The sequence below is a fragment of the Streptomyces sp. NPDC051214 genome, assembly GCF_040682375.1.
Classification (GTDB): Bacteria; Actinomycetota; Actinomycetes; order Streptomycetales; family Streptomycetaceae; genus Streptomyces.
In genome coordinates this window covers 1-56,463 of sequence record NZ_JBFBAT010000026.1, presented here as the reverse complement: position 1 = coordinate 56,463, position 56,463 = coordinate 1, and the positions used below count along the sequence as shown (strand labels likewise).

Sequence of the window (56,463 nt, the reverse complement as noted above, 5' to 3'; positions counted from 1 at the left end):
TGCGGCCCGGTGGATTGCGGCTGTACTCGCGCAGCTGGCGCTCCGCCTCCGCGATGGCCCAGGGGCGGGTGTGCCAGGTGTGACGGAGATACGCGTCCAGCGCGCGGCTGCGCCGCTCCGGGGTGTCGTCGGCAGACTGCCCCAGGTACGCGCGCATCACCTGGTCCAGCTCACCGTAGCGGCGGTCATGTTCGAGGGGCTTCATGGACATGTGCGTGCGGCCCCTACAGGTAGAACGGGACGGTCGTGCGGACGACGAAGCCGTGCGGACTCGACGGCTCGCGGCGCAGCACCACGCGCGCCGCGCGGACGTCGGCGGGCCCCCGCCCGGCCAGCAGGTCACCCTCCAACTGGACCCGGCCCACAGGCTCCTCGCGGGAGGGCCAGGCGGCCTCGATGGTGAGTCGGGCCCGGGTGCCCTGGGCGAGCCAGCGGTGGATGACCTGTTCGTTGGCGGTCACCACCCGCTGCGTGGCCCAGTGGGCGGTCTCCCGGTCGGGGTACGTCGCGGATCGCGTCAGCATGGTCACCTTCCTTTAAAACACCGGGCACGGTTGATTCCCGGTCCCTCTGCGTATCTCTCAGTTTGCGTTGAACGACCAGAAGACCCCGACCTCGTCCGCGGTCACGGCGATCAGTCCGAGGTCCATCATGTAGTCGGTGAAGGCCCGGCCGCCGGCGAGTTCGCTGACGAGGAAATCCGGCGAGGCGGTGGTCCGGGCCAGGCCGGAAGAGGTACGGAAGACGGCGTCGGCACCGAACCGGCCGAGCACCGTCCGGGCGTCGGCCAGCACATCGTCCCTGTCTGCCCGCGTCCGGACGGGGCGGGTCTCGAAGAACCACTCTTGGGTCAGAGAGGCGAGCAGATCAGCGGCGGCACAGGCCGTGACGGGATACGTCCACGCGTGCACCTGTTCGGCTGTGAGTGGCAGGAAGGGATAGGAAGGACGGATGTTCTCACGTCCCTCCTTGTCGATCTGCCACTCCAGCGTCCGCCGACCCTGCGGGTCGGTGACCGACCGGCTCATGACGGCCAGGACGTCCCGCGCCCAGTCGTCGTGCCGCCGGGGCCCGATCATCGCGAAGGTGTACACGTCGTCGAGGAGCCGCTCCAGCGCGGCGTCCCAGGCAGTGCTGTCAGCGCTGTCGGTGGGGTGCATTCGGCTTCCGGTCGGTCGGTCACGGGGCGGGCATGGAGGTGTAGATGATGTAGGGCGGATCGAGCCTGGAATCGTACTTCACGATCGTTTTCACGTTCTTGACGTCGACCGCCTTAGCGTCGAGTCCGTGGTCCTTGTACCCGGTCCCCGGGAGGTTCTTGGTCGGGTCATTCGGATCGGGGGTGGGCTGTTTACCCACGTACGTGCCGCTGACCTCGTTGTTGGGGGCCGGGCTCGTGAACGCCTCCGTCTTGCCCTCCGGAGGATTCGAGGCCAGCCACGCGTTGATCTCGGACTGCTTGGCCCGCAGGTTGTGCTCCGTCAGTCGCTGGGCGCTGGCCATGTCCGTGAAGGACGAGGAGCCGCCGATCGTGGGCCTGCGCTGCTCCGGCCAATTGTTGTGATCTTGGGCCTGGTCACGCAGGCGTTGGGCGAGCTGCTCGTCGGTCTTGCCGACGTGTTTGTCCAGCGTGTGGCCACCCCCCAAATACTCGTTGCTCGCCAGGTCGAAGGCGTGATTGCCGTGGGAGCCGGCTTCAGTCCAGCGCTGCTCGTGTTTGAACTCGTCCAGGGCCCGCATGCCGAAGCCGTGCGCACGTGCCTCCTGGGCCTTGAATTTTGGAGCGCTCAGGTGCGCTTCGTCCAACGGGGCCATGAGGGCGTCGAGTCGCGGAACGAGCGCGTCGACCCGTTGGTTGTACGTGGTGACGATCGCGTTCAACTTGCCGGTGTCCATGTTCAAAACGATGCCCTGGCTCAACTGGCCCGCGCCCTTGGCGACACCCTTGACCACGCCTTTGACCAGCCCCGTGACGTCGTCCATGCCCACGCCGTCCTTGAGGTTGACCTCAACCTTGGGGATGGCCTCGCGTACGGCCTCGTCGTAGACGTCCGACACCTCGCGATTGAGGTAGACGGCTGCCTCGGCGAATTCGTAGAGGAGATCGCCGACCTTCTTGGCCGTGTCGAACAGCACGGTCATCACGGGGTGGGTGGAGGTCTGCGAGGAGGAGCTGTCGTGCTTCCACTCGTAGTTCACGCGGCTCTTGCCCCACGCCGTCGTGCCCCACAGCGAACTGCAGAACTGGCGCATCGCGTCATGCCACTCGCTGTTGGTCTGCTGAGTGATGCTGCTGACATTCCCGGTCAGCCCGCTCTCCGCCATGGAGAGCGAGGCGGTCGTCGCCATCCAGGCCTTGGACAGTGAGTTCAGGTAGTGCTGCTGTGGAAACGGGTAGACGTCGGCGACCTTGCCCATCCGGAAGGCGTGCTTCACCACCGGCCTCAGCACGTCCCGGACGGGTTCGGGCACCCACTCGAGGACTCGGCGGATGAAGTCGTCGCCGCCGTCGTTGTCGCCCCACTTGAGATTCGGCACGGAGCCGTAGGCGGGCGGCTCCTCGATGACCTTGGGCAATGGCTGGACGACCGGCTTCGCCTTCCCCTTGGGGTCGTTGGCCGCTTCCGCCTTCGCATAAGCATTGGCCGTCGACGTAAAGCCGACTGCCGCACCCCCGATACTGACGATGCTCTTGGCCCATACATCGAGGAAGCGATTGCCCACCTTGACGTACGACGTCGCGAACGCCTGGGGCGAAGTCCCGTAACCGCCGGCGTCCGGGTACTCACGCAGGTCTTCGAGCAAGCTCTTGGCGCCTCTGTCCATCACGGTCTGCTGGCTCGCCACACCGCCGGAGACGCGGTGGAGGTCGCTCGGCTTGACGTCGATGGTCCCGTTCTGACCCGGCGTTGGGGTTCCCATCAGCCGGCCCCCCAGCCGCGCAGCACGGCCTGGTGCGCTGCCGCATAGTTGATGTGGCTCGTGGTCGCGCACGCGTGGAGCCACTTCTGGGCGGCTTGAAGGTCCTGGGCCGAGCGGTCCCACTCGTCGAGTTTGTCGACGAAGACCTCGCGAGTCTCCCCCTCCCAGGACAACACGACCGGCACCACCCGGTCGTGGAGGCCGTCCAGACTGCCGTTGAGCTTCTTGAGGATGTCCTCCAGATCGCCGGCGAGGTCCTGGAGGGAGGCGAAGGCGACGGTTATGTGCTCGTCGTCCGCACTTCCGGTCGGCATGGTTCCCCGTTTCGTAGGTGTCGTCGTGGTCGCGGCAGGGCCCTGGGAGAGGCCGTCAGAAAGAGTCGAGGCTGCTGCGCGGATGGGAGGGCCCGGCCGTCTCCGGACCAGGTGTCGACAGCTTGTCGACCTCACTGTCGATGTCCACCGGGATACTGCGCAGTTGGGCCATCACGTCCAGCTCCTGTTCCGTGAAGCCATCCCGGCTCAGGCGTACGGCCTGCTCGATATGCCGGATCACTTCACGGATGCGCACGGCGTCCTCGGCCGCCGCCCGGTGGAACTCGCGGTATGCCGTCGCCGCCGGTCCTCGCCAACCCGCTTCGATGCGGTCGACGATCGCGTCCATCCGCCTGACCTGCTTGTCCAGATGGTCCTGCATGGCGTCGAGGTCCTCGGTCAGTTTGGTGAGGTCCTTGCTGGACACCTTCAGATCGACGCCGCTCTCTTGGCCCGCGCCTGCTCCACGTACACCCATACTCCGTACCTCCCCCTGCGTGACTTCGGCATGACAAACCGTGTCTGCGCGATGATCCTAATCTCGCGCTCTTCCGAAGCCGACGCCCGGCATCGGGTCCGGGGAAGGGCAACCGACGGGCAGGTATGGCACGTCAGCTGTGGGTTCTTCTTGACGACCTGGCGGCGACGCACATGCAAGCGCGGCACATGGAGAAAAACCGTGAGCTGGAAGCTGCCTGGCCTCTGTGAGGCTCATCCGCCGACGGCCTTGAGTGAAGCGAGTCCCCGCGGGCAGCCGGAGCCCGGTGCCACGTCGCGAGAAAGTCCCGGCAGCACGCCGTAGGACACGATGTGCTGCCGGGACTTTTCTGCAATCCGCCGCGTACCGCTACGCGCTCGGCTTGTCCTCCAGGCGCGGGAACAGCACCGCGCCCTTCGTGACCGTCGCGCCCGCCGGCAGTTGACCCCACGTGCCCGCGTCCTGGACCTTCTGCTCGGCGAGTGCGCCGAGCGAGGCCTGTGCGCCGAGTGAGTCCCACAGCTTCTGCGAGGTCTCCGGCATGACGGAGTTGAGGAGGACCGCCACCGCGCGCAGCGACTCCGCCGCCGTGTAGAGGATCGTCGCCAGGCGGGCCTGGCCCTCCGGGGACTCGTCCTTGGCCACCTTCCACGGCTCCTGCTCCGTGATGTAGCCGTTGACCTGCTTGACGAAGGCGAAGACCGCCAGGATGCCGGCCTGGAAGTCCAGCTCCTCGCCGATCTTCAGGTCGGCCGTCGCGACCGCCTTGGCCAGACCTTCCTGGACCGCCTGCTCAGCGGCGCCGACCGCCGTCGCCTCGGGCAGCGCGCCGCCGAAGTACTTGCCGACCATCGCCGCCACGCGCGAGGCGAGGTTTCCGTAGTCGTTCGCGAGTTCGCTCGTGTAGCGGGCGGTGAAGTCCTCCCACGAGAACGAGCCGTCCTGGCCGAACGCGATGGCGCGCAGGAAGTACCAGCGGTACGCGTCGACGCCGAAGTGCGAGGTGAGGTCCTGCGGCTTGATGCCCGTCAGGTTCGACTTCGACATCTTCTCGCCGCCGACCATCAGCCAGCCGTTCGCCGCGACGCGGCCCGGCAGCGGGAGGCCCTGCGCCATCAGCATCGCGGGCCAGATGACCGCGTGGAAGCGGAGGATGTCCTTGCCGACCAGGTGCACGTCGGCGGGGAAGGTTGACTTGAACTTTTCCTCGTCCGCGCCGTAGCCGACGGCCGTGGCGTAGTTGAGGAGGGCGTCGACCCAGACGTAGATGACGTGCTTGTCGTCCCACGGGACCTTGACGCCCCAGTCGAACGTCGAGCGCGAGATGGAGAGGTCCTGAAGGCCCTGCTTGACGAAGTTCACGACTTCGTTGCGGGCCGACTCGGGCTGGATGAAGTCCGGGTTCGCCTCGTAGTGGGCGAGGAGCTTGGGACCGTACTCGCTCAGCTTGAAGAAGTAGTTCTCCTCCTTGAGGAGCTCCACCGGCTTCTTGTGGATCGGGCAGAGCTTCTGGCCCGCGAACTCGCCGTCGTCGGCGCCGTCGATGAGGTCGCCGGGGAGCTTGTACTCCTCGCAGCCCACGCAGTACGGGCCTTCGTAGCCGCCCTTGTAGATCTCGCCCTTGTCGTAGAGATCCTGGACGAACTCCTGGACGCGGTCCGTGTGGCGCTTCTCCGTCGTACGGATGAAGTCGTCGTTCGCGATGTTCAGGTGCTCCCAGAGAGGCCGCCAGGCCTCGTCCACGAGCTTGTCGCACCACTCCTGGGGCGTGACGTCGTTCGCCTCGGCAGTGCGCATGATCTTCTGACCGTGCTCGTCCGTGCCGGTGAGGTACCACACCTTCTCGCCGCGCTGACGGTGCCAGCGCGTGAGCACGTCCCCTGCAACGGTCGTGTAGGCGTGGCCCAGGTGAGGAGCGTCGTTTACGTAGTAGATGGGGGTCGAGACGTAGAACGCCTTCGCGTTCTCGCCCGCTCCCTGCTTCTCGGATCCAGTGGCCGCCATGGTCGAAATCCTAACGGCCCCGGAGCGGGCGATTCACCTCGATTCCAGGGGGTGGACCCCCGGGGTGGACCGGGAGGGCCCACCCCTTGGGGTTCCCTTGGGGCTACGGGCGCCAGGCCGCCAGGAGGCCCTCGTACAGCTCCGCGTCCGTGAGCTCGCGGGGGGTGGGGCCCGCGTGGAAGAAGGCGGCGTTCTCCGCCTTCAGCTTGCGGAGGTAGTCGAAGCCCTTCGCCTCGTGCTCGCCGAAGGCGACGAACTGGAAGAAGAGGGGGTGCTTGGCCGCGTCCGCGAGGGCCTGGTTGGCGGGGCCCTTCGCGTCCGGGGGGCCGTCCGTCTGGAACACGACGAGGGCGGGGCTGCCCTTGTGCTCCGACTTCTCGTAGTGGGACACGACCTCTTCGATGGCGGCGTGGTAGCTGGTGCGGCCCATGCGGCCCGCTGCCGCGTGCAGCTCGTCGATACGGCCCTCGTGCTCGGGGAGGGTGAGGGTGCCGGTGCCGTCGATCTCGGTCGAGAAGAGGACGACGTGCACGGTGGCTTCCGGGTCGGTGTGCGCGGCCAGGGCGAGGACCTGCTCGCCCAGGCTCTGGGCGGAGCCGTCCTTGTAGTACGAGCGCATGGAGCCGGAGCGGTCCAGTACGAGGTATACGGGGGCGCGGACTCCGGTGAGGTCCCGCTTCTGCAGCGCGGCGCCGGCGGCCTTGTAGGCGGTGGCGAGGGCGGGGTGGGCGAGGGCGGCGCCTTCGCTTTCCGAAGCTTGGGGCTGCGCGGGGGCTTCGGGCTCCGCGGGGGCTTCGGGTGCCGGTGCTTCTTTGGCGAGGGGGGCTTCGGGCTCGGCGGGGGCTTCGGCTGCCGGCGCTTCCTCCGCCACGGGGGCTTCGGGCTTGGCGGGGGCTTCGGCTGCCGGCGGTTCCTCCGCCACGGGGGCTTCCGGCTCCGCCGAGGTCACCTGTACTTGCGCCGCTTCATCGGCACCCGGCGTCGAGGGCTGTGCCCACCCGTCCCGCCCAGCGGGACGATTGCCCACAGCAGCGGCGGCAGGGTCTGCCTCGCTCGCCTCGGCTTCGGGCGCGGGAGCAGCGGCGGCGGTGGCGGTGGCTTCGACATCCTTGGCGTCGGCTTCCAGCGCGGCAGCGGCGGTGGCGTCGGCCTGGCTCGCGTCGGCTTCGGCTGCGGTGGCGGCAGCGTCGGCCTCGCTCGCCTTGGCTTCGGGCGCGGCAGCGGCGGCAGCCTTGGCGTCCTCAGCCTCGACCTCGGTGTTCGCGGGGGTCGCTTGTTGTGGGCATTCGTCCCGCTGGGCGGGACGGGTGGGCACAACTGACGGTTCCGATTCAGCGGCGTCGGCGACAACTGCCTCGGGGGCGACGACCTCGGGGGTCACGATCTCGGCCTCCGGGGCGACAGCCTCGGGCTCGGCGCTGGCCTCCGCTTCGGGGGCGACAGCCTCCGGCTCGGCGGCAGCCTTGGGGGCCGCGTCGGCCTCCGGCTCGGCGGTAGCCGCGGGCTCAGGAGCCAGGTCCGGCTCCGGCGAAGGTGACGGGACCGACACCCGGTCCCGGTCGAACGCCGCCGCGACGAGATCATCCACCGCCGAGGGCGAAGGCTCGGACGAAGGCGACGGAACCGTCGCCTTCGGCTCGGACACCGGAGGCACCCGCTCGGACGAGGGCGCCGGCACCGTGGCGGAAGCGGAAGCGGAAGCGGAAGCCACCGGGGCCTCCGCGCTCTCCGAAGCCTCCGGAGTCACCGCCTCAGGCTCCGGAGCCTGCTCCCCCTTGCGTGAAGACCGTCCGAACGCGTTCCGCAGGACACTCAGAATGCCCATGGGTGCACCCCTTCGCGTGAGTTGATTCCCGATAACCCCTGGCCAGGGCGGACACGTAAGGTTAGCCGTCGCGGCAGGCGATCTTGGTGAGGGTCACCCAAGCGTCACCCGCGCCCACCCCCGGCCCCGCACCCGCAGCTCAACTGCCCTCTGTGCGCCCTCGGTTCACCTCCCGTTCACCCTCAGGCCGTCGCCCTGCCGACCTCCGCGCCTAGCGTCACGGCGGAATCAAGCCACGCCACACAACGGAGGAACCCGTGCGCAAGCTGCTGCCGATCATCACCTCGCACCAGGGAAGCGGCAACCGTTCCGCCCTGACCTGCCGGTTCCGTTGTGGTGACGCCTGCTTCCACGAGGTGCCCAACACCAGCGACAACGAGTACGTCGGCGACGTCATAGCGGGCGCGCTCAGCCGCCGCTCGGTGATGCGCGCCGCCGCGGTCGTGACCGTGGCGACCGCCGCGGGCAGCGCCGTCGTCGCGGGCCCCGCCGCCCCCGAGGCGGCCGCCGCGCCCCAGAAACCGGCGTCGCACAAAAGCAAAAAGGGGGCGCGCGGTCTTCGCTTCACGCCCGTCGCGCCCAACAAGGCCGACTCCGTGACGATCCCGGACGGCTACGCCCAGAACGTCGTCATCCGCTGGGGCGAGCCCATCCTCCGCGGCGCCCCGGCCTTCGACCCGGACAAGCAGACCGCGAAGGCGCAGGCAGGCCAGTTCGGCTACAACAACGACTTCCTGAGCCTCCTGCCGCTGCGCCGCGAGCGCGGGCGCGGGCGCCAGGTCCTCGTCGCCAACCACGAGTACACCGACGAGATCCTGATGTTCAAGGGATACGACGCCGCCAACCCCACCCGTGAGCAGGTTGAGATCGCCTGGGCCGCCCACGGCCTCTCCGTGGTGGTCGTCGAGGAGGAGCGCAGGAGCGGCAAGCTGACCGCCGTCAACCGCCACCAGCTCAACCGCCGCCTCACCGCCACCAGCGAGTTCCGCCTCACCGGGCCCGCCGCGGGCAGCGAGTACGTCCGTACGAAGGCCGATCCGCGCGGCACCAAGGTCCTCGGCACGCTCAACAACTGCGCGGGCGGCACCACCCCGTGGGGCACGACCCTGCACGGCGAGGAGAACTTCAACCAGTACTTCGCCAACGCCGAGAAGGTGACGGACCCGGCCGCCGCCGCGCGTCTCAAGCGGTACGGCGTCATCGGCGCCGCCTCCGAGCGGAAGTGGGAGCGCTTCGACGACCGCTTCGACCTCGCCAAGGAGCCCAACGAGGCCAACCGCTTCGGCTGGGTCGTCGAACTCGACCCGTACGACCCGGACTCGACCCCGCGCAAGCGCACCGCGCTCGGCCGCTTCAAGCACGAGGCCGCGCAGCCGCGCCTCACGCACGACGGCCGGCCGGTGGTCTACATGGGCGACGACGAGAAGTTCGACTACTTCTACAAGTTCGTCAGCAGCAAGCGCGTCGCCAAGGGCACCTCCCGCGCCGCGCACGAGCACAACCTCACGCTCCTCGACGAGGGCACGCTGTACGTCGCCAAGCTGACCGGCGACTCCCCGGCCGCCGACATCGACGGCACCGGCAAGCTGCCCGCCGACGGTGAGTTCGACGGCAGCGGCGTCTGGATCCCTCTCGCCACCGCTGGCCCCAAGGGCCACGCCGTCTCGCACGTCGAGGGCATGACCGCCGAGGAGGTGTACGTCTTCACGCGCCAGGCCGGTGACAAGGTCGGCGCCACGAAGATGGACCGCCCCGAGGACGTCGAGCCGTCGCCGCACACCGGCAAGGTCTATGTCGCGCTCACGAACAACTCCGACCGCGGCAAGGCGGGCAAGGCCGGTGCCGACGAGGCCAACCCGCGCAACCTGAACAAGCACGGGCAGGTCCTCGAGCTGACCGAGCGCCGCAACCGGGCCGAGTCGACGACCTTCGCCTGGTCGCTCTTCCTCGTCGCGGGCGACCCCGAGGACCCGGCCACGTACTTCGCGGGCTTCCCGAAGGAGAAGGTCAGCCCGATCTCCTGCCCGGACAACGTCGCCTTCGACCCGCACGGCAACCTGTGGCTCTCGACGGACGGCAACCAACTCGGCTCGCACGACGGCCTGTTCGGGGTCGCGACCAAGGGGGAGCGGCGCGGTGAGCTCAAGCAGTTCCTGACCATGCCGAACGGTGCGGAGACCTGCGGTCCGATCATCCAGGACAACCGCGTGCTCGTCTCCGTGCAGCACCCGGGCGAGGTCGACGGCGCGTCCGTCGAGAAGCCCGCGAGCGCGTGGCCGGACGGACCGGGCAAGATCGTCCGGCCGTCGGTCGTCTCCGTGTGGCGCAAGGACGGCTGCGACATCGGCGTCTGAGCGGCCGGTTCCACCGGAAGGGACGTACGTGATGGGGGCACCCCGCGCCAGCGGGGTGCCCCCTCCGTCCTGTCGCCCTCCTCCCAAGAGGACGTCAGTCGTTCTGCTTGCGGCGGTACAGCGCGAAGCCCAGGCCGGCCGCGCCCAGCGCCGCCATGCCGCCGCCCGCCGCCATCAGCGGGGCGCTGTCGCCCGCCGGGGACATGCCGTCGGCCCCGGCCTTGACGCCGCCCTTCGGGACGACCTGGGAGGTGCCGTTCTTCTGCTGCGTGTGCGGCTGCGGCTTCGGGGTGGCTCCGGTCCGGGTGATGGTGCCGTCCGCCGAGAGCGTGAAGGTGTTGCCGTCGATCTTGGTGCTCTTCGGGTCGACGTACGCCTCCAGGGAGCCCTTGGCCTTGCCGTGCAGGGAGATGGCGGCCTTGGCGGTGCGTGCGGACGCGTTGACGTCGACCTTCGCGGACCAGCCCTGGCCGAGGTCGGTGGTGCCCAACGACTCCCAGCTACCGGGCTCCGGCGTCTCCTTGTCCGTCGTGTCCTTGAGCTTCGCGGTGACCGTGCCGTCGGGCGTCAGGGTGAAGGTGTTGCCGTCGATGGTGGTGCTCGCGGACTTCTCGTACGCGGTGAGTGAGCCCTTGGCGGTGCCGTGGAGAGAGATGGCGGCCTTGGCGGTGCGTGCGGACGCGTTGACGTCGACCTTCGCGGACCAGCCCTGGCCGAGGTCGGTGGTGCCCAACGCCTCCCAGCTGCCGGGCTCCGGAGCATCCGTGTCCGTGTCCGTGTTCGTGGGCTTGTCCTGATCCACCTGGCCCTGCGGGTTCGGCGGGGTGTCGGCGGCGAAGGCTGCCGTCGTGGGGACGGCGAGGGCGGCGATCGCTCCGGTGGCGATGGCGGCGGTGCGGAAGGTACGGCGGGTGGCGCGCATAGCGGATCCCTTGTGACTGGTCGGTCGAACTGTCCGTCTTTGTGTCTCTTTGCGGCGGCGACAGACATGAACCTACGGGCGCTCTGTGTGCGTCATCCGTAAGGAACGTAACAACCGGCCGCACAAGGGGGCGCGGCCTCGGGATGTGGAGAAAAGCGCAGCTCAGAGGCGGTCAGGCCGAAGGTCACCAGTTCCCCGGGACCTACGTCACGCAGCCGTCACGCCGTCGGCGAGCACCGTCACGCCGCCGGCGAGTACCCTCACGCCGCCCTCGCCCGTCCGTCGAGCCACTCCCCGTACGCCGGTGACTGGCGTGCCGCCTCCCAGTACGACGCCTCGAGATCCCCGTACACCGCGTCCAGCGCCTGCTCCGTACGCGCCGCCACCAGCAGCCGCACCCCGAGCGGATCGCCGTACAGCGGCCTGACCGCCATGTCGGGCCTGTCGTGCGAGGTCGGCTGGCAGACCGTGACGACCTCGCCGGTGGCGACGAGCGAGGACGCGGTGAGGTAGTCGCCGTGCAGGACACGGGGGTTGAGCCCGGCGGCCCGCAGCACGCGGAGAAGGCCGTCCCACTCGCCGTCCACCGTCGGGTCCACCATCCACCGGTCGGCGGCGAGATCGGAGAGGTGGACGACGGGCTGCGCCGCCGCCGGATGGTCGGCCGGCAGGAAGACGAACTGCGGCTCGCGCTCGACCAGTACGCGCCACCGCAAGCCCTCCGGCATCCGCAGCGGACTCCCCTCCACCTCGTGCACGAAGGCCACGTCGAGCTGCCCGCCCGCGACCATGCGCAGCAGCGCGTTGGCGGAGACGTCCATCTGGAGCGAGGTCTCGGTGGCCGGCAGGCGCACCCGGAGCCGCCGCAGCCAGCCCGGTATGGCACGGCTCGCGGTGGAGCCGATGCGCAGTTGCGGCCCCTCGGTGGCGCGCGCGGCCGCCGCCTTCGTCTCGCTGACCAGCGCCCGCATCTCGCTGACGAGGGGGCGGGCCCGGCTGAGGGCGACGCGGCCGAGCGGGGTCGGGCGGCAGCCGGTGCGCTCGCGGGCGAAGAGCTGGCCGCCGATCTCCTGCTCGATGCGGCGCAGCTGCGTCGTCAACGAGGGCTGGCTCATGCCGAGTTGGCGCGCAGCCTTGTGCAGGCTGCCGGTGTCGGCGATGGCGCACAGCGCGCGGAGGTGCCTCACCTCTAGCTCCATGGCCGTGAGCGTAGAGCGGTAAGGGGCGCCGCACCAGACTCACAAACCCCACGGGAACCACCTGAGTTGGGCACGCGTACAACCCCGCAGAAGGTTGGCGGACGGCGGGCGATAGCTCCGTGCTATCGCCACTTGCCATCATCCGCTCGGGCCCCTGGCTCCCTGACACTCCCGTTACCGAACCGTTCACCTTTCACCGAACGAGTAGGGAGCCCCCCACATGAACAAGCGTTACCTGTCCGTCGCGGCCGTCTTCGGCCTCGCGGCAGCCGGCCTCGGCACGACCTCCGCGACGGCAGCGACCCCCACCGCGCCGTCCGCCACCTCCGCGTACGCCAACTACGCGGGCTCCGGCGAGGAAGCCGCGGCCAACAAGGCGTTCTTCGACGCCGTCCTCAAGTCGGTCGCCGAGAAGCGCGCGGCCAACCCGGGCGCGAAGCAGGTCACCGTGGTGTACGACGCCTCCGGTGCCCCGACCTTCGCGCAGCAGATAGCCAGCAGCACCTCCATCTGGAATGGCGCGGTGTCCAACGTGAAGCTCCAGGAGGGGAGTGGCGGTGCGAGCTTCGAGTACCGCGAGGGCAACGACCCGCGCGGTTCGTACGCGAGCACGGACGGCCACGGCCAGGGCTATATCTTCCTGGACTACGCGCAGAACCAGCAGTACGACTCGACCCGTGTGACCGCGCACGAGACGGGTCACGTCCTCGGCCTGCCGGACCACTACGAAGGGCCGTGCAGCGAGCTGATGTCCGGAGGCGGTCCGGGCACGTCGTGCACCAACTCGCAGCCGGACGCGAACGAGCGGGCCAAGGTCGACCAGTTGTGGGCCAACGGTCTCGCGAAGGCGCTGGACAAGCTGGACAGACTGGAGAAGGTCGGCTGAGCCGAGCTGACTTCTGCTGATTGATCAGAGTGATCTGAGTGACCCACTGTGCCCATCGGCGCGCTCGACGCCGGTGGGCACAGTGCTGGACGGATGATGAACGACGCGCGACCCGTCACTCGCGCGTGTAGTAGCGGTAGAACGCCGCGGCGAACACGCCGCCCGTCACCGCGAGCGCCATGAACACGGACCGCAGGATCGTCGCGTCCGTCAGGCTGTAGATGTAGCCGAAGGAGATTCCGGCGAAGGCGGCCCAGGCCGCCGCGCGCAGCTCGCGCGGCAGGCGGGGCGCGGCCTTCCACAGGCCCATGAAGAGCGCGGCGAAGACGATTCCGGCCACGACGCCGAGCAGGACGTTGCCGGTGGTGATGGGGCGGGCGTCCCGCGCGATCTGGGCGGCCCAGACGCCGTAGACGAGGCCGAGGACCAGCGCGACCGGCGTGATCCCGGTGACGTGGGAGCCCCCGCGGACGCGGGGTACGGATGACGTGGATGCCACGTGAGCCATGACGGTTCCTCCAGACTCCTTCGCCCCCGGTCGCCCCCGGCCCTGCGTTTCACGCCCGCCCCACCATCCAGGGCACACCCGCCGGCGCCGCCCGGCAACTCGGCGGCCTCAGTGGTCGCGGTTGTAGCCGCCCTCGCAGGTGTTCCAGCAGGGCTTGTACTCCTGGCACGGGTCCGCGGTGGCGCAGCTCGGCACGTGCTTGCCGCCGGTGTCGACGTAGGCGGCGCTCGCCCAGCCCCGCACCCCGCCCAGCCAGTACCAGTACGAGTTGCCCCAGACGCTCGAACCCCGCGTCTGGCACTCGACGCGGTCCTGGCTCTCGCCCGGGAGCTTCGCGACGATCGAGGCGCTGGTGGAGGGCGCGTCCCGGATCTTGAGGTCCTTGGGGGCGACGATGGTCCCCCAGACCACGTCGTGGTCGTTGTGCGTGGGTGGCGCGGTGGCGGATGCTGGTGCGGCACCTCCGAGGGACAGCGCCCCCGCGGTCAGGAGCGCGGTGACGAAGGTTCCCAGGACGGCCGGAGTGGTTCTCAGGGCCGGAACGGTCCGCATGATCGACCTCCTCTTTCCGGAATTACCCCGATGCCCCCCATTTCCCCCGATCCCCGCCCTTCTGTCCCCTCTCCAGCAAACACCCGTTCGGGCTAAGCCTCCACCGGGCGATGAGTTTGAGCCGCGGGGACGGTCTGACCTCGTGACGGAACGACACGTACGACACGTACCACCCGTACTGACGTGAGAGGGCGTACGACATGAACAGCGTGGCCATCGAGACCGCGGGCCTGGTGAAGACCTTCGGTGACAACCGCGCCGTCGACGGCGTGGACCTCACCATCCCGGCCGGCACGGTCTACGGTCTGCTCGGCCCGAACGGCGCGGGCAAGACCACCACCGTGAAGATGCTCGCCACCCTGCTGCGCCCGGACGGCGGCGACGCCCACGTCTTCGGCCACGACGTCGTGCGCGAGGCCGACGCCGTACGCAGCAGGGTCAGCCTCACCGGGCAGTACGCCTCGGTCGACGAGGACCTGACCGGCACCGAGAACCTGGTGCTCCTGGCCCGCCTCACCGGGCACGGCAAGAAGGCGGCGTACGGCAGGGCGGCGCAGCTCCTGGAGGCGTTCGGCCTGACCGACGCGGCCGCCCGCCAGGTGAAGAACTACTCCGGCGGCATGCGCCGCCGCATCGACATCGCGGCGTCCATCCTCAACACCCCCGACCTGCTCTTCCTCGACGAGCCGACGACGGGCCTCGACCCCCGCAGCCGCAACCAGGTCTGGGACATCGTCAGGGCGGTCGTCGCGCACGGCACGACGGTCCTGCTGACCACGCAGTACCTCGACGAGGCCGACCACCTCGCCTCCCGCATCGCGGTCATCGACGACGGCAAGGTCATCGCCGAGGGCACCAAGGGCGAGCTGAAGGCTTCGGTCGGCGCGGGCTCGGTGCACGTGCGGCTCCGGGACGCCGACCAGCGCGAGGAGGCGGCGCGGGCGCTGCGCGCCGCACTCGACGCCGAGGTCCAGCTCGAACCCGACCCGGTGGCCCTCACCGCCCGCGTCGGCAACGGCGAGGCGGACGGCAGGGGCGCCGCCGAGAAGGCGTCCCGCGCCCTCGCCGAGCTGGCCAGGGCGGGCATCACCGTGGACAACTTCTCCCTCGGCCAGCCCAGCCTGGACGAGGTGTTCCTGGCCCTCACCGGCACCCCCCATCACGCGACGGACATGGCGGAGAAAGAGAAAGAGGCACAGGCATGAGCACCGCGACCACCACATCCGAGGCCCAGGACCTGGCGCCCGTCAGCACCGAGTCCCTCACCGAACTGCTCGTCTCCGGTGACCGGCCGCAGCGCCCGAGCGCGCTCTCCGCGTCCCTCACGTTCGGCTGGCGGGCCATGCTGAAGATCAAGCATGTGCCGGAGCAGCTCTTCGACGTGACGGCGTTCCCGATCATGATGGTGCTGATGTACACGTACCTCTTCGGGGGCGCGCTCGCCGGGTCGCCGCGCGAGTACATCCAGTACCTGCTGCCCGGCATCCTGGTGATGTCCGTCGTCATGATCACGATGTATACGGGCGTCTCGGTCAACACCGACATCGAGAAGGGCGTCTTCGACCGCTTCCGCACGCTGCCGATCTGGCGCCCGTCGGTGATGGTCGGCTACCTCCTGGGCGACGCCCTGCGCTACGCGATCGCGTCCGTCGTCATGCTGACCGTCGGCATCATCCTGGGCTTCCGGCCGGACGGCGGCGTCCTCGGCGTGGTGGGCGGCGTACTGCTCCTGCTCGTCTTCTCGTTCGCCTTCTCGTGGGTGTGGACGATGTTCGGGCTCCTGCTGCGCACCGAAAAGTCCGTGATGGGCGTCAGCATGATGGTGATCTTCCCGCTGACGTTCCTCAGTGACATCTTCGTGAAGCCCGAGACGATGCCGGGCTGGCTGCAGGCCTTCGTCAACAACAACCCCATCACGCACCTCGCGTCGGCGGTCCGCGACCTGATGGCGGGCACGGCGCCGGGCTCGTCGCTCGCGTGGGCACTGGGCTGGGTGGTGCTGCTCGTGGCGGTGTTCGGCCCGGTGACGATGCGGCTCTACAACCGCAAGTAGGGAGTTCCTGAACCGCAAGCAGGAAGATCTCGAACCGCAAGGAGGAAGTCCTTGCCCCGTATGCAGGTGTCCCGGTCGCGCCCCGCGTGACCGGGACTTCTGCTGGGGTGCGTGTTCAGACGCCCGCTGTCCGCCGTCCTGCTGGCCCTCGCGGTCCTCCTCGTCCCCCTCGGCGCGCTCTCCACCTGGGCGAAGTACGAGATCGAGGACGCCGATCGGTACGTCGCCACGATGGCGCCGCTCGCCTCGGACCCCGACGTACGCGACGCGGTGGCCACGGCGGTCACGGACTCGGTGACGAAGCAGATCGACGTGGGCCCGCTGCAGGGCACCGTCGAGTCGTTCCTCGGGGACGCCGTGCGGTCCTTCACCGGGACGAAGGCCTTCAGGACGGCCTGGAACGCGGCGAACCGTGCCGCGCACGACGCCGTGCAGCGGGCACTCAGCGACCAGTCGGACGGCGGCGCCGTCACCATCGACCTCGCGCCGATCACCGAGCAGGTCAAGCGCCAACTGGCCGCCGACGGCGTGCCGTTCGCCGACAGCATCCCCGTCACGCACACCGAGGTGACGCTCATGGAGTCCTCGGACCTCGGCCCCTTCGGGAAGGGATTCCACATGCTCCAGATGGCGGGCCTCTGGCTCCCGGTGGCCGCGGTGCTCCTCGCCGTGGCCGGCATCTACCTGGCGGTCCGCCGCCGCCGCGCGATCATCCGCACGGCACTCGGCGCGGCCCTCGGTGGGGCGGTCCTCGCCGTCGCGGTCATGGTGGGCCGGGGCCTGACCCTGGACGACCTGCCCAAAGATGTCTCCCGCCCTGCGGCTGAGGCGGTGTACGACGCGTTGACGCACGCGTTGAGCGTGGCGGGGTGGGTGATTCTGGGCGTGGGACTCGCGGTGGCGCTCGCAGCGGTGTTGTTCCGGCGATGGGGGAAACGCAACCCTTCCCCCACCTCCGGCCGTCTCTGAGGGAGGATTCGAGAGATCCCCCCGGACGGAGAGGCCCGCCTTGGACAGCGCAACGGCAGCGAGGACGGCCCCCCAGGAGGACCGGCCCCGGCCGCAGGCGAAGCGGCGGCCCCGCCAGAAGCCCTCCGCCTGGCTCGCGGCCCTCCTCCTGGCAGGCGTCAGCGCACTCCTCGGTTTCCGCGTCGCCGACTCCGACGGCGTCACCCCCGTACCGCAGTTGCTCGCCTTCCTGCCCTGGCTCCTGGCCCCGGCGATCGCCGCCCTGCTGCTCGCCGCACTCGCCCGCTGGCGCGTCGGCCTGGTCTGGGGCGTCGTCGCGCTCGGCGGGGTCGCCTGGTTCCTGGAGCCGTACGGGAAGACGGACGAACCGGCGGGACCGGCCGTCGCCGAGATCCGCGTCATGGCGTCGAACGTGGAGTACGGCAGGGCCACCGAGGGGCTGCTCAAGGCGGTCCGCAAGGAGAAACCCGACCTCCTCTTCGTCCCCGAGTGCGACTACACCTGCTCGGACACCCTGCGCGACGAACTGCCCCGCTCCGACTACCCCTACCGCACCGCGAGCGAGGCGGGCGGCGCCGAGGGCTCGGTGATCGTCAGCAAACTGCCCCTGAAGAAGGCGAGCGGCCTCGCGGGCACCCTGGGCATGCCCGGCGCCGTCGCCGAGCTGACGAGCGGCCACCAGATCCGTGTGCAGCTCGCCCACCCGATGCCGCCGCTGCCCAAGCAGCTGTCCACCTGGCGCACCGAACTCGCCGAGCTGCGCGACTACGCCGCCGAGGGCAAGCGCGCGAAGCGGTCCACCATCATCGCGGGCGACTTCAACGCCACCCAGGACCACGCGGCCTTCCGCGACATCCTGGACACCGGCGGCGTACGCGACGCCGCCCGCCTCGCGGGATCGGCCCGCACCCCGAGCTGGCCCGCCGACCTGATGAAACCGCTGGGCACCCAGATCGACCACGTCCTGGCCACCCCGGACTTCGCGGCCCGCGACGCCCGCTTCCTGGACATCGGCGACACGGACCACCGGACGCTGGTGGTGGACCTGACGCTGCACGAGCGGAAGCGGTAGGACGCCGATAATGGCCGCATGCCCCGCCGCGACGCCCCCGCACCACCGGGCCCTCTGAGCGCACTCGCCCCGCCTCCCTGGCTGGTCAGGACGCTCAAGCCGCAGACGGCGCCGGTTCCGTGGGCCGCGGTGGCGCGCGCGTCGATCGGACTGACGCTGCCCCTCCTCATCGGCCTCGCGGTGGGCCGGCCCGCGTACGGGGCGCTCGCCTCCATGGGCGCCCTGTCCGGGGTCATCGGCGACACCGCCGACGCGTACCGCATGCGGATCTTCAACATCGCCGTGCCGCAGCTGTTCGGCGCGCTCGGCGTCACCATCGGGTCGCTCGTCTTCGGGCACGGCTGGGTGGCGGTCGGCGTGGTCACGCTCGTGGCGCTGGTCTCCGGGATGATGTCCACGATCGGCGCCGTGGCGTCCGTGTCCGGCCTGCTCCTGCTGCTCAACTCCGTGGTGGGGGCCGGGCTTCCGATGCCGGGGGAGTGGTGGCTCGCCCCCGTCCTGATGACCGGCGGCGGGCTCCTGGTCCTCACCCTCGCCCTGCTCGCCTGGCCGCTCAGATCCGGCATCCCGGAGCGGGCCGCCGTCGCGGCGACCTACCGCAGCGTGGCCGCGCTGCTCGAAGCGGCGGGCACCGAGCGCTACGCCGAGGCACGCACAGCCGTCACCACCTCCCTGAACCAGTCGTACGACCTCGTCCTCGCCCGGCGCACCCGAGCGCACGGCCGCAACCCCGACCTGGTCCGCCTGGTCGCCCAACTGAACGCGATCACCCCGGTCATCGAGGCCGCGCCGGCCGCGCACCAGTGCGGGGTCCCGATGCCGCCGGAGTTCCCGGCGGAGGTGCGGCGCCTGGCGGCCGCGGTGGCGGCTCCCGGCCCCGCCCCGATCCCCGACCCCGTACTCCCCGACCCCCTCGACCCTTCCGCGGACGCCGTCGACCACGCCCTGCGCCACGTGGCCGAACTCCTCAACGACGCGGACCCGCACGGCGTCGTGCACACCGACGACCGCCTCGGCCGCCCCGCCGCCCTGCGCGTCAGGGCCCGCAGGGCCGCCCGCAACGTGATCCTGTCGAGCGCGTCCTGGCGTTACGGCCTGCGCCTGGCCCTGTGCATCGGCATCGCGCAGTCACTGGTGTCCCTGGTCGAGGTGCCCCGCTCGTACTGGGTGGCGCTCACCGTCACGTTCGTCCTCAAGCCCGACTTCGGCTCGGTCTTCTCACGGGCGGTGCTGCGGGCGCTCGGCACGGCGGCGGGGCTCGTGGTGGCCGCCGCGGTGCTCTCGCAGGTGCCGCGGGGGTGGTGGGACGTGCCGGTGATGCTGGTGCTCGCGGCGCTGATCCCGGCGCTCACACCGCGGGGTTACGGCTACCAGACCGCGGCCATCACCCCGGTGATCCTCCTCCTCTCCGACGTCCTGAACCACCAGGGCTTCGGGCTCGTCGTGCCACGCCTGGTGGACAGCCTCATCGGCTGCGCGATCTCGCTGGTCGCCGGGTACTTGTTGTGGCCGGAGAGCTGGCACACGCGGATCGGCGACCGCCTCGCCGACGCGGTCGCCGATACGGCCTCGTACGTGGAGAGCGCGTTCGGTACGGCGGTGGATGTGGGGGCGCGGGCGCGGATGCGGCGCGGTCTGTACCGGGACCTGTCCGTCATCCGCACCGAATTCCAGCGCGCCCTGACCGAACCGCCCCCGATGGGAGCGAGGGCCGCGGCGTGGTGGCCCCTGGTGATCGCGGTCGAACGCATCGTGGACGCGACGACTGCTGCGCGGGTGCGGATTCGGCATGGGGCGGGGGAGCCGGGGCTTACTGAGGTGGGGGAGGTGGCGCGGCAGCTGCGGGAGTTGGCGGAGGGGCTGCGGGGCTCGGAGACCTTGGAGAAGGTCTCCACTTCCTTCATGGGCCCCCAGGAGAGCGTCCTCGAACCCTTGCGCCAGGAGGTGGCCGCGGCGCGAGCGATCGCCTCGCCGCCGCGGGGGTGAGGGTTCGGGCGTTCCCTGCGGGGCATCCCCAATCCCACCCCCTTCCCGAAACCATGGGGCTCCGCCCCCTGGACCCCCAAAAGATGGCCTCAAACGCCGGCCGGGCTGAGATTTCCCCGAGCCGGGGAAATCTCCAGCCCGTCCGGCGTTTGAGGACGAACTCGGCGAAGCCGGTGATGACGTCACCCAAGGCCCCCGCGCCAGAGCGGGTTTTCGGGAAGGGGCGGGGTTGGGGACTAAATCTCCGCCAGGTCCACCGCCTGGGCCATCGCCCGATACCCCGCGTCATTCGGGTGCAGATGATCCCCACTGTCGTACTCAGGGGCGATCCGCTCCCCATCCGCCGGATCCGCCAACGCCCGGTCAAAGTCCACGACCGCGTCATACTCCCCAGAATTCCGCACCCACTCATTGAACTCAGCACTCACCTTCGCCGCCCGCTCCCCATAGTGATCAGACCCCCCAAGCGGCAGCAATGTAGCCCCCACCACCCGAACCCCCTTCGCCTTCGCAGCCCGAATCAACTTCCGGTGCCCCGCGATGAGTTCAGAAGCACTCACCTCCGGCGCAGGCTTGTACGTAGGCGTATCGCTCTCGCTGAACCCGATGTCGTTGAGCCCCTCAAGGACGATCACGGTCCCCACCCCCGGCAGATCCAACGCGTCCCGCCCGAAGCGAGCAGTACCCCGCTCCCCGTACCAGGCCGAGTCGTTGAGGACGAGATTGCCGCCGATCCCCGCGTTCAGGACGGGCCGGGGCGTCCCCGCCTTGGCGAGGCGCTCGGCCAGGGCGTCGGACCACCGGCGGTTGAGATCGGTGGAGGAGGCGAAGCCGTCGGTGATGGAGTCACCGAAGAGAACGAAGCCGCTCCCGCCACGCCGCCCCCGGTCAGAGCCAGGGCCCGCAGCCGCACCCGCACCCGCACCCGCACCCGCACCCACCCCCGTACCCACATCCACGCCCGACAGGAAGTACCAGGACTCCGTCGACTCGTCGAACGCCCCCGCCCCGGCCTCCCCGAGCCGATCCCCCTTCGCCCGATAACTCGTCGCGAACGACTGCGCGTGGAAGGTCGCAGGACCCGTCGTACGGGCCAGATGCAAGGTCACGGTCACCGACTCGAAGCGCTTCAGCCGCAACCCGGCCGCGTCACTGGAGAGTTGACCGTGCGCCGGTATCGCGACCGACCGCCTCCCCTCGAACGTGAGGCGCCGCACCGACCCCTCCTCGACCGCCGCCCCCTTCTTCGTCCGCGCGATGGTCGCCCCCGCGATGTGCAGCGGCGACGTTCCGTACGCGTTGGAGAGCCGGATACGGGCTCTGTCGCCGCCCTCGGTGACGCGGACGACCTGGCGCAGGGTCTGCCCGGAGAAGCCGTCCTCCGACCAGTTGGGCTTGAACCCCGTGCTCGCGCGCTGCGGCGACGCGGCCCAGGCGGCGGTCCAGGCAGGCCCGGAAGCCCCCGGGCCGCTCTGCGAGCCCGAGGCGTGAGCCCCCGTCACCGCGAGCCCGGCCGTCAGAGCGAGCGCGGCAGTGGCGGCGACAACGGAAGTACGAGTACGAGTACGCGAAAGCATCAGAATCTCCAGGGAGTTGAGACGGATCGAGAGTGGTCGTGGCGTCCGTCGACCGGACTCCTCCACCCTCCGCCCCCACCAACCCCCGATCAACGACGATCCGTGAAAGGATCGGTGCGCTCAGACTTATAGATGCAGGTCAGAGGCGGACGGGGTGGCGCTGCACCATGGAACGGCAAGAGCTCGAGACCTTCCTGACCCTCGCCGAGGAACTCCACTTCGGCCGCACCGCCGAACGCCTCCTCCTCTCCCAGGCCCGCGTCAGCCAGACCCTCAAGAAGCTGGAGCGCAAGATCGGCGCCCCGCTCTTCGAGCGCACCAGCCGCAAGGTCGAGATGTCCTCACTGGGACGGCAGTTGTACGAGGACCTGGCGCCCCTGCACGTGCGGATGGAGGCCGCGGTCGCCCGCGCCAAGGACGTGGCGCGCGGCGTCGAGGGCGAACTGACCGTAGCCTTCCTCGGCTCGGGCGCGGGCACGCTGACCTCGGCGATCCTGAACACGTTCCGCGAGCGCTGCCCGCGCTGCGACGTGCGGATGCGGGAGACCCAGTTCGGCGACCCGCTCGGCGCGCTGCGCGGCGGTGAGGCGGACGTGCTGTTCACCTGCCTGCCCGTCGAGGAACCGGACCTCACGGTCGGACCCGTCGTCATCAACGAACCCCGCAGGCTCGCCGTGCCGCTCGGCCACCGCTTCGCCGGGCGCGACAGCGTCTCCCTGGAGGAGTGCGCGGGCGAGACCTTCTTCGGTGTCGTGAACGGCGCGCCCGCCTACTGGTGGGACTTCCACATCCCGCCCCGCACCCCCAGCGGCCTCCCGATCCGGCGCGGCCCGTCCGTCGCCGGCTTCCAGGAGCTGATGACCCTGGTGGCCACCGGGCAGGGGGTGTCGCCGGTCGTCGCCTCGGTGGAGAAGTACTACGCGCGGCCGGACATCGTCTTCGTGCCCCTCGTCGACGTCGCGTCCGCCGACGTCGCGCTGATCTGGCGTACGGCCGCCGCGGGGACCCCGCGTATCGACGCGTTCGTCCGCGCGGTGCGGGACGCCGTCGCGGCGAACGGAGGACCGGCGCCGTTCTGACGGCGCTCAGCTCTCTTCCTTCTCCCCGCCCTCCTCGATCAGCATCTCCGGGCGCCCCGTCACCAGCAGCCACGCGGGCAGCGCCGCCACGCACAGCAGCGGCAGCACCGCGAGGTCCATCACCACGACCGCCGCCGTGAACAGGCTCAGCCAGCCCTGCCGCGTCGTGGCGAGCAGCACGCCGAGGATGGCGCAGGTGATCGCGAGGGCGGGCGGCACCGCGTCGACGAGCGCGTGCGCGAACATGCCGAGCGCCACGCCCACGAAGACCGCGGGGAAGATCCGCCCGCCCCGGAAGCCGCAGGTGGCGGCCACGCAGAGCGCGAGCAGCTTGACCAGGGCGAGCAGCAGCAGATTGCCCGCGTCATGGTCGGATGCGTGCGCGGTCAGCTCCTTCATCTCGTCCAGGCCCTTGAAGAGCGTGAGATGGCCGCCGAGCGCACCAAGGGCGCCGAGCACGAGTCCGCCCACCGTCAGCATCAGCACGGGGTGCCCGAGCTGGCGGAAGGCGCGGTGCAGGGAGGGGAAGGCGTACACCGCGCACAGCCCGACGGCCGCCGCCGCGGTGCTGATGATCATCGCGGAGAGGATGTCGCCCCAGTGCGGCCCGTCGTAGGGCGCGATGTCGATCTGGAACGTGGGATGCGCGATGAGCACGGTGGTCAGCGCACCCGCGCCCGCCGCGACCAGCGGCGCGAACAGCCGGTCCCACAGCGGGCGCGGGTCGTTGCCGAGCACGATCTCGGAGAGGACGAGCGCTGCCGCGACCGGCGTACCGAAGAGGGCGCCGATCGTGCCCGCAGCGGCGAGCATGATCCAGTCCGTGGCGGGCGTACGCGGCATGGCCGCCATGCCGAGCGTGTACGCGAGGGCGATGTTGATCGCGGTGATCGGATTCTCCGGGCCGAGGCTGACCCCGCCCGCGAGCCCCACGATGACGGCGAGCGCGATGCCGGGCAGCATCCGCAGCGGCAGCGGCGGATCGACCAGGCCGAGCGTCGCCGGGTCGGGCCCCGCGTGCCCAGGGACCTTCCACACGATCAACCCGACAGCGAGCCCCGCCGAGGTGAGCACGGCGATGATCCACCCGGCCGACGTGCCGGACACCCCGACCGCGTCCGGCAGCACGTCCCACAGCAGATCCTGCAGCCGCTCGGCGATGAAGCTGAGCAGCAGCAGGATCAGGCTGGACCCGACACCGACGAGCAGGGCGGGCAGGACGAGCGGGAGCAGGGCGCGGGCCTGCGGCGTCCAGAAGGAGGGCCCGCGGCCGGACGTGGTCGTGTCGGTCATGGGCCCTCCGGGGCAGCTCCCGCCGCGCTGTCGGTCAGGTGGTGGGAGGTGGGGTGCCGCCGGGACCACCGCGAGGACCGGAGTCGGCGCCGGCGGAGCCCTCGGCGAACGGGCCGGGGCCGCTGGAGGTCTTGCGGGCCTCCCAACCGCCCGGCGCCCCCGGGCCGCCATGGCGGGCGTCACGGTCCGAGTGGTCCGTGCACAGCGCCCAGATGACGAAGGTGCCGATCGCGATGGCGACCAGCGCCCAGATCGGCTGATACGGCAGCCACATGAAGTGCAGGATCACGTAGAGCGAGGCGAGTGCGACGCCGCACGCCTTGGCCCAGGCCGCGCCCTTGAGGATGCCGTAACCGGCGACCGCGACGAGGATGCCGAGGATCAGATGGATCCAGCCCCACGTCGTGAGGTTGAACTTGTAGACGTAGTCCCCGATGCGCGAGTACACGTCGTCCTTGGCGATGCCCGCGATGCCTTCGAGGATGCCGAAGATGCCGCTGACCAGCATCAGGACACCCGCGAACGCCGTGCCGCCCGTCGCCCAGGGACTCGCGCCCCGCGGGTTGCTCGCTCCGCTGCTCATGGGCACCCTTTCTTCGTCGTACAGGAGTTCACAGCGTGTGACAGCTCTACGGGCCTCGCGAGCGGGCTTAGACCGAACGGGTGGACCCCACGTCCGTGGCTTCGCCCTTGTCATCGCCATGGGCATCACCCTTGGCATCGCACTCGAACCAGGCGGTCTTCCCGGCGCCGTCCGCCCACGGATCGAAGCCGCAGCGATCGGTGACGGCCTCGACGATGAGGAGGCCGCGCCCGCCTTCGTCCAGCTCCTCGCCGCCGCCGCTCTGCCGGGGGAGGCTCGGACACCGGTCCGCGACCTCCACCCGCAGGCCCTGCGGGCGCCGCAGGATGAGGAGGTCACAGCGACGGTCCGGCACGTGGCGCACGACGTTCGTGACGAGCTCGGTGAGGGCAAGCTCGGCGCGGTCGCGCAGCTCGCCCATGCCCCAGCTCCCCAGATAGGCCCGCAGGATGAACCGCAGATGCCGGGCCGAGTGCTCACCGAGCGTGAGGCTCATCCGGTACGTCCCGCGAACGGGCAGGGGCGGAGGGGGAGTTACGTGATTCATGTCACCAGCGTGGAGTCGACTGATTACGCTGGGCTACGACTTGAACTGAACGCCGCGAGGCGTTGGTTATGGGGGTGGCCCAAGCATGGTCAACATCCGCGACCTCGACCCCAGCGCGTCACCGCTGGACTACTACGGCTCGGAATTGCGCCGCCTGCGGGAAGCGGCGGGCCTGAAGCAGGGCCAGTTGGGCGCGTGCATTTTCTGTACGGCGTCCTTGATCGGCCAGATCGAAACAGCGAAGAAGGTGCCGACGCGGAACTTCTCTGAGCGGGTGGATGCGGCGCTTGGTACTGACGGGGTGTTTTCGCGGTTGGTGGGGCTGGTGCTGAAGAGTCAGCTGCCCAGCTGGTTTCAGGCGTACGCGGAGATGGAGGCGCGGGCGAGTTTTATCTCCACGTACCAAGCTCAGGTGGTTTACGGCTTGCTGCAAACGGAGTCGTACGCGAGGGCAGTGCTGGGAGCCGATCGTCCGGACAACCTCGATGAACTCGTGGCGGCACGACTGGACCGTCAGCGCATCCTGGCGAAGGACCACCCTCCGGCGCTGTGGGTGATCCTTGACGAGGCGGTTCTTCACCGGGAGGTCGGCGGCCGAGAGGTCATGCGAAACCAACTCCGTCACTTGTTGCGTTTCCGCGAGCAGCGGTGGACGCAGATCCAGGTTCTCCCCTACACAACCGGTGAACACTGCGCCACGCGTGGGTCGTTCAACCTTCTGCGGTTCGATGGCGACCCAGACCTGTTCTACGCCGAGAGTTACGACGTGGCGCATCAGACCGCCAATCCGCAAGTGATCAGGGAACGTTCGCTCGGTTACGCTCGTTTGCAGGCCGCTGCTCTCTCCGTAGAGGACACGGCGGTGGTGATCGCCCGTGTATTGGAGGAGCGCTATGGAGATCAACCAGAGCCCGGCGAAGGCGCAGTGGCGTAAGTCGTCCTATAGCGGCAGCGGAGGCGGCGACTGCGTCGAATGCGCCCCCCTCAAGGGCGCCGCGTGGCGCAAGTCCACGTACAGCGGCGGAACCGGCGGGGAGTGCATCGAGTTCGCCCCGCACCAAGGCGCAATAGCTCTGCGCGACAGCAAGAACCCCGAGGGCCCTACCCTCACCGTCTCCGAAGGCGCCTTCGCCCGCTTTGTGCGGGCCGCTGCCGCGGCTGACGGCGGGCTCACCGCGCCCTGAAGGGGCGCGGGGAACTGCGCGACAAGCCACGACGCACCCGCGGCAAAGGCACTACCCGGCTGAGCCCACGGCTCGGACAATCTCCGCGGCCATGCGGCGGATCCCCGGCGAACGGGCCGGGCAGGGCCGGGACTTGGCCGTGGTCGGCGCCAAGCAGAAGTGCAGATAGTCGTCCCCCCGGTGCAAGGCCGCGCGGCCAGAATCCGTGCAGTAAGCGGGATGGGACCTCTCCCACGCCGTGCACGGAAGCTTCTCCACCCAGGTGTAGCGCCCCGCGGCGGGGGCGACGGTACGGCCCGCGTCGGCTACGACGTCCCCCGAGGCCTTGGCCTGCGCCGCGTAGATTGCGTTGACGCGCCGTACGCGGTCCGGCGTGATCGGGTCGGGGCCCTGGAGGACCCACACGATGCGGGGCCCGCCGGCCCCGGCCCCGGCCCCGGACCCGCCCGCACCATGGATCTGCGCGGCCAGCGCCTTCGCGTCGGCGGCGTACCGGTCGAAGTACTTCTGCTGTGCCTTGTCGTACGTGATGCCGTCCATGCAGGGTGTGTAGCCCCACGCGTTGCCCCAGAACTGGAGCACCACATAGTCGGGCTGCTCCTCGCGGACCAGCGCGGCGGCCTTGTCCTTGTCGGGGACGAGGGAGTCGTCGCCGGCGCCGTCGAGGTAGTCGCAGAGGGTGGTGCCGGAGTAGGGCGCGCTGCGGTAGCGCGCGCCGAGGTCGGAGCGGAACAGGTCGCCGAGGACGTTCTGGTTCTCCATGGCGAGGGAGTCGCCGAGGTAGAGCACCTTCGGAGCGCCCGCGCCCGCGCCCCCGCCCCCGCGCCGTGGTTTCTTCGCGGCGCGCTGCCGGGTGGTGGACGAGGGCGGCGACGAGGGCCGTGAGGCGGACGGCTCGGCGGCGGGCTCGCCCCGCCCTGCACGCCCGGCGTCGGAGCTCCGCGCGGCGGGAGGCTCCGGGGCGTCACCGGACGTACCCCCGGAACCAGGGTCACCGCACGCGCCGAGCAGCAGCACAGCGGCCAGCACCCCACCGATCCACGGCTTGCGCATACGCCAACTCCCGTTCAGGTGAGCGAAACAGCCCCTTAGGCAAGCACAGTCGCCCGCGGGTGAGAAGGCGGCGCGTACCGCTGGTGGCCCGTCATTACCCCTGACGTAATCGACCCGACAAGCGCCGCAAGCCAAGCTCAAGTCATCGCAAGCCAACGCCGGGAGCGCCCCGGATGACCAAGCCACAGGAGGCACAAGCCATGTCCGCACACGACACTTCCGCGTACGAGACCGCTGTAGCCCGCTACTTCGAGGCCTGGAACGCGCAGGGCGCCGATGAGCTGGCCAAGGCCGTCGCCGCGGCCTGGAGCGAGGACGGCAGCTATACGGACCCGCTGGCCGACGTCACCGGGCACGAGGGCCTCGCCGCGGTGATCGCGGGAGCGCACGAGCAGTTCCCCGGCTTCGAGTTCCGGCAGACGGGGGCGGTCGACGGCCACCACCACATCGCGCGATTCGGCTGGGAACTGGTGTCGGTGGCCGACGGCTCCGCGCCGGTCGCCGGCTTCGACGTCATCACGCTCGCCGATGACGGCCGCATCCGTACCGTGCACGGCTTCCTGGACCGCGTGCCCACGGCGTGAGGCCGGGCGGGGGACGCCCTGCGAGCCACGCCTGGGCGGCGGCTCGCAGGGCGAACGGCGTCAGCGCGCCACGTACTGCGTGAGGATCGCCTGGACCTCGTAGATGTCGACGCCCTTGGTGAAGGTCTTCTGGATGGGCTCGGGGGTGCCGGAGATCCAGATCTTCAGCTCGGCGTCGAGGTCGAAGTGCCCGGCGGTCTCCACGGCGAAGTGCGTGATGCTGCGGTAGGGGACCGAGTGGTACTCGACCTTCTTGCCGGTTATCCCCTGCTTGTCGACGAGGACGAGGCGGCGGTCGGTGAAGAGCATGGTGTCGCGGATCAGCAGGAACGCGGCCTGGACCTGCTCGCCGTGGCCCAGCAGACGCGCGTAGTCCTGCTGCGCGGTCATCGGGTCGATCGTGTGCGCGTTTCCGAACAGTGCCATGAGAAAACCCCCCATTTAGTTGAACTCACAGGAAAAGCCGACTGTAACGCGCACCGGTCCCCCGTCGGGGGGCCTCCGGCTGTCACATCTTGCCGAGCGCATCCGTCACAGGGGTGGAAGCATCGGCATCGGCATTAGGAGATCACCATGGAAGCTCGTCTGAACCTGTTCGGCAGCCCGCTCGCGGGCAAGGTCCTCAAGCACATCAACGCGGCGGGCAAGGTCGTGTCCGACTCGGCGCTGCCCCCGGCGACACAGGAACTGGTGAAGATCCGCGCGAGCCAGATCAACGGCTGCGGTTTCTGCACCGACATGCACACCAAGGACGCCACGCACGCGGGCGAGACCGCGACGCGTCTGAACCTCGTCGCGGCCTGGCGCGAGGCGAAGGTGTTCACGGAGGCCGAGCGGGCCGCCCTGGAGCTCACCGAGCAGGGCACGCGTATCGCCGACGCGGCGGGCGGGGTCACGGACGAGGCGTGGGCGAACGCGGCCAAGCACTACGACGAGACCCAGCTGGCGGCTCTCGTGTCACTGATCGCCCTGATCAACGTCTACAACCGGGTGAACGTGATGGTGCAGCAGCCGGCGGGTGACTACCAGCCGGGCCAGTTCGGCTGACTCTGCTGACTCGGCTGACTCGGCTATCGGATTCCACCGATAGCATCCCTGCCGGGGAGTGGTCCCCGTTTGGCAGGGAGAGTGACGATGACCGGCGGCTCACACCGTGCGACGCCCCCACGGCGACGCGATGCGCGGCGCAACTGGGATCTTCTGGTGGGGGCGGCGCGCGAGGTGTTCGCGGAGCAGGGGCTCGAGGCGCCGCTGGACGTGATCGCGCGCCGGGCGGGCGTGGGGAACGCGACGCTGTACCGGAATTTTCTCACCCGCGCCGCCCTCGTCGACGCGGTCTTCCGCGATCTCCTGACGGGCACGATGACCGCCGGGGAGCAGGCGCGGAAGGCGCCGGACGCGTGGGCGGCGCTGAACGAATATCTGCGGGCCGTCTTCGTCACGCTGGCGGCGGACCGGGGCGCCAACGACCTCATGACCACGCACCTGGAGGGCGTCGAGGCGCTGCAGGCCGTGCACGCGCACAACCGCGAGACGATGGACGTGCTGCTGAGCCGGGGCCGCGACCAGGGCACGATCCGCGAGGACGTCACCACGGAGGACGTCCTGTTCGCCCTGGCGTCCCTGGGCAGATCCATCCCGGCCCTGACAACAGCAACCACCCCGAACGCCTGGCACCGCCCCCTGACCCTCCTCCTCTCCGGCCTCCGCGCCCAGCCGACGGGCACGCCCCGGCTGCCCGCCCCGGCACTGACCGCCGAGCAGCTCGGCTCGGTCCTCCAGGAACTGGGCGCGCAAAAAGGCCCAGGTCGCTGACCTGGGCCTCAACTGTGGAGCGGGTGACGAGAATCGAACTCGCACTCTCAGCTTGGGAAGCTGATGTTCTACCACTAAACTACACCCGCGAAAGACGCCGTCTGTGGCGGTGTCGTAACGTCGCACACTCTACCTCATCCCAGGCCCCGGGCGCTTTTGCCGTGGGGCCTGTGTGCTGTCCGGGGCGTGGATGGCGCTGCGGGGCGCGGGAGTTGGGGCGTACCGTGAGTGGCCGGAGTGCCGCCTGGAGGGGCGCCCCATTCGTCCCGTAATGTGGCCTTTCGTCGCCGTCTCGCTCGCGAGCGGGGCGCGGCGAGCCACGAGCGCAACCACGGCTTTGGGGAAGGGACTCAAGGACTTGATGGACCACACCGTCGTCCGATGTGCCGAAGGGCACGTGTTCAGCACTGCTTCGTTCCCGATGCAGAAGGCCGACCGGCTCGGACCCGGCCGCCTCATCCGCTGCCCACGATGCGCCCGATTGCGGCATGCCGTGCCGGTCGCGTCGCAGAAGCGGTAGCGAGGGCGCGGGGGAAGCGGAGAACGACAGCGCGCGGGACCGTCCGATTGGGGCGGGCCCGCGCGCTCTGCGTATCCTCGGTGCGTGCTTCTCTCAGACAAGGACATCCGGGCCGAGATCGACACCGGACGAGTACGGATCGATCCGTACGACGAATCCATGGTGCAGCCCTCAAGCATCGACGTGCGGCTCGACCGCTACTTCCGGGTGTTCGAGAACCACCGCTACCCCCACATCGACCCCTCCGTGGAGCAGGCGGACCTGACGCGGCTCGTGGAGCCGGAGGGCGACGAGCCGTTCATCCTGCACCCCGGTGAGTTCGTGCTGGCCTCGACGTACGAGGTCATCAGCCTGCCCGACGACCTCGCGAGCAGGCTCGAGGGCAAGTCGAGCCTGGGGCGTCTCGGGCTCGTGACGCACTCCACCGCCGGGTTCATCGACCCCGGCTTCTCCGGGCACGTGACGCTCGAGCTCTCCAACCTCGCGACGCTGCCCATCAAGCTCTGGCCGGGCATGAAGATCGGGCAGCTCTGCCTGTTCCGCATGACCTCGCCCTCCGAGGCGCCCTACGGCTCGGAGCGCTACGGATCGCGATACCAGGGGCAGAGAGGCCCCACGGCCTCCCGCTCCTTCCTCAATTTCCATCGGACACAGGTGTGACATCCAGCATGAGTGACGTGCGCGAGAACCTTACGTACGAGAAGTTCGGCGGCGCGGTGCGCGAGCTCGCGCAGATGATCGCCGACGACGGCTACCAGCCCGACGTCATCATCTCCATCGCCCGGGGTGGCGTCTTCGTCGCGGGCGGGCTCGCGTACGCGCTCGACTGCAAGAACATCCACCTGGTCAACGTGGAGTTCTACACGGGCGTCGGGACGACCCTGGAAATGCCCGTCATGCTGGCGCCCGTGCCGAACGCGATCGACTTCACCGACAAGAAGGTGCTCATCGCGGACGACGTCGCCGACACGGGCAAGACGCTGAAGCTCGTGCACGACTTCTGCCTCGACCACGTGGCGGAGGTGCGGTCCGCCGTCATCTACGAGAAGTCGCAGTCGCTCGTGAAGTGCGAGTACGTCTGGAAGCGCACGGACGAGTGGATCAATTTCCCGTGGAGCGTCGAGGCTCCCGTCGTGAAGCGCGCCGGGCAGGTGCTCGACGCCTGAGCAAGGCCAGAAGGCGAAGAGAAGGGCCCCGGCGGATGCGACGCACCGCCGGGGCCCTTCTCCGTCTCACGTACTAGAACGTGCCCAGCTTGATGATCGCGAGCAGCGCGAGCAGCTGGATCGACGCCGCGCCGAGCGCCTTCGGCCACGGCAGGTCGTGCGACTTGCTCACCATCGCCGTGAGCAGCGCGCCCGCGGCGATCCAGGTCACCCAGCCGAGGAGCTGGACGAAGGGCTGACCGCCGCCGAGGAACATCGCGACGACCACGCGGGGCGCGTCCGTGATGGACATGATCAGCATGGAGAGGCCGACCGTCGGCTGCCACGCGCCGTCGCCGCCGAGCTGGCGGGCGAGGGTGTGCGTGACCACGCCCAGGATGAAGGCACTGATCGTGATCGCGACGGCCGTCGTCAGGACGTACGGCACGGCCGTGGAGAGCGTGGCGCTGATGGCGTCCTCGCGGGCACCGTCGAAGCCGAAGATCGCGAGCAGGCCGTAGAGGAACGTCACGATGACGGCCGGGGCCCACATCGCGTAGTCCCGCATCTGGAGGAAGGTCGGGCCCGGACGCAGCACGATGCCGCGCAGCAGGTCCTTCCAGTGCAGGCGCGGGCCCACCGGCGCGGGAGCCTGGCCCGCGCGGTAGGTGTCGCCTTGGTTGTACGGGTCCTCGCCCACGGAGAACGCCTGGGTGTGACCGGGGTTGTTGGCGGCGTACGGATCGAAGCCGCCCTGGCCGCCCTGCCCCGGTCCCGGCTGCCCGCCGAAGTACTCCGGCTCCCCGTGATTGCCGTGGTTGCCGCCCGCCTGCGGCCACTGCTGTCCGCCGTATCCGCCCTGGCCGCGGCCGCCCTGGGGCTGCCCGCCCTGGGGCCGGCCGTACGGAGGCTGCTGCCCGCCGTACTGCTGCGAGGACGGCTGAGGGTAGCCGTACGGGGGCTGCTGGCCCTGGGGGGCCTGCTGCCCGTACGGCTCCTGCCGCGGTCGTTGTTGGGGTCGCGCTTGCGGGGTGCGGTTGTCCCGGCCGCGTCCGATCCTGAATCCAGCCACGAATCGAACGTACCTGGTCTGGAGGGCCCGGGTCGTCCCTCCCCGGGAGGAGAGAGGCTTTGCCGCTGACCTGTGACAACCCCTAGGGGGACCCTGAGGGGTTTGCCCCAGGGTCCCTGGTGCCGCTGGGGCCCGTCAGCGCCCGAGCACCGCTCCGTACGCGTACGGGTCCAAGGAGGCGGGAAGGCCGAGGGAGTTCGGGGTGACGACCGAGCCGCCCGCCTTGGCGCCGGGCAGGTCCCAGACGCCGCCCGCGGCGGAGTTCTCGCCGGGCGCGGCGACGGACAGGTCGGGGACGCCGTCGCCGTTGTGGTCACCGAAGGCGAGCGCCGCCCCGAAGAGGTCGCCTGCCTGCGCGACGCCCAGGATGTCGGGGGAGTTCTGCTGGTACGCGACCGTTCCCGGGTTCGCCGCGCCCGCCGGGTCGAGCAGGCCCATCTCGCCGCCCTTCAGGACGGTGACGCTGCCCGCCTTCGCCGCGCTGCCGATGGCCTCGCCGGGGGCGCCCGCGATCAGGTCGTCGTGGCCGTCGGCGTCGATGTCCGCCACGGCGAGCGCGTCGCCGAAGCCGTCACCGGTCTCGGCGACCCCGGGCATGCCCGCGGTGTCCTGGTTGAACGTCTGCTGCTCCCAGCCGAAGCTGCCGTTGGCGTCGCCGAAGCGGATGTGGATGCCGCCGCCCTTGGCGAGCTCCTCCGGGCCGCACGGGTCGTCGATGTTCTCGTCGGCGATCTCGCGGCAGTTGCCGACGGCGAGGTCGTCGAAGCCGTCGCCGTTGAAGTCGCCGCCGGCGAGGGCGTTGGCGGCGCCGTTGGAGTTGTTCCAGAAGTTGCCCATGCTGCCCTCCTCCTTGTTCCAGCCGTAGAGGCGGAGGTGGGACTGGGTGTAGGGCTGGTTCTTCGTGTAGTAGCCGAGGGCCAGGTCGGGGCGGTTGTCGTTGTTGAAGTCGCCGGTGGTCATGACGGGGGCGCGGCCGCCCATGCGGTCGGCCATGACCGGCTGGGTGTCGGCGGCGAGCGGATTGAAGTTGGCGACGACCTGGTCCTTGCCGCCGATGGCGAGGTCGACGTCGGTGTCACCGGTGAAGTCGGCGGCGGCGAGGGCGTTCCCGTACACGTCGCCGGACTTCGCTCCGCGGGCAGCGGTGTTGGCGAGCGCGAAACCGTCGCCGGTGCCGTAGAGAACGGTGACGGACCCGGCGTCGGTCTTCCCGTCGATGTCCTCGCCGGGAGCGCCGATGACGAGGTCGGCGTACTTGTCGTCGTCCACGTGCGCGGCGACGACGGAACCGCCGAACCGGTCACCGGATTCCGGGGTGCCGGGCACCTCGACGGTGGCCTGGGTGATCCGCCGCACGCCGTGCGGCCCGGGCCCGTACTCCCCACCGAACACGACGCTGACGTACCCGGCCTTGGCCTTCCCGCTGACACTGCCGGCGGGCACACCGACGAAGAGGTCGTCGAACCCGTCCCCGTTGAAGTCGGCGGTGAGGGGAGCGGGCGTGGGGGCGGCGGTGGCGGTGGTGGCGAGGGGGAGGGTGAGGCCGGTGGCGGCCAGGGCGGTGGCGGCGGCGAGGGCGAGGGTGCGAGTGGATGGGCGCAGGGGCACGAGGGGCTCCAACTGATCTATGGGCAAGCGGAGTTGGCGGAGAGACCGGACGTGGCGAGTCAGCTGCACTGGTTCACCTGTGTGACACCTGGGGTTGGGCAAGGGTTGCCCTGTGCGCACGCCCCGGTCGCTGCTCACTCATTGACGGCATCGCCCAGCTGCGAGCCGGCCGCGAGGCCGTAGTCCGCCGCGCTGAAGACGTCGGCCCCGGAAGTCGAGAGAGCCGCGCCTGCCCCGTGCAGCTGCCACACCGCGCCGTTTCCGGAGTCCTCGTACGGAGCCGTCGCAGCGAGGTCGGCCTTGCCGTCGCGGTCGAAGTCGGCGAGCCGGACCTGCGCGCCGAACTCGTCGTTCGACTCCGCTGCGCCCGGCACCCCCGCGGTGTTCTGCGAGAAGCGCTTCGCGCCGGTCGTGGTCACACCGGTGGCGGAGCCGCGCAGCACCAGGATGTCGCCGGCGCGGGTGCGGCCGTCCAGGGACTCGTACGAGACGCCCACGGCAAGCTCCGCACGGCCGTCTCCGGTGACGTCGGCGATGGAGAGGTCGGCGCCGAACTGGTCGCCGGCCTCGTTGTCACCCGGGATGCCTGCGGTGCCCTGGTGGTAGGTGTGGCGGGTGCGGCTGAGACCGCCGGTGGCGTCACCACCCTCGACTCCGTGGAAGACCATGACGTAACCCGCCTTGTGGCTCGGGTCCGTGACCCCGTTGCTGTTCAGGTCGGGATCGGCCAGGCTCACGGCGAGGTCGTCACAGCCGTCGCCGTTCAGGTCGCCTGCCGTCGAGGTGGTTCCGCCCGCGAGGGCCGCGCGGTCGTAGAACTCCGAGGCCTCGCCCGTCGGACCGCTGCCGTAGATCACGGTCGTGCCGGGGACGGTCACGGCGAGTTCGTCCTTGCCGCCGCCCGAGAAGTTCCCGACCGCCAACGTGCCCCAGCCCACGCCGTTGTTGCTTCCGCGGGTGTCCATCGGCACCGGTACCGGAAGCGACGTACGGCTGAAGGTCCCGTCGAGCAGCCAGAGACCTGACGCATCCGCGATCACCACCTCAGGTGCGGCGTCGCCCACGAAGTCGCCGACCGCAGTGTCGGAACCGAAGAACTGCTGGTCGTAGGCGCCCGGGTCGGCGAGGTTCGTGCCGCTGCCGAGGGGCTTGGGGCCGCCCCACAGGACGGTGACGGCTCCGCGAAGGGAGAGGTCGCCGACGCTTTCGCCCTCACTGGTGACGAGCAGGTCGGCGTATCCGTCGCCGTCCAGATCGCCGCTGGAGAGTTCCGCCCCGAACAGGTCCTCCGTCTCCGCGTCGCCGGGAACACCGGCGGAGTTCTGGGTGACGTAGACCCGGTTGTCCGTGAGCCCGGAGGCCGAGCCGAAGGTCACCAGAACGGCTCCGGCGCGCTTCTTGCCACCGATGGTCTTCTCCGGCATGCCGACGGCGAGGTCGCGGTAACCGTCGCCGTTGAAGTCGTCGGCGTGCCGGGCGGCGGCAGCGGCGGACGTGGGTGCGGAGAGCGTCAGGGAGGTGAGGGCTGCCGCGGCCAGGGTGGTGACGGCGGCGATTGTGTGTCTGCGCATGGGGTGTCTTCCGGTCAGCCCGCGAGGCTCGACCCGAAGGCCGAGTACTTCGTGGAGAGGCCCACCTTGCTGGGGCCGAAGCTGGTGGACGTGGTCGTGGAGTAGAGCGAGTCCTTCGCTCCGGGCAGGTGCCAGACGGCGCCCGCGTCGTCGTTCTCCTGCGAGGCCGTGACCGTGAGGTCGGTGCGACCGTCGGCGCCGATGTCCGAGGCGAGCAGGGTCGCGCCGAAGTTGTCGATGGACTCCGCGGCGCCGGGGATGCCGGGGCTGTCCTGGGTGAGGGCGAGGGCGCCGGCCGTGGTGAGGCCCGATGCGGCGCCGCGCAGCACGGTGACCGTGCCCGCGCTCAGGATGAGGTCGGGTTCGGAGCCGAGGCTCTCACCGGGGGCGCCCGCCGCGAGGTCCGCGCGGCCGTCGCCGTCGAGGTCGCCGACGGCCACCGAGGCGCCGAAGTTGTCCCCGTACTCGGAGGCGCCCGGGATGCCCGCGCTGCTCTGCGTCAGGGTCGTACGACGGGTGGCGCTCGGCCCGGAAGAGGTGCCGTAGACGACGCTGACCTCGCCGCCCTTGGAACCGGAGGGCTCTTCGTCGGGCTCGTCGGGGTTGCCGAGGGCGATGTCGCCGTAGCCGTCGCCGTCGATGTCGCCGATGGCCGCCGTCGTACCGGCGCGCAGGGTGGCGCCCTTGGTCAGGCCGGACGCGGTGCCTTTGTAGTAGACGGCCGCCCCGAGGCGGTCGCTGTTGGTCTTGCGGCCGGTGACCACCAGATCGGACTTGCTGTCACCGTTCACCCGGCCCGCCGTCAGGGTCGGGGCTTCGAGCGGGGCGGCGTACGAGGTGAGGGAGCCGGTCGCGCCGGACTTCGAGAAGGGGCCGCGGATCAGGCGGATCTTGAAGGGGTTGGTGCCGGTGTCGCCCTGCGCGGACACGGCGAGGTCGGGCTTGCCGTCCCCCGTGAAGTCACCCGCGGCGAGGCCGAGGCCGAAGTAACTGCCGTGCAGCGGCTGCGGGTTGTCGACCGTCGTGCCGCCGGACAGGCCCGACGACGAACCCCAGACGATCACCACCGTTCCCGAGTCGGGGTGGCTGCCCACCTTCTCGCGCGAGGAGGTGACGACGAGGTCGCTGTATCCGTCGCGGTTCAGATCGGCCGTCGCGATCTGGTGGCCGAACTCGTCGTCCTTCTCGGCCTCGCCCGGTATGCCCGGCGAGTTCTGGCTGATGAGGGTGCGGCGGGCGGGGTCCGGGCTGCCGGACGCCGTGCCGTACGCGACGGCGACCTGGCCCGCCCACGACTTGCCGCCGACCGTGGCGGCCGGGGCGGAGATCGCCACATCGCGGTGACCGTCGCCGTTGAAGTCCCCCGAGAGACCGGACGGGGCGGCGGTGGCGGTGCCGGGCAGGGCGGTGAGCAGGCCGGCGGCGAGCGTCGCGGCGGGCAGGAGGACACGGGCGGGGACACGGGCAGGGCTGCGCATCAAGGCTCCGGAGGCATGGAGGCCGGGCCCGCACGGAGGGGTGCGGGCCCGGTGTAGGGAGAGGGGGGGAGAGGGGCGGGTCAGTCGGCGAAGTTGGTGCCCAGACGCGGGGTGCCCGCGGCCGAGACGCCGACCGTGGACGTGTAGACGCCCGTGGTGGCCGCGAGGGAGCCGTCCGGGAGGGAGTCCAGGATGTAGACCGCGCCGTTGGAGCCGTTCTCGCCCGACGCGCCGGCGGAGACATCGCCCCGGCCGTCCGCGTTCAGGTCGTCGATGTGGACGTCCGAGCCGAAGAAGTCGTTCTTCTCGTTGGAGTTGGGGACGCCCGGCGTGTTCTGGCTGTAGAGCACCGAGCCCGCCGTGGACAGGCCGGAGCCGTCCGCCGCGCCGTAGATGACGGTGATCGAGCCCGCGTCGGCGATGCCCTCCAGGTCTTCACCGGGGGTGCCCACGACCAGGTCGAGGTGGCCGTCGCCGTTCACGTCGCCGAGGTCCAGCTCAGCACCGAACGAGTCGCCCTTCTCGCTGCCGCCCGGCACGCCCGCCGTGTCCTGGGTGATGGCCTGGCTGTCGCCGTACGGGCCGTTCGCGTTGCCCTTCACGACGTACACCGTGCCGCCCTTGTGGGCACCGTCGATGCCCTCGTCCCAGGTCAGGCCGATGATGACGTCGCCGTATCCGTCGCCGTCCGTGTCACCCACGTCGGTGATGTGGCCTGCGGGCAGCCGCTGGACGCCGTTCGTGGTGACACCGTTCGCGCTGCCCGGCAGCCAGAGGTTGGCGTTGTAGTCGTCGGCGGTGGAGAAGCCGTTGACGATCAGGTCGTCCTTGCCGTCGCCGTTGACGTCCCCGGAGTGCAGGTTGAAGGGGCCCGCGCCCTCACCGCTGTGGATGGGCGGGAGCACCGTGTAGCGGCCGCCGGTGGTGCCGCTGCGCTTGATGCCGCCGTCGAAGATGTCGAGGGTGGCCGCACCCGACGCGGCGCCGACGGCGAGATCGTCCTTGCCGTCGCCGTCGAAGTCACCCGCCTGGAGGGGGCCGCCGAACCGGTCGTGCTTGGTGGGGCGCGGGTCCGTGATCGTGGAGCCGCCGGAGAGGCCGCTCGGCGAGCCCCACAGGACCTGGACCGTGCCGCCGTCCGCGTCGCTGCCGACGTCCTCGCCGATCGCGCCGACGGCGAGGTCGTCGTAGCCGTCGCTGTCGAAGTCGCCGTACGCGGTGTCGGCGCCGAAGACGTCGCCCTTCTCGGCGGTGCCGGGCACGCCCGCGCTGTTCTGGCTGTAGGTGACGTGGCGCTGTTCGGCACCGCCGTACGTGACGACGACCTGGCCGGCCTTGTCCTTGCCGCCCACGTTGGCGTGCGGCGCGGAGGCGGCGAGGTCGGCCGCTCCGTCGCCGTTGAAGTCGGCGTCGTCCGGCTGCGTGGCCGCCGCGGGCGCGGCGGTCGCCGTCGTGGCCGTGAGAGTGAGGAGTCCGCCCGTCAGCGCGGCGGCCGTGGCCGTGGCCGCCGCGAGGCGGCCGCGTCTGGATCGGGCGAGCGGGGAAGTGCGCTTGTGCTTGGCCATTCCGTGGGTCTCCTGCTGCATGCGGGGATGTCTGGCGGACATCCGCAGTCGATGTGGTGCCGACAAGGCGTGTTTGCCGGGTCTTGGCCCTGGCGTCACGCCTTGTTGGCGAACGGGAGACTCGCGGAGGGAGTCAAGGGTTGTATCGGGTACGGGTGTTGGGGGTGTTGGGGGTGTTGCGGGTGTGATAGGGGGGTTCGGGCGGGTCTACCCTTCCTGTCCGCCGGCCCCTGTCCGCCCGCCCTGTCCGTCAGCACCTGTCCGTCAGCGCAGCGTCTCGCCGAAGCTCGATCCGCCCAGCCCGAAGTCCGTGCCGTTGAAGGACGCCGCGTACGACGACGTCAGGCCCGTCGTCGTGCCGCGCAGGACCCACACGGCGCCGATGTCCACCGTCGTCCCGATGTCCTCGCCGATCGCGCCGGCAGCCAGGTCCGCCTTGCCGTTCTTGTTGATGTCCTTGAGGCGTACGGACGCACCGAAGCTGTCGCCCGCCTCGGCGACGCCGGGTACGCCCGCGGTCTCCTGGTGCCAGGCCTTGCCCGAGGTGAACGTGCCCGCGCTGCTCTTGAGGAGCGTGACGCTGCCGGTGCCGTCCACCGTGCCGACCTCCTCGCCGGGCGCACCCACCGCGAGGTCCGCGAGGCCGTCGCCCGTGACGTCGCCCGTGGCCACGGACCAGCCGAAGCCGTCGTCCGCCTCGTCGGCGCCGGGGATGCCCGTGGAGGACTGGTCGTACGTCACGGGGGCGCCGAACTTGCCGTTGCCGCCGAATCGCACGGTGACCGAACCGCCCTTGGCACCGAGGGGGTTGCCGGTGACCAGGTCGGCGTAGCCGTCGCCGTTGACGTCACCGGTGGCGGCGGCGTCGCGGGTGGCCGTCGGGTCGGCGCCCTCGCCGAGGATCTCGGCCTGGTAGCCGTAGTCGCCGGCGCCGCCGTTCATGTGCGCGGTCCAGGCGCCGCCGTCCGCGCGCTCCCCGTACAGGACGAGGCCGATGCCGTCCTTGCGCTTGAAGTTGCCCGCGACCATGCCGTCCAGGTGGGCGCCCTCGGGGATGAAGTCGACCTCCAGGCCGAACGCCTGGCCCTGGGCGCCGGAGTAGTACCACCAGTTGTCGCCGCTGATCACGGCCAGCTGGGGCGAACCGTCGTCGTCGAAGTCAGTCCAGACGGTGGCCTCGCCGAAGCGGCCCGCTGTTTCCCCGGGGGCGTTCAGGACGTGGCCGCCGGAGGTGAAGGCGTTCTTGCCGCCCTTGATGACCGTGACGGAGCCGGAGGGCTTGCCATCGACCTGCTCGCCGGGGGCTCCGACGATCAGGTCGGCGTAGCCGTCGCCGTTCGTGTCGCCGCTGGTGACGTTCTCGCCGAACTCGTCCTCGTCTTCCATGACTCCGGGCACTCCGGCCGTGTCCTGGGTGACGGTGACGGAGCGGCCCTCGGAGACCCCGGAGGCCGAACCGAACGTCACGGTCACGGAGTTGGAGCGGGGCGTCCCGACGGCCAGGTCGCGGTAGCCGTCGCCGTTGTAGTCGTCCGTGAGCGTCGACGCGGCGCTCGCCGTGCCCGCGAGGGGCAGCGTCAGACCCGTGGCGGCGAGGGCCGCGACGCTCGCGGCGATGGCCAGATTACGTACGCGCACGTGGGACTCCCGGAAGTGGAGGACTGCATGGAGAACTGCTTCCGGGGGTGTGACCTGCGGGGCGTACGAATGGTTGTGCGACGGGAGAGGCCAGGTGTCCGGCGGGTGAACGCCGGACCCGTCAGGCGCCGTCCCCCAGCGCGAGGAACTCCGCGCTGGAGAAGGTCAGCCGGGGCTTGCGGGAGACCAGGTCGGTCTTCACCCCCGGATAGACCCCGATGGTGTCCTCGCCCTCTCCCCGGTACGTCCGCAGGACCAGATCGGCCCGCTTGTCCCCGTCGAAGTCCGCGATGGCGAGCACCTGCGTGGTGCCCTTGGCCGAAGGGACCACGAGCGCCGAGGCGTTGCGGTCGAGCACCGTCGTACGTCCCCTGAAGACCCGCACCTCACCCGTGCCGCCGCCGTCCCCGCTGCTTCCGCCGCTCAGGATCAGCTCGCTCAGGCCGTCGCCGTCGAGGTCACCCGTGTCCACGGCGACGTTCTTGGACTCCATGGCGCCGCGCGCGGTGCCGGGCACGTCGTAGCGCAGGGCGACCCCGTTCGGGCCCGCGACGGCCGCGTCCGTGCCCTTGCCCCTGCCGAAGCGGCCGAACGCGGTGTCCGTGCCCGCGGGGAAGAGCACCCCGGTCTCGGCGGGACCCTTCGGGCCGCCCAGGACGAGGGCTCCGGCGGCGGCGCCGGACGCGTTCGCCGCCTTGCGGACGAGGAGGTCGTCGTAGCCGTCGCGGTCGACGTCGGTGGCCTTGCCGGTCACGAGGTCGTTGCCGGGCGCGGCAAGGGGCTTGCCCGCGGCGCGCGGGGCGCCGGTCCGCTTGAAGGGGCCGCGCAGGAAGGTGAGCCGGGCGCCGCTGGCGTGCAGGACGAGGTCGCTCGCGCCGTCCCCGTCGAAGTCACCGCACACCGGCTGGTCGGACCAGTCGTTGCCGATGCGGGACTGCTTGGGCACCTTCACCTTCACCGCCTTGCCCTTGAGGCCCTGGGGCGAGCCGAAGAGGATCTGCAGGGGCACGGGCGGCTGGCCCAGACCGTCGTAGGGCGGGTCGGTGGAGACCAGCAGATCGGTGAACCCGTCCTTGTCGAGGTCGCAGGCGGCCTCCGACTCGAAGGCGGCGGGCAGCTCGCCCTTCGTACGGGCCCCGTTGGTCCGCGCGCTCAGCAACTGCCGCGCGCCGGGCCGCAGTCCGCTCTTCGACCCGTAGACGACACCGATGCCCGCGTCGTCGCCGTGGCCGCTGTGCACCAGGTCGTCGAGCACGAGGTCGGGGGAGCCGTCCCCGTTGAAGTCGTCGTCGGCCTTGCTGCCCTTGCCCTGGGGGACGGGCTGCTGGGGAGCGCCCTTGCCGGCCATGCTGACGGGCTTGTGGCGGGCGTCGGGCTTGGCCGCCTCGTCACCGCCGCCGCACCCGGCGAGCAGCAGCGCACAGCTCACGGCGGCTGCCGTGCCCATGACACCCCGGCGCCTCGCGGCACCCCCGCGTCTGCCGCCACGTATGCCACGCATCCCGGCACTCCGCATGCCCAACTCCCGACCCGACCGCCCCAACCGACAACAACCAGCACATGATGCCCCCCTTCCGCAGCACACGAAAGGCCGGTCCCGCCCTGAGGGCGGAACCGGCCTCGCGTACGCCAGGAGCCGTTACTTCACCGGCTCGGGCTCCGGCTCGTCCGCGGTCTCGGCCTGACCGGCGGGGTCCACCGGGGTCTTCACGGAGTCGAGCAGCAGCTGCGCGACGTCCACGACCTGGAGGGACTCCTGGGCCTTGCCGTCGTTCTTCTTGCCGTTGACGGAGTCGGTGAGCATCACTAGGCAGAACGGGCAGGCGGTCGACACGATGTCGGGGTTGAGGCTGAGCGCCTCGTCGACCCGCTCCGTGTTGATGCGCTTGCCGATCCGCTCCTCCATCCACATCCGCGCGCCACCGGCACCGCAGCAGAAGCCGCGCTCCTTGTGGCGGTGCATCTCCTGCTGGCGCAGGCCGGGGACGGCGGACATGATCTCGCGCGGCGGCGTGTAGATCTTGTTGTGCCGGCCGAGGTAGCACGGGTCGTGGTAGGTGATGAGGCCCTCGACGGGCGTCACCGGGATCAGCTTGGCCTCGTCGATGAGGTGCTGGAGCAGCTGCGTGTGGTGGATGACCTCGTAGTCGCCGCCGAGCTGCGGGTACTCGTTGCCGAGCGTGTTGAGGCAGTGCGGGCAGGTCGCGACGATCTTCTTCGCGGTTTTCGGCTTGGCCGACTCGGGCGTGACCTTGCCGTCGTCGTCGAGCTCCTCGCCGAACGCCATGTTCAGCGCCATCACGTTCTCCTGGCCGAGCTGCTGGAACAGCGGCTCGTTGCCCAGGCGGCGTGCGGAGTCACCGGTGCACTTCTCGTCGCCGCCCATGATCGCGAACTTGACGCCCGCCATGTGGAGCAGCTCCGCGAAGGCCTTGGTGGTCTTCTTGGCGCGGTCCTCGAGGGAGCCGGCGCAGCCGACCCAGTACAGGTACTCGACCTCGGTGAGGTCCTCGATGTCCTTGCCGACGACCGGCACCTCGAAGTCGAGCTCCTTGAGCCACTCGAGGCGCTGCTTCTTGGCCAGGCCCCAGGGGTTGCCCTTCTTCTCCAGGTTCTTGAGCATCGTCCCGGCCTCGGACGGGAACGCGCTCTCGATCATCACCTGGTAGCGGCGCATGTCGACGATGTGGTCGATGTGCTCGATGTCCACCGGGCACTGCTCGACGCAGGCGCCGCAGCTGGTGCAGGACCACAGGACGTCGGGGTCGATGACGCCGTTCTCCTCGGCGGTGCCGATGAGGGGGCGCTCGGCCTCGGCGATGGCGGCGGCGGGCACGTCCTTGAGCTGCTCCGCCGTGGCCTTCTCGTTGCCCTCCATGTCCTTGCCGCCGCCCGCGAGGAGGTACGGGGCCTTGGCGTGCGCGTGGTCGCGCAGCGACATGATCAGGAGCTTCGGGGAGAGCGGCTTGCCGGTGTTCCAGGCGGGGCACTGCGACTGGCAGCGGCCGCACTCGGTGCACGTACTGAAGTCGAGGAGGCCCTTCCAGGAGAACTGCTCGACCTGGCTGACACCGAAGACGGCGTCCTCGGCCGGGTCCTCCCAGTCGATCGGCTTGCCGCCGGACGTCATGGGCTGCAGCTCGCCGAGGGTCGTGGAGCCGTCCGCGTCGCGCTTGAACCAGATGTTCGGGAAGGCGAGGAAGCGGTGCCAGGCGACGCCCATGTTCGTGTTGAGCGCGACGGTGATCATCCAGATGAAGGACGTCGCGATCTTCACCATGGCGAAGAAGTACGTGAGGTTCTGCAGCGTGGAGAGGTCCATGCCGCCGAACCACGAGACGAACGGGTACGAGATGAAGAACGACGCCTCGTAGCTGTCCACGTGGTGCTGGGCACCCTCGAGGGCGTGCAGCGTGAAGATGCAGATGCCGACGATGAGGATGACGGCCTCGACGAAGTACGCCTGGCCCTTCTTGGAGCCCGCGAACCGGGACTTGCGGCCCGGATTGTTGTCGGGCTTGCTCAGCTGCCGGATGACGATCAGCGTCACGATGCCGAGCACCGTCATCGTGCCGAGGAACTCGACGAAGATGTTGTACGGCGCCCACTCACCGATGATCGGCAGCATCCAGTCGGCCTGGAAGAGCTGGCCGATGGCGTTGACGATGGTGAGGAGCAGCGAGAAGAAGCCCACCGCCACGAACCAGTGCGCGACGCCGACGACGCCCCAGCGGTTCATGCGGGTGTGGCCGAGGAACTCCTTGGCCACGGTGACGGTGCGCTGCACGGGCTGATCGGTGCGCGTGCCTGCCGGGACGGGCTGGCCGAGCCGCATGTACTGGACGATCTGCACGATGGCACGGCCGAACAGCGCGACGCCGACCGCGATTAGGACCAGCGACACGATGATCGCGGCGAGTTGCATTTGGGGGCTCCTCGGGCCTGCGAGGCGAACTATTACTAAGCGGTAACTTATGCAGTCCGTCTGAGACTACCCACTTACTCAGCCGCACTGTAGCCAGCGAGGCGGTGATCTGCGTCGCTCAGGCAACCCTGCGTTGCGGCTTCGCTGGGCCGACATCTGTCTGCGGGTCGGCGTTGGCTGGTCGCGCAGTTCCCCGCGCCCCCTGCGGGGCCTGGTTGCGCGTAAGGGCTGGATAAGAGTTGAGCCTCTGAGACTCAGCTCTGTTGACTCGCGCGCCGCGCTGATGCATGGTTGAGCCAGATCCACTCAAGAAGTACATCTGGAGGAACCGAAATGGCACGTGCGGTCGGCATCGACCTGGGCACGACTAACTCTGTCGTCAGCGTTCTTGAAGGCGGCGAGCCCACCGTCATCACCAACGCCGAGGGCGCCAGGACCACGCCGTCCGTCGTCGCCTTCGCGAAGAACGGCGAGGTGCTTGTCGGCGAGGTGGCCAAGCGCCAGGCGGTCACGAACGTCGACAGGACCATCCGCTCGGTCAAGCGCCACATGGGCACTGACTGGAAGGTGGACATCGACGACAAGGGGTTCAACCCCCAGCAGATCTCGGCGTTCATCCTGCAGAAGCTGAAGCGCGACGCGGAGTCCTACCTGGGCGAGAAGGTGGCCGACGCGGTCATCACCGTCCCGGCGTACTTCAACGACTCGGAGCGTCAGGCGACGAAGGAGGCCGGCGAGATCGCGGGCCTGAACGTCCTGCGCATCGTGAACGAGCCGACGGCCGCCGCTCTCGCGTACGGCCTCGACAAGGACGACCAGACGATCCTCGTCTTCGACCTCGGTGGCGGCACCTTCGACGTGTCCCTCCTGGAGATCGGCGACGGCGTCGTCGAGGTGAAGGCCACGAACGGCGACAACCACCTCGGTGGTGACGACTGGGACCAGCGCGTCGTCGACTACCTGGTCAAGCAGTTCAACAACGGCCACGGCGTGGACCTCTCCAAGGACAAGATGGCGCTCCAGCGCCTGCGCGAGGCGGCCGAGAAGGCCAAGATCGAGCTGTCCTCCTCCACGGAGACCACGATCAACCTGCCCTACATCACGGCGTCCGCCGAGGGCCCGCTGCACCTGGACGAGAAGCTCACGCGCGCCCAGTTCCAGCAGCTCACGTCCGACCTCCTGGAGCGCTGCAAGACGCCGTTCCACAACGTCATCAAGGACGCGGGCATCCAGCTCTCCGAGATCGACCACGTCGTTCTCGTCGGTGGCTCGACCCGTATGCCCGCCGTCGCGGAGCTCGTCAAGGAGCTGACCGGCGGCCAGGACGCCAACAAGGGCGTGAACCCGGACGAGGTCGTCGCCATCGGCGCCGCCCTGCAGGCCGGTGTCCTCAAGGGCGAGGTCAAGGACGTCCTGCTCCTCGACGTCACCCCGCTGTCCCTCGGCATCGAGACCAAGGGAGGGATCATGACCAAGCTCATCGAGCGCAACACCACGATCCCGACCAAGCGCTCCGAGATCTTCACGACGGCCGAGGACAACCAGCCGTCCGTCCAGATCCAGGTCTACCAGGGCGAGCGCGAGATCGCGGCGTACAACAAGAAGCTCGGGATGTTCGAGCTGACCGGTCTGCCGCCGGCCCCGCGCGGTGTCCCGCAGATCGAGGTCGCCTTCGACATCGACGCCAACGGCATCATGCACGTGACGGCAAAGGACCTCGGCACCGGCAAGGAGCAGAAGATGACCGTCACCGGCGGCTCCTCGCTGCCGAAGGACGAGGTCGACCGCATGCGCCAGGAGGCCGAGCAGTACGCGGACGAGGACCACAAGCGCCGCGAGGCCGCCGAGTCCCGCAACCAGGGCGAGCAGCTCGTCTACCAGACGGAGAAGTTCCTCGCGGACAACGCGGACAAGGTCCCCGGTGACGTGAAGACCGAGGTCGAGTCCGCCGTCGAAGAGCTGAAGGAAAAGCTCAAGGGCGAGGACACCGCGGAGATCCGCACGGCCACCGAGAAGGTCGCGGCCGTCTCGCAGAAGCTCGGCCAGGCCATGTACGCGGACGCGCAGGCCGCCGGTGCCGAGGGCGCTGCCCCCGGTGCCGAGGGCGGCGAGGCCCCGAACATGTCCAAGGACAAGGACGACGACGTCGTCGACGCCGAGATCGTCGACGACGAGAAGCCCGGCGACTCGAAGGGCGGCGCCGCATGACCGAGGAGACTCCGGGCTTCGGCGACAACGCCGAGCAGCCTGACGTCCCCTCCGGCGCCACCCCTGATGACGCGGCGCCGCAGGCCGCCGAGCCCTCCGTCGAGGAGGGCACGGCGGCCCCGGCCGGGGACGCAAGCAAGGCATCCGCCCAGTCGGCACAGTCGGCTCAGTCCGGCCCGTCGGCCCAGTCCGCCCAGGACGCGGGTCTGCTGGCCCAGCTGGACCAGGTGCGTACGGCGCTCGGCGAGCGCACGGCGGACCTCCAGCGACTGCAGGCGGAGTATCAGAACTACCGCCGTCGTGTGGAGCGGGACAAGGTCACGGTCAAGGAGATCGCCGCGGCGAACCTCCTGTCCGAGCTCCTCCCGACCCTGGACGACGTCGGCCGCGCCCGTGAACACGGCGAGCTGGTCGGCGGCTTCAAGTCGGTCGCCGAGGCGCTCGAGACGGTCGTCGCCAAGATGGGCCTCCAGCAGTTCGGCAAGGAGGGCGAGCCCTTCGACCCGACGATCCACGAGGCCCTGATGCACTCGTACGCACCGGACGTCACCGAGACGACCTGCGTCGCGATCCTCCAGCCGGGGTATCGCATCGGCGAGCGCACCATCCGCCCCGCGCGGGTGGCCGTGGCCGAGCCGCAGCCGGGCGCGCAGACGGTCAAGGGCGACTCCGAGACCGCCGCATCCACGGACTCCGCCGACGCGGCGGAGGACAAGGAGACCGGTGGCGGCCCGGACGAGGGCTGACACATCGGAATCGTCGTGAAGCGAGAGGAGGGACGTCGGGGATGAGCACCAAGGACTTCATCGAGAAGGACTACTACAAGGTCCTCGGCGTCCCCAAGGACGCCACCGAGGCCGAGATCAAGAAGGCGTACCGGAAGCTCGCACGCGAGAACCACCCGGACGCCAACAAGGGCAACACCAAGGCGGAAGAGCGCTTCAAGGAGATCTCCGAGGCGAACGACGTCCTCGGCGACCCCAAGAAGCGCAAGGAGTACGACGAAGCGCGTGCCCTCTTCGGCAACGGCGGTTTCAGGGCCGGTCCCCCGGGTGCGGGCGGCGGCGGTTCGTTCAACTTCGACCTGGGCGACCTCTTCGGAGGCGGCGCCCAGGGCGGCGGTGGAGCGGGCGGCGCCGGCGGCTTCGGGGGCGGTCTGGGTGACGTCTTCGGGGGCCTGTTCAACCGAGGCGGCACGGGTGCGGGCGGCGCGGGCACGCGTACGCAGCCCCGGCGCGGCCAGGACATCGAGTCCGAGGTCACGCTGAGTTTCACGGAGGCGGTGGACGGGGCCACGGTCCCGCTGCGGATGTCCTCCCAGGCGCCCTGCAAGGCCTGTTCCGGCACCGGCGACAAGAACGGCACGCCGCGCGTGTGCCCGACTTGCGTCGGCACGGGCCAGGTCACGCGGGGCGGAGGCGGCGGTTTCTCCCTGACCGACCCCTGTGTGGACTGCAAGGGCCGCGGGCTCATCGCCCAGGATGCCTGCGAGGTCTGCAAGGGCTCGGGCCGGGCGAAGTCGTCGCGCACGATGCAGGTGCGGATTCCGGCGGGCGTCTCGGACGGCCAGCGGATCCGGCTGCGCGGAAAGGGCGGTCCCGGTGAACGGGGCGGCCCGGCGGGCGACCTGTACGTCGTCGTGCACGTCGACACCCACCCGGTCTTCGGCCGCAAGGGCGACAACCTGACGGTGACGGTGCCGGTGACGTTCGCCGAGGCGGCACTGGGCGGCGAGGTCAAGGTCCCCACCCTGGGCGGCCCGCCGGTCACCCTGAAGCTGCCTCCGGGCACGCCCAACGGTCGTACGATGCGGGCGCGGGGCAAGGGCGCGGTCCGCAAGGACGGCTCGCGGGGCGATTTGCTGGTGACGGTGGAGGTATCGGTCCCGACCGAGCTCTCCGACACGGCGAAGGAAGCCCTGGAGACATACCGCAAGGCGACCGCGGACGACGATCCGCGGGCAGAACTGTTCCAGGCCGCGAAGGGAGCATGAGATGGACGGCCGTCGTCGACAGTCCAATTTTGGGCGGGCGTACCAACTGACCGACGAGACGCCGGTCTACGTCATCTCGGTGGCCGCCCAGCTTTCGGGCCTCCACCCGCAGACCCTGCGGCAGTACGACCGCCTCGGTCTGGTCTCCCCGGACCGCACGGCGGGCCGTGGCCGACGCTACTCCGCCCGCGACATCGAACTGCTGCGCACGGTGCAGCAGTTGTCGCAGGAGGAGGGCATCAACCTCGCCGGCATCAAGCGCATCATCGAGCTGGAGAACCAGGTCGCGGCGCTACAGGCGAGGGTGGTGGAACTGTCTTCGGCCGTGGAGGGCGCGGCTGCCGCGATGCAGCAGCGCGAGGCGGCGGTCCACGCGTCGTACCGCCGCGACCTGGTCCCGTACCAGGACGTGCAGCAGGCGAGCGCGCTGGTGGTGTGGCGTCCGAAGAGGACGTCGGAGCAGTAGTTTTCGTACGCTCAGGTCGGGGCCGGGAGGTGGGAACCTCCCGGCCCCGACGCGCGTTGGCGCGAACGACCTGAAGATTTTTTGCTGGGGGAGTAGGGGGCCGCCATGGCCATGGTGGGACTTTTCTGGATCGCCGAGGGCGATGTGTACGTGGGAGCGAAGCCGTCGGGCCTCGCCGCGGGGGTGCGGCTGACGCCGGAGGGCGTGATGGCCCTGGGCGACAAGCAGTCGGGCCTGTGGCTCTGGGAGGACGTGCACGCCCTGGCGGCGCGGGACGTACCGGTGACGTCCATGAAGCGCAGGGTGGGCGTGCTGGTGGACATGGCACTGACGCTCGGCCTGGGAGGGGAGGACGAGGCCCCGACGATGACGCTGCGGATCACGGCCGGGGAAGGCGACACGGACCTGACGGTGTACACGGCGGCGGCGTCGGGGTACTCACAGACGGAGTACGACCTGTCCCAGTCGCTCCTGGCCCACCTGACGCGGGGCGAGGCGACCCTGCGGACCACGCTGGCGGCGATGGCGGAGTGGGGCAGACGCCACGAGGGCGGCACGCCGAGGCTGGCGGAGCGCGAGGAATTGCTACGAACCTGGACGGAGTCCTGATGGAAGCCACGGACCGTAACTTCACTGCCCTTGACGCCACGGACCTGAAGCACCTGCGGCGCTGCGTGGAGTTGGCCAGGGAGGCCCTGGAGGCGGGCGACGAGCCCTTCGGCTCGCTCCTGGTGTCGGGCGAGGGCGAGGTCCTGAAGGAGGACCGCAACCGCGTCGCGGGCGGCGACCACACCCGCCACCCCGAGTTCGAACTGGCCCGCTGGTCGGCGGCCCACCTGACCCCGGACGAGCGATCAAGGGCAACGGTCTACACCTCGGGCGAACACTGCCCCATGTGCGCGGCGGCCCACGCCTGGGTGGGCCTGAGCCGAATCGTCTACGCGGCATCGTCGGCCCAACTGTCACACTGGCTGACGGACTTCAACGCCCCACCGGCCCCGGTGGCCGCCCTCCCGATCAACGAGATCGCACCGGGGGTGAGGGTGCAGGGGCCTGCACCTGAACTGGCTGATGAGATCAGGGAGTTGCATCGGCGGTTGCACGCGAAAACCTGAGGGCATCACTTCCGCTGGTCGAGGATGCCTGAACGGCCTATGAGGTAGCCCAGTTGCGCCCGGCTCTCGCTTCCGAGGAGGGCGGCGAGCTTGGCGATGTGGAGGCGCGCGGTGCGCACGTTCATGCCGAGACGCGCGGAGATCTCGGCGTCGGTCAGCCCCTCGGTCAGGAGGGCGGCGATGGCCCTCTGCCGGGCGGTGATGCCGTTCTCCGCGGGCTCCGGGGCAGCCTGGGGCCACATGGGGGTGGCCAGGCGCCAGAGACGGTCGAAGGTCGTGGCGAGGTAGTCGACCACGGCGGGGTGGCGTAGTTCGAGGGCGAGGCTGCGGTCTTTGCTCGCGGGAATGAACGCCACGGTCCGGTCGAAGACGAAGAGCCGCTCGGTGACCTCGTCGAGGGTGCGAACCTCGACGTCCCCGTCGAGCTGTTCGAAATGGGCGAGAGCCGGCAGCGAGTGACGCGTCGTGTGCTGATAGAGCGTCCGCATCCGGCATCCCCGGCTGAGCAGGGCCTGCTCGCGCGGCAGGATGGCCTCCAGGACCTCGGGAGGACGGCCTCCGCCGGGCTGGACGGTGAGCACTTCCCGGGTGGCCGCTTCCACGGCCCGGCCGACGGCCTCGTCGATTTGGGGAATTCCCCGCAGCTCCGTGATGGTGGGCGCACTCGCCGGGAGGACCGCGCCGTCCGCCATCACTCTCAGTGCTCCTTGTCCAGGATTCCGGACTGGGCGATGAGGTAGCCGAGTTGCGCGCGGCTGCCGCTGCCCAGGGCGGCGGCGATCTTGGCGATGTGGGCGCGGCAGGTGCGGACGTTCATGCCGAGGCGCCGGGCGATCGCCTCGTCGACGTGTCCCTCGATGAGCATTCTGGCAATCGTGCGCTGAACGCCGGTGATGCCGTTCGTGGGCGGCGCGTAGGGCACGTCGTCGACCAGGGGGGTGGCCCGGCTCCAGAGTTGCTCGAAAACCTTGGCCAGGTACTCGATCAGGCCGGGGTGACGCAGCTCCAGGGCCGCGTCCTGGCGGGTGTGCGCGGGAATCAGGGCGACGGTGCGGTCGAAGATCATGAGCCGGTCGACCAGCTCCTCCAGCGTCCGTACCTCGACGTTCCCCTGGGCCATGCGTGCCGCGTACGCCAGCGTTCCCTGGCTGTGTCTGACGGTGTGCTGGTAGAGAGTGCGCATGGTGATGCCGCGGTCGATGACGGTCTGCCCGCGCTTCATCGCCAGGTTGAGCACGTTCTCGCTGCGTCCGCCGCCCGGCTGGATCGTGAGGATCTCCGAACGGCACTCCGCCGTGGCCCGCTCGATGACCGCGCCGATGCGGATGTCACCCTCCAGCACGGTGAACCCCTGCGTGGTGGGTTCCATCTGCGAGGTGATCGCCATGAATGGCTCGAAGGCATCGGTTAGTTCAACGGCGATCCTTCGCCGTTCCTGAATTTCGCGCTCGATGGGGTGGAGTCGCTGGGCGAGCGCGGCGGACGGCGGTACGGGACGCAGCCAGTCCGCGTCGTCGGGGTCCGGGTGCACGAGCCCGGATTCCACTAGGCAGGGAACCTTCTCGGCCTCGGCCCGCGTCAGTCGACCCGTACGCAGCGCGGTGGCATACAGCTCCGAACCCTCGGCGCAAAGGGGGGTTGCGGGGTGAGGATGTGTCGGTATTGCGCCTGTTGTAAGCAAATCTCCACCCCCCAGGGTCCTGAACGTGCAGGAACATGATGCATCCACCCTGTGGCTTTGACGTGCTGAATTGAGACATCGTCTTGTTGAGCCGGGGGAGAGGAACCTACCAAGTGAGGACGAAGCCGACCATGTTTAAGCGCATGCTTCGCTCGGTGCTTGTCACCACCTTCTCCGCAGGGCTGGCCCTGGGCGCGGTGAGTACGTGTGATCTCGTCTGGGGGTCCGCGCCCGCGAAGGCGACTTCTGTTTCGGCTTTGCCCGGGGATCTCGTCTGGGGCGTGGCGCCGGCAGGGGGCGACGCATGAGCACCCCTCCCGACGACCGCACCTTCCGCCGAGAAATGGCCACCGCCTACCGGTCCGGCTGGCACTTCATCGATCTCGCCACCGCGATACCCCACGCCGGCGACTCGTTGATGGTCACGCTTCTCGGTGAGCCCGTGGTCGTCACCCGGGACGACGAGGAGGAGATCCGGGCCTACCGGTGCCTTCGCAAGCCGCGTGGAGCCCCCCAGCCCGTGCGGTGTGCCATCCGGTACGGGATGGTCTTCGTCAATCTTGACCGGCGTGATCACCAGCTGGTCGGTGAGCCGGGACAGCCGGGCGGCCGGCAGCAGCAGGACCAGCAGAGTTCCACCACTACAAGAGCCATCACAGCCACCCCCCGCAGCGCCTGACGCGATCCCCCGTCGTTGTACATCGCGCAGGTGCTTCCCCCAGCAGCGGCGCCACCGTGGACCTGAACACGGTGGCGCCGCTGTGGTGTGTGGGGCAACCGGGCGACCGGGCAACCACGCAACCTCAGCCGCAGAGGTGGAGTCAGGGTGTGAGCAGGGGCTTCTGGCCCATCGCCCGCGTCAGCGTGATCTCGATGACGGCCCGCTGCGGATTCGGCCTCGGCGGCCGCCCGTACCGCTCCTCGTAGCGACGCTCGCCCTCCGCGATCTCCGCCGCCTCCGTCCGCACGCGCGCGTGCCCCTCCAGCGTCGCCCAGCGCCGCCCGTCGACCTGGCAGACCGCCACCCGCGCGCCTGACGCCCCGGCCGCCTCGGCCGCCTCGGCCGCCAGGATGTTGCGGACCTTCGCGCTCGTCCTGCTCGCCAGCACGCGGGCCACCCCCGCCTCCGGGTCGTACGTCACGCCGACCGGCACCACGTGCGGGGTGCCGTCGGGGCGTGGCGTCGTCAGCGTGCACAGGTGCCGTTCACGCCAGAAGCTGAGGTAGGCGGGTGTGGGGTGGTGTGGGTCCATGGCCATGGAGTGGAACCTAGCCGCCCGGACGCCCCGCTCCTCCCTTGAGTGGAATAGACTCAACTTTATGTACGCTGTTTAGGTCAGGTGGGGCGGGAGACCCGCCGGACATACGCATCGACCCGCCGGACATACGGATCGCAAGGAGGAGACGACACCCGTGGACGCCGAGCTGACCAACAGGAGCCGGGACGCGATCAACGCGGCCAGCAGCCTGGCCGTGAAGGACGGGCATCCCGACCTGACCCCCGCGCATCTGCTGCTCGTGCTGCTGGAGGGGCAGGACAACGAGAACATCACCGACCTGCTCGCCGCGGTCGAGGCCGACCAGGCCGCCGTCCGTGCCGACGCCGAACGGGCACTGAGCGGCCTGCCCAGCGTCACGGGATCCACCGTCGCGCCGCCGCAGCCCAACCGCGACCTGCTCGCGGTCATCGCCGACGCCTCACAGCGGGCCAAGGAGCTGGGCGATGATTACCTCTCCACCGAACATCTGCTGATCGGCATCGCCGCCAAGGGCGGCTCCGCCGCCGAGGTCCTGGGCAAGCACGGGGCCACCGCCAAGAAACTGCTCGACGCGTTCGAGAAGGCAAGGGGAGGACGTCGGGTGACCACACCGGACCCGGAGGGTCAGTACAAGGCCCTGGAGAAGTTCGGGACGGATTTCACCGCTGCCGCCAGGGAGGGAAAGCTTGATCCCGTCATCGGCCGTGATCAGGAGATCCGGCGTGTGGTGCAGGTCCTGTCCCGGCGTACGAAGAACAACCCCGTCCTCATCGGCGAACCCGGCGTCGGCAAGACCGCCGTCGTCGAAGGGCTCGCGCAGCGCATCGTGAAGGGCGACGTCCCCGAGTCGCTGAAGAACAAGCGTCTCGTCTCCCTCGACCTGGGCGCCATGGTCGCGGGTGCGAAGTACCGCGGCGAGTTCGAGGAGCGGCTCAAGACCGTCCTCTCCGAGATCAAGGAGAGCGACGGCCAGATCATCACCTTCATCGACGAGCTGCACACCGTCGTCGGGGCCGGTGCGGGCGGCGACTCCGCCATGGACGCCGGCAACATGCTCAAGCCCATGCTGGCCCGCGGCGAGCTGCGCATGGTCGGTGCGACCACGCTCGACGAGTACCGGGAGCGGATCGAGAAGGATCCGGCACTCGAGCGGCGCTTCCAGCAGGTCCTCGTCGACGAACCGACCGTCGAGGACTCCATCGCGATCCTCCGCGGTCTCAAGGGGCGGTACGAGGCCCACCACAAGGTCCAGATCGCCGACAGCGCCCTCGTCGCCGCCGCCGCGCTCTCCGACCGGTACATCACCTCGCGCTTCCTGCCCGACAAGGCCATCGACCTCGTCGATGAGGCCGCGAGCCGGCTGCGGATGGAGATCGACTCCTCTCCCCTCGAGATCGACGAACTCCAGCGGTCCGTCGACCGGCTGAAGATGGAGGAGCTCGCCCTCAGCAAGGAGACCGACCCCGCGAGCAAGGAGCGCCTCGAAAGGCTGCGCCGCGACCTCGCCGACAAGGAGGAGGAGCTGCGCGGGCTCAACGCGCGCTGGGACAAGGAGAAGCAGTCCCTCAACCGCGTCGGTGAGCTGAAGGAGAAGCTCGACGAGCTGCGCGGCCAGGCCGAACGCGCCCAGCGCGACGGCGACTTCGACACCGCGAGCAAGCTGCTCTACGGCGAGATCCCCACCCTCGAACACGACCTGGAGGTCGCCTCCGAGGCCGAGGAGGAGGTCTCCAAGGACACCATGGTCAAGGAGGAGGTCGGCCCCGACGACATCGCCGACGTCGTCGGCGCCTGGACGGGCATCCCGGCCGGACGGCTCCTCGAGGGCGAGACGCAGAAGCTGCTCCGCATGGAGGACGAGCTCGGCAAGCGGCTCATCGGCCAGACCGAGGCCGTGCGCGCGGTGTCCGACGCCGTGCGCCGCACGCGGGCCGGGATCGCCGACCCCGACCGCCCCACCGGCTCCTTCCTCTTCCTCGGCCCGACCGGCGTCGGCAAGACCGAGCTGGCGAAGGCCCTCGCGGACTTCCTCTTCGACGACGAGCGCGCCATGGTCCGCATCGACATGAGCGAGTACGGCGAGAAGCACAGCGTGGCCAGGCTGGTCGGCGCCCCGCCCGGGTACGTCGGCTACGAGGAGGGCGGACAGCTCACCGAGGCCGTACGCAGGCGCCCGTACAGCGTCGTGCTGCTCGACGAGGTCGAGAAGGCGCACCCCGAGGTCTTCGACGTCCTGCTCCAGGTCCTCGACGACGGGCGGCTGACCGACGGGCAGGGGCGGACGGTGGACTTCCGCAACACCATCCTCGTCCTGACCTCCAACCTCGGCAGCCAGTACCTGGTCGAGCCGCTGACCTCCGAGGAGGAGAAGAAGCAGCAGGTCCTCGAAGTCGTGCGCGCCTCTTTCAAGCCGGAGTTCCTGAACCGGCTCGACGACCTCGTCGTCTTCACCGCGCTCGGCAAGGCCGAGCTCGCGCACATCGCCCAGCTGCAGATCGACCGCCTGGCGGCCCGGCTCGCGGAGCGGCGGCTCACGCTGGAGGTGTCGCCCGACGCGCTGGCCTGGCTGGCGGACGAGGGCAACGACCCGGCGTACGGCGCGCGGCCGCTGCGGCGTCTCATCCAGACGTCCATCGGCGACCGGCTCGCCAAGGAGATCCTCTCCGGCGAGGTGAAGGACGGGGACACGGTCCGCGTGGACACCTTCGAGGACGGTCTGATCGTCGGTCCGGCGACGGCCGAGACGGCATAACCCGGTCACATCTGGGGCGGGGGTTGCGGGCCCCCGCCCGACATGGGGCAGGATGGCGGAATCCGTACGAAGGGACTAAGCACGTGAGCATCGACCCGTCCTCGATTCCGAATTTCGGGGGACAGCCCGAACCGCAGCAGGGCGATGGACCGGCGGGCCCCGTTGTCCCCGACCAGGACCTGGTCAAGCAGCTCCTGGACCAGATGGAGCTCAAGCACGTCGTCGACGAAGAGGGTGACCTCGCGGCGCCGTGGGAGGAGTTCCGCACGTACTTCATGTTCCGTGGCGAGGACGACCAGCAGGTCTTCTCGGTGCGGACGTTCTACGACCGCGCGCACGGCATCGAGGAGAAGGCCCAGATCCTCGAGGCCATCGACGACTGGAACCGCCGCACCCTGTGGCCGAAGGTCTACACGCACACCCACGACGACGGCACCGTCCGCCTCATCGGCGAGGCGCAGATGCTGATCGGCACGGGCGTCGCGCTCGAGCACTTCGTGTCGTCCACGGTCAGCTGGGTGCGCGCCGCGATCGAGTTCGACCGCTGGCTGGTCGAGCAGCTCGGCCTGGAGGCCGAGGTCGACGGCACCGAGGGTGAGACCAAGCCCGACGACGAGGCCTGAGCCTCGCGACGGGTCACGTCACGACGAGAGCCCGGCCGGGCCGCCCCCCCCCCCCCCGCGACGGGAGGGGGGACGACCCCGGGCG

51 protein-coding genes, 1 tRNA gene and 2 pseudogenes (1 of these 54 only partly in view) are annotated in these 56,463 nt (G+C 70.0%); 24 read left to right on the top strand and 30 right to left on the bottom strand.

What is annotated here, in order from left to right; all coding sequences use genetic code 11:
- From AB0M70_RS41020 to AB0M70_RS40985, 8 genes are all read right to left on the bottom strand, one after another.
- Nucleotides 1-211, bottom strand: the 5' portion of a protein-coding gene (locus AB0M70_RS41020) for a contact-dependent growth inhibition system immunity protein (protein ID WP_365828774.1). It extends 446 nt beyond the left edge of the window; 211 of the gene's 657 nt are visible here — the first part of the coding sequence; its start codon is at nt 209-211; the stop codon falls past the left edge of the window.
- A gap of 13 nt (nt 212-224) precedes the next feature.
- Nucleotides 225-524 carry an RNase A-like domain-containing protein gene (locus AB0M70_RS41015; RefSeq protein ID WP_365828772.1) on the bottom strand — a complete coding sequence of 100 codons (300 nt, stop codon included), beginning with the start codon at nt 522-524 and terminating at the stop codon, nt 225-227.
- A 57-nt stretch (nt 525-581) separates the two neighbouring features.
- Nucleotides 582-1,160, bottom strand: a complete 579-nt coding sequence (locus tag AB0M70_RS41010; protein ID WP_363210409.1) for a hypothetical protein — start codon at nt 1,158-1,160, stop codon at nt 582-584.
- A 19-nt stretch (nt 1,161-1,179) separates the two neighbouring features.
- Nucleotides 1,180-2,922: an RNase A-like domain-containing protein gene (locus AB0M70_RS41005; RefSeq protein WP_365828770.1), complete on the bottom strand. Its 1,743-nt coding sequence runs from the start codon at nt 2,920-2,922 to the stop codon at nt 1,180-1,182.
- Nucleotides 2,922-3,236 (bottom strand): WXG100 family type VII secretion target, encoded by a 315-nt coding sequence (locus AB0M70_RS41000; RefSeq protein ID WP_365828768.1) that lies wholly within the window; start codon nt 3,234-3,236, stop codon nt 2,922-2,924. Before AB0M70_RS41000 ends, AB0M70_RS41005 begins: the two co-directional genes overlap by 1 nt.
- Before the next feature lie 55 nt (nt 3,237-3,291).
- Nucleotides 3,292-3,714 carry a WXG100 family type VII secretion target gene (locus tag AB0M70_RS40995; RefSeq protein WP_365828766.1) on the bottom strand — a complete coding sequence of 141 codons (423 nt, stop codon included), beginning with the start codon at nt 3,712-3,714 and terminating at the stop codon, nt 3,292-3,294.
- A gap of 369 nt (nt 3,715-4,083) precedes the next feature.
- Entirely contained in the window at nt 4,084-5,718 is a 1,635-nt protein-coding gene (gene metG, locus AB0M70_RS40990; RefSeq protein WP_365828764.1) for a methionine--tRNA ligase, read from the bottom strand.
- Nucleotides 5,719-5,821: 103 nt separating this feature from the next.
- Nucleotides 5,822-7,429, bottom strand: coding sequence for a VWA domain-containing protein (locus tag AB0M70_RS40985; protein ID WP_365828762.1), 1,608 nt, complete (start codon nt 7,427-7,429; stop codon nt 5,822-5,824).
- Between the two features lie 371 nt (nt 7,430-7,800).
- On the opposite strand from AB0M70_RS40985, the gene AB0M70_RS40980 reads away from it, so the two are divergent.
- Entirely contained in the window at nt 7,801-9,897 is a 2,097-nt protein-coding gene (locus AB0M70_RS40980; RefSeq protein ID WP_365828760.1) for a PhoX family phosphatase, read from the top strand.
- A gap of 94 nt (nt 9,898-9,991) precedes the next feature.
- On the opposite strand, the gene AB0M70_RS40975 is transcribed toward AB0M70_RS40980, so the two are convergent.
- Entirely contained in the window at nt 9,992-10,819 is an 828-nt protein-coding gene (locus AB0M70_RS40975; protein WP_365828758.1) for a hypothetical protein, read from the bottom strand.
- Nucleotides 10,820-11,079: 260 nt separating this feature from the next.
- Nucleotides 11,080-12,018: a LysR family transcriptional regulator gene (locus AB0M70_RS40970; protein ID WP_363210417.1), complete on the bottom strand. Its 939-nt coding sequence runs from the start codon at nt 12,016-12,018 to the stop codon at nt 11,080-11,082.
- Nucleotides 12,019-12,238: 220 nt separating this feature from the next.
- Here AB0M70_RS40970 and snpA point away from each other — a divergent pair, with 220 nt between their 5' ends.
- Nucleotides 12,239-12,904 carry a snapalysin gene (snpA, locus tag AB0M70_RS40965; protein ID WP_365828755.1) on the top strand — a complete coding sequence of 222 codons (666 nt, stop codon included), beginning with the start codon at nt 12,239-12,241 and terminating at the stop codon, nt 12,902-12,904.
- 115 nt (nt 12,905-13,019) lie between these two features.
- Here the strand turns inward: snpA and AB0M70_RS40960 are convergent, their stop codons facing one another.
- Both AB0M70_RS40960 and AB0M70_RS40955 read right to left on the bottom strand, forming a co-directional pair.
- Nucleotides 13,020-13,412 (bottom strand): hypothetical protein, encoded by a 393-nt coding sequence (locus tag AB0M70_RS40960; protein WP_365828753.1) that lies wholly within the window; start codon nt 13,410-13,412, stop codon nt 13,020-13,022.
- Nucleotides 13,413-13,520: 108 nt separating this feature from the next.
- Entirely contained in the window at nt 13,521-13,964 is a 444-nt protein-coding gene (locus AB0M70_RS40955) for an SH3 domain-containing protein (protein WP_365828751.1), read from the bottom strand.
- Nucleotides 13,965-14,164: 200 nt separating this feature from the next.
- Between AB0M70_RS40955 and AB0M70_RS40950 the strand changes: the two genes are divergently transcribed.
- The 5 genes from AB0M70_RS40950 to AB0M70_RS40930 all read left to right on the top strand — a co-directional run bounded on the left by AB0M70_RS40950 (nt 14,165) and on the right by AB0M70_RS40930 (nt 20,044).
- Complete coding sequence (locus AB0M70_RS40950; RefSeq protein ID WP_365828749.1) at nt 14,165-15,169, top strand: ATP-binding cassette domain-containing protein; 1,005 nt, start codon at nt 14,165-14,167, stop codon at nt 15,167-15,169.
- The gene (locus tag AB0M70_RS40945; RefSeq protein ID WP_365828747.1) at nt 15,166-16,017 is read left to right on the top strand and encodes an ABC transporter permease; all 852 of its coding nucleotides are present in this window, start codon (nt 15,166-15,168) and stop codon (nt 16,015-16,017) included. The genes AB0M70_RS40950 and AB0M70_RS40945 overlap by 4 nt, the downstream gene beginning before the upstream one ends.
- Before the next feature lie 111 nt (nt 16,018-16,128).
- Nucleotides 16,129-16,986 (top strand): hypothetical protein, encoded by an 858-nt coding sequence (locus AB0M70_RS40940; protein ID WP_365828745.1) that lies wholly within the window; start codon nt 16,129-16,131, stop codon nt 16,984-16,986.
- A gap of 40 nt (nt 16,987-17,026) precedes the next feature.
- Nucleotides 17,027-18,058 carry an endonuclease/exonuclease/phosphatase family protein gene (locus AB0M70_RS40935; protein WP_365828743.1) on the top strand — a complete coding sequence of 344 codons (1,032 nt, stop codon included), beginning with the start codon at nt 17,027-17,029 and terminating at the stop codon, nt 18,056-18,058.
- A gap of 18 nt (nt 18,059-18,076) precedes the next feature.
- The gene (locus AB0M70_RS40930; protein WP_365828741.1) at nt 18,077-20,044 is read left to right on the top strand and encodes an FUSC family protein; all 1,968 of its coding nucleotides are present in this window, start codon (nt 18,077-18,079) and stop codon (nt 20,042-20,044) included.
- A 236-nt stretch (nt 20,045-20,280) separates the two neighbouring features.
- On the opposite strand, the gene AB0M70_RS40925 is transcribed toward AB0M70_RS40930, so the two are convergent.
- A complete protein-coding gene (locus AB0M70_RS40925) occupies nt 20,281-21,621 on the bottom strand; it encodes an SGNH/GDSL hydrolase family protein (RefSeq protein WP_365828739.1) in 1,341 nt (446 codons plus the stop codon).
- Nucleotides 21,622-21,788: 167 nt separating this feature from the next.
- Here AB0M70_RS40925 and AB0M70_RS40920 point away from each other — a divergent pair, with 167 nt between their 5' ends.
- On the top strand, nt 21,789-22,700 hold the full coding sequence (locus AB0M70_RS40920) for a LysR family transcriptional regulator (protein WP_365828737.1): 912 nt from the start codon (nt 21,789-21,791) through the stop codon (nt 22,698-22,700).
- Nucleotides 22,701-22,706: 6 nt separating this feature from the next.
- On the opposite strand, the gene AB0M70_RS40915 is transcribed toward AB0M70_RS40920, so the two are convergent.
- The 3 genes and pseudogenes from AB0M70_RS40915 to AB0M70_RS40905 form a co-directional block, all read right to left on the bottom strand.
- Entirely contained in the window at nt 22,707-23,993 is a 1,287-nt protein-coding gene (locus tag AB0M70_RS40915; RefSeq protein WP_365828735.1) for an ion channel protein, read from the bottom strand.
- 187 nt (nt 23,994-24,180) lie between these two features.
- Nucleotides 24,181-24,576, bottom strand: a pseudogene (locus AB0M70_RS40910) (hypothetical protein); the annotation flags it as partial.
- Between the two features lie 67 nt (nt 24,577-24,643).
- Nucleotides 24,644-25,072, bottom strand: coding sequence for an ATP-binding protein (locus AB0M70_RS40905; RefSeq protein ID WP_365828733.1), 429 nt, complete (start codon nt 25,070-25,072; stop codon nt 24,644-24,646).
- A 136-nt stretch (nt 25,073-25,208) separates the two neighbouring features.
- Between AB0M70_RS40905 and AB0M70_RS40900 the strand changes: the two genes are divergently transcribed.
- Nucleotides 25,209-26,057, top strand: a complete 849-nt coding sequence (locus AB0M70_RS40900) for a helix-turn-helix transcriptional regulator (protein WP_365828731.1) — start codon at nt 25,209-25,211, stop codon at nt 26,055-26,057.
- Complete coding sequence (locus AB0M70_RS40895) at nt 26,017-26,307, top strand: DUF397 domain-containing protein (protein WP_365828729.1); 291 nt, start codon at nt 26,017-26,019, stop codon at nt 26,305-26,307. Before AB0M70_RS40900 ends, AB0M70_RS40895 begins: the two co-directional genes overlap by 41 nt.
- A 51-nt stretch (nt 26,308-26,358) precedes the next feature.
- Here the strand turns inward: AB0M70_RS40895 and AB0M70_RS40890 are convergent, their stop codons facing one another.
- Nucleotides 26,359-27,360: an SGNH/GDSL hydrolase family protein gene (locus tag AB0M70_RS40890; RefSeq protein ID WP_365828727.1), complete on the bottom strand. Its 1,002-nt coding sequence runs from the start codon at nt 27,358-27,360 to the stop codon at nt 26,359-26,361.
- 200 nt (nt 27,361-27,560) lie between these two features.
- On the opposite strand from AB0M70_RS40890, the gene AB0M70_RS40885 reads away from it, so the two are divergent.
- On the top strand, nt 27,561-27,944 hold the full coding sequence (locus AB0M70_RS40885) for a nuclear transport factor 2 family protein (protein WP_365828725.1): 384 nt from the start codon (nt 27,561-27,563) through the stop codon (nt 27,942-27,944).
- 60 nt (nt 27,945-28,004) lie between these two features.
- On the opposite strand, the gene AB0M70_RS40880 is transcribed toward AB0M70_RS40885, so the two are convergent.
- Entirely contained in the window at nt 28,005-28,370 is a 366-nt protein-coding gene (locus AB0M70_RS40880; protein ID WP_160506205.1) for a PH domain-containing protein, read from the bottom strand.
- A gap of 147 nt (nt 28,371-28,517) precedes the next feature.
- Between AB0M70_RS40880 and AB0M70_RS40875 the strand changes: the two genes are divergently transcribed.
- Entirely contained in the window at nt 28,518-28,991 is a 474-nt protein-coding gene (locus AB0M70_RS40875) for a carboxymuconolactone decarboxylase family protein (RefSeq protein ID WP_365828722.1), read from the top strand.
- 87 nt (nt 28,992-29,078) lie between these two features.
- Nucleotides 29,079-29,759 carry a TetR/AcrR family transcriptional regulator gene (locus AB0M70_RS40870; protein ID WP_365828720.1) on the top strand — a complete coding sequence of 227 codons (681 nt, stop codon included), beginning with the start codon at nt 29,079-29,081 and terminating at the stop codon, nt 29,757-29,759.
- 15 nt (nt 29,760-29,774) lie between these two features.
- Here the strand turns inward: AB0M70_RS40870 and AB0M70_RS40865 are convergent.
- Nucleotides 29,775-29,848 (bottom strand) — tRNA-Gly (locus AB0M70_RS40865).
- Nucleotides 29,849-30,363: 515 nt separating this feature from the next.
- Here AB0M70_RS40865 and dcd point away from each other — a divergent pair.
- On the top strand, nt 30,364-30,939 hold the full coding sequence (gene dcd, locus AB0M70_RS40860) for a dCTP deaminase (RefSeq protein WP_363210436.1): 576 nt from the start codon (nt 30,364-30,366) through the stop codon (nt 30,937-30,939).
- Nucleotides 30,940-30,947: 8 nt separating this feature from the next.
- Nucleotides 30,948-31,445 (top strand): phosphoribosyltransferase, encoded by a 498-nt coding sequence (locus AB0M70_RS40855; protein WP_365828719.1) that lies wholly within the window; start codon nt 30,948-30,950, stop codon nt 31,443-31,445.
- A gap of 73 nt (nt 31,446-31,518) precedes the next feature.
- On the opposite strand, the gene AB0M70_RS40850 is transcribed toward AB0M70_RS40855, so the two are convergent.
- The 8 genes from AB0M70_RS40850 to AB0M70_RS40815 all read right to left on the bottom strand — a co-directional run bounded on the left by AB0M70_RS40850 (nt 31,519) and on the right by AB0M70_RS40815 (nt 44,281).
- Nucleotides 31,519-32,496 (bottom strand): Yip1 family protein, encoded by a 978-nt coding sequence (locus tag AB0M70_RS40850; RefSeq protein WP_365828718.1) that lies wholly within the window; start codon nt 32,494-32,496, stop codon nt 31,519-31,521.
- Nucleotides 32,497-32,631: 135 nt separating this feature from the next.
- Nucleotides 32,632-34,104, bottom strand: a complete 1,473-nt coding sequence (locus AB0M70_RS40845) for an FG-GAP and VCBS repeat-containing protein (protein ID WP_365828716.1) — start codon at nt 34,102-34,104, stop codon at nt 32,632-32,634.
- 134 nt (nt 34,105-34,238) lie between these two features.
- Complete coding sequence (locus tag AB0M70_RS40840) at nt 34,239-35,675, bottom strand: integrin-like protein (protein WP_365828714.1); 1,437 nt, start codon at nt 35,673-35,675, stop codon at nt 34,239-34,241.
- Between the two features lie 14 nt (nt 35,676-35,689).
- Complete coding sequence (locus tag AB0M70_RS40835) at nt 35,690-37,153, bottom strand: FG-GAP and VCBS repeat-containing protein (RefSeq protein ID WP_365828712.1); 1,464 nt, start codon at nt 37,151-37,153, stop codon at nt 35,690-35,692.
- Nucleotides 37,154-37,233: 80 nt separating this feature from the next.
- Entirely contained in the window at nt 37,234-38,718 is a 1,485-nt protein-coding gene (locus AB0M70_RS40830) for an FG-GAP repeat protein (protein ID WP_365828710.1), read from the bottom strand.
- Nucleotides 38,719-38,982: 264 nt separating this feature from the next.
- The gene (locus tag AB0M70_RS40825; protein ID WP_365828708.1) at nt 38,983-40,356 is read right to left on the bottom strand and encodes an FG-GAP repeat protein; all 1,374 of its coding nucleotides are present in this window, start codon (nt 40,354-40,356) and stop codon (nt 38,983-38,985) included.
- A gap of 121 nt (nt 40,357-40,477) precedes the next feature.
- Entirely contained in the window at nt 40,478-41,803 is a 1,326-nt protein-coding gene (locus AB0M70_RS40820) for a VCBS repeat-containing protein (protein WP_365828706.1), read from the bottom strand.
- A gap of 192 nt (nt 41,804-41,995) precedes the next feature.
- The gene (locus tag AB0M70_RS40815) at nt 41,996-44,281 is read right to left on the bottom strand and encodes a (Fe-S)-binding protein (protein WP_365828704.1); all 2,286 of its coding nucleotides are present in this window, start codon (nt 44,279-44,281) and stop codon (nt 41,996-41,998) included.
- A 333-nt stretch (nt 44,282-44,614) separates the two neighbouring features.
- Here AB0M70_RS40815 and dnaK point away from each other — a divergent pair, with 333 nt between their 5' ends.
- From dnaK to AB0M70_RS40785, 6 genes are all read left to right on the top strand, one after another.
- On the top strand, nt 44,615-46,489 hold the full coding sequence (gene dnaK / locus AB0M70_RS40810) for a molecular chaperone DnaK (RefSeq protein WP_365828702.1): 1,875 nt from the start codon (nt 44,615-44,617) through the stop codon (nt 46,487-46,489).
- Nucleotides 46,486-47,235 (top strand): nucleotide exchange factor GrpE, encoded by a 750-nt coding sequence (grpE, locus tag AB0M70_RS40805; protein ID WP_365828700.1) that lies wholly within the window; start codon nt 46,486-46,488, stop codon nt 47,233-47,235. Before dnaK ends, grpE begins: the two co-directional genes overlap by 4 nt.
- Nucleotides 47,236-47,276: 41 nt before the next feature.
- Nucleotides 47,277-48,482, top strand: coding sequence for a molecular chaperone DnaJ (dnaJ, locus tag AB0M70_RS40800; protein WP_365828698.1), 1,206 nt, complete (start codon nt 47,277-47,279; stop codon nt 48,480-48,482).
- A gap of 1 nt (nt 48,483) precedes the next feature.
- A complete protein-coding gene (locus AB0M70_RS40795; protein WP_361829121.1) occupies nt 48,484-48,948 on the top strand; it encodes a helix-turn-helix domain-containing protein in 465 nt (154 codons plus the stop codon).
- A 105-nt stretch (nt 48,949-49,053) separates the two neighbouring features.
- Nucleotides 49,054-49,557 (top strand): hypothetical protein, encoded by a 504-nt coding sequence (locus tag AB0M70_RS40790; RefSeq protein ID WP_365828696.1) that lies wholly within the window; start codon nt 49,054-49,056, stop codon nt 49,555-49,557.
- Entirely contained in the window at nt 49,557-50,063 is a 507-nt protein-coding gene (locus AB0M70_RS40785; protein ID WP_365828694.1) for a nucleoside deaminase, read from the top strand. The genes AB0M70_RS40790 and AB0M70_RS40785 overlap by 1 nt, the downstream gene beginning before the upstream one ends.
- Before the next feature lie 5 nt (nt 50,064-50,068).
- Here AB0M70_RS40785 and AB0M70_RS40780 read toward each other — a convergent pair.
- Both AB0M70_RS40780 and AB0M70_RS40775 read right to left on the bottom strand, forming a co-directional pair.
- Nucleotides 50,069-50,722, bottom strand: a pseudogene (locus AB0M70_RS40780) (LuxR C-terminal-related transcriptional regulator); the annotation flags it as partial.
- 38 nt (nt 50,723-50,760) lie between these two features.
- Nucleotides 50,761-51,744, bottom strand: a complete 984-nt coding sequence (locus AB0M70_RS40775) for a helix-turn-helix transcriptional regulator (protein WP_365828692.1) — start codon at nt 51,742-51,744, stop codon at nt 50,761-50,763.
- Nucleotides 51,745-52,048: 304 nt separating this feature from the next.
- Between AB0M70_RS40775 and AB0M70_RS40770 the strand changes: the two genes are divergently transcribed.
- Nucleotides 52,049-52,423, top strand: coding sequence for a hypothetical protein (locus AB0M70_RS40770; protein WP_365828690.1), 375 nt, complete (start codon nt 52,049-52,051; stop codon nt 52,421-52,423).
- Nucleotides 52,424-52,565: 142 nt separating this feature from the next.
- On the opposite strand, the gene AB0M70_RS40765 is transcribed toward AB0M70_RS40770, so the two are convergent.
- Nucleotides 52,566-53,003 carry a pyridoxamine 5'-phosphate oxidase family protein gene (locus AB0M70_RS40765; RefSeq protein ID WP_365828688.1) on the bottom strand — a complete coding sequence of 146 codons (438 nt, stop codon included), beginning with the start codon at nt 53,001-53,003 and terminating at the stop codon, nt 52,566-52,568.
- Between the two features lie 154 nt (nt 53,004-53,157).
- On the opposite strand from AB0M70_RS40765, the gene clpB reads away from it, so the two are divergent.
- Both clpB and AB0M70_RS40755 read left to right on the top strand, forming a co-directional pair.
- Complete coding sequence (gene clpB / locus AB0M70_RS40760; protein WP_365828686.1) at nt 53,158-55,755, top strand: ATP-dependent chaperone ClpB; 2,598 nt, start codon at nt 53,158-53,160, stop codon at nt 55,753-55,755.
- Between the two features lie 83 nt (nt 55,756-55,838).
- Entirely contained in the window at nt 55,839-56,378 is a 540-nt protein-coding gene (locus tag AB0M70_RS40755) for a YbjN domain-containing protein (protein ID WP_365828684.1), read from the top strand.
- Nucleotides 56,379-56,463: the final 85 nt, after the last annotated feature.

Coding starts and splice junctions, on each gene's coding strand:
- AB0M70_RS41015 (WP_365828772.1), bottom strand. CDS start 524: ATGCTGACGCGATCCGCGACGTACCCCGACCGGGAGACCGCCCACTGG.
- AB0M70_RS41010 (WP_363210409.1), bottom strand. CDS start 1,160: ATGCACCCCACCGACAGCGCTGACAGCACTGCCTGGGACGCCGCGCTG.
- AB0M70_RS41005 (WP_365828770.1), bottom strand. CDS start 2,922: ATGGGAACCCCAACGCCGGGTCAGAACGGGACCATCGACGTCAAGCCG.
- AB0M70_RS41000 (WP_365828768.1), bottom strand. CDS start 3,236: ATGCCGACCGGAAGTGCGGACGACGAGCACATAACCGTCGCCTTCGCC.
- AB0M70_RS40995 (WP_365828766.1), bottom strand. CDS start 3,714: ATGGGTGTACGTGGAGCAGGCGCGGGCCAAGAGAGCGGCGTCGATCTG.
- metG (WP_365828764.1), bottom strand. CDS start 5,718: ATGGCGGCCACTGGATCCGAGAAGCAGGGAGCGGGCGAGAACGCGAAG.
- AB0M70_RS40975 (WP_365828758.1), bottom strand. CDS start 10,819: ATGCGCGCCACCCGCCGTACCTTCCGCACCGCCGCCATCGCCACCGGA.
- AB0M70_RS40970 (WP_363210417.1), bottom strand. CDS start 12,018: ATGGAGCTAGAGGTGAGGCACCTCCGCGCGCTGTGCGCCATCGCCGAC.
- snpA (WP_365828755.1), top strand. CDS start 12,239: ATGAACAAGCGTTACCTGTCCGTCGCGGCCGTCTTCGGCCTCGCGGCA.
- AB0M70_RS40960 (WP_365828753.1), bottom strand. CDS start 13,412: ATGGCTCACGTGGCATCCACGTCATCCGTACCCCGCGTCCGCGGGGGC.
- AB0M70_RS40955 (WP_365828751.1), bottom strand. CDS start 13,964: ATGCGGACCGTTCCGGCCCTGAGAACCACTCCGGCCGTCCTGGGAACC.
- AB0M70_RS40950 (WP_365828749.1), top strand. CDS start 14,165: ATGAACAGCGTGGCCATCGAGACCGCGGGCCTGGTGAAGACCTTCGGT.
- AB0M70_RS40945 (WP_365828747.1), top strand. CDS start 15,166: ATGAGCACCGCGACCACCACATCCGAGGCCCAGGACCTGGCGCCCGTC.
- AB0M70_RS40930 (WP_365828741.1), top strand. CDS start 18,077: ATGCCCCGCCGCGACGCCCCCGCACCACCGGGCCCTCTGAGCGCACTC.
- AB0M70_RS40925 (WP_365828739.1), bottom strand. CDS start 21,621: ATGCTTTCGCGTACTCGTACTCGTACTTCCGTTGTCGCCGCCACTGCC.
- AB0M70_RS40920 (WP_365828737.1), top strand. CDS start 21,789: ATGGAACGGCAAGAGCTCGAGACCTTCCTGACCCTCGCCGAGGAACTC.
- AB0M70_RS40915 (WP_365828735.1), bottom strand. CDS start 23,993: ATGACCGACACGACCACGTCCGGCCGCGGGCCCTCCTTCTGGACGCCG.
- AB0M70_RS40905 (WP_365828733.1), bottom strand. CDS start 25,072: ATGAGCCTCACGCTCGGTGAGCACTCGGCCCGGCATCTGCGGTTCATC.
- AB0M70_RS40900 (WP_365828731.1), top strand. CDS start 25,209: ATGGTCAACATCCGCGACCTCGACCCCAGCGCGTCACCGCTGGACTAC.
- AB0M70_RS40895 (WP_365828729.1), top strand. CDS start 26,017: ATGGAGATCAACCAGAGCCCGGCGAAGGCGCAGTGGCGTAAGTCGTCC.
- AB0M70_RS40890 (WP_365828727.1), bottom strand. CDS start 27,360: ATGCGCAAGCCGTGGATCGGTGGGGTGCTGGCCGCTGTGCTGCTGCTC.
- AB0M70_RS40885 (WP_365828725.1), top strand. CDS start 27,561: ATGTCCGCACACGACACTTCCGCGTACGAGACCGCTGTAGCCCGCTAC.
- AB0M70_RS40880 (WP_160506205.1), bottom strand. CDS start 28,370: ATGGCACTGTTCGGAAACGCGCACACGATCGACCCGATGACCGCGCAG.
- AB0M70_RS40875 (WP_365828722.1), top strand. CDS start 28,518: ATGGAAGCTCGTCTGAACCTGTTCGGCAGCCCGCTCGCGGGCAAGGTC.
- AB0M70_RS40870 (WP_365828720.1), top strand. CDS start 29,079: ATGACCGGCGGCTCACACCGTGCGACGCCCCCACGGCGACGCGATGCG.
- AB0M70_RS40855 (WP_365828719.1), top strand. CDS start 30,948: ATGAGTGACGTGCGCGAGAACCTTACGTACGAGAAGTTCGGCGGCGCG.
- AB0M70_RS40840 (WP_365828714.1), bottom strand. CDS start 35,675: ATGCGCAGACACACAATCGCCGCCGTCACCACCCTGGCCGCGGCAGCC.
- AB0M70_RS40835 (WP_365828712.1), bottom strand. CDS start 37,153: ATGCGCAGCCCTGCCCGTGTCCCCGCCCGTGTCCTCCTGCCCGCCGCG.
- AB0M70_RS40830 (WP_365828710.1), bottom strand. CDS start 38,718: ATGGCCAAGCACAAGCGCACTTCCCCGCTCGCCCGATCCAGACGCGGC.
- AB0M70_RS40820 (WP_365828706.1), bottom strand. CDS start 41,803: ATGGGCACGGCAGCCGCCGTGAGCTGTGCGCTGCTGCTCGCCGGGTGC.
- AB0M70_RS40815 (WP_365828704.1), bottom strand. CDS start 44,281: ATGCAACTCGCCGCGATCATCGTGTCGCTGGTCCTAATCGCGGTCGGC.
- dnaK (WP_365828702.1), top strand. CDS start 44,615: ATGGCACGTGCGGTCGGCATCGACCTGGGCACGACTAACTCTGTCGTC.
- grpE (WP_365828700.1), top strand. CDS start 46,486: ATGACCGAGGAGACTCCGGGCTTCGGCGACAACGCCGAGCAGCCTGAC.
- dnaJ (WP_365828698.1), top strand. CDS start 47,277: ATGAGCACCAAGGACTTCATCGAGAAGGACTACTACAAGGTCCTCGGC.
- AB0M70_RS40795 (WP_361829121.1), top strand. CDS start 48,484: ATGGACGGCCGTCGTCGACAGTCCAATTTTGGGCGGGCGTACCAACTG.
- AB0M70_RS40790 (WP_365828696.1), top strand. CDS start 49,054: ATGGCCATGGTGGGACTTTTCTGGATCGCCGAGGGCGATGTGTACGTG.
- AB0M70_RS40785 (WP_365828694.1), top strand. CDS start 49,557: ATGGAAGCCACGGACCGTAACTTCACTGCCCTTGACGCCACGGACCTG.
- AB0M70_RS40770 (WP_365828690.1), top strand. CDS start 52,049: ATGAGCACCCCTCCCGACGACCGCACCTTCCGCCGAGAAATGGCCACC.
- AB0M70_RS40765 (WP_365828688.1), bottom strand. CDS start 53,003: ATGGCCATGGACCCACACCACCCCACACCCGCCTACCTCAGCTTCTGG.